Origin of the sequence: Hansschlegelia quercus (genome assembly GCF_004310425.1) — a bacterium.
In the GTDB taxonomy this organism is placed as follows: domain Bacteria; phylum Pseudomonadota; class Alphaproteobacteria; order Rhizobiales; family Methylopilaceae; genus Methylopila; species Methylopila quercus.
Genome location: NZ_SIUB01000005.1, coordinates 56345 through 112392, shown reverse-complemented (window position 1 = coordinate 112392; position 56048 = coordinate 56345). Strand labels below are relative to the sequence as shown.

The 56048-nt window shown below is 66.9% G+C and carries 52 protein-coding genes, 2 pseudogenes and 1 riboswitch (2 of these 55 running past the window's edge); of the genes and pseudogenes, 26 read left to right on the top strand and 28 right to left on the bottom strand.

The window, feature by feature from the left end:
• Positions 1-324, bottom strand: a pseudogene (gene ssuE / locus EYR15_RS17180) (NADPH-dependent FMN reductase) (its annotated part extends 171 nt beyond the left edge of the window); the annotation flags it as partial.
• Positions 325-483: 159 nt separating this feature from the next.
• On the opposite strand from ssuE, the gene EYR15_RS11505 reads away from it, so the two are divergent.
• On the top strand, positions 484-1140 hold the full coding sequence (locus EYR15_RS11505; protein WP_131003691.1) for a DUF1007 family protein: 657 nt from the start codon (positions 484-486) through the stop codon (positions 1138-1140).
• Positions 1137-2096: a nickel/cobalt transporter gene (locus EYR15_RS11500; protein WP_131003690.1), complete on the top strand. Its 960-nt coding sequence runs from the start codon at positions 1137-1139 to the stop codon at positions 2094-2096. Before EYR15_RS11505 ends, EYR15_RS11500 begins: the two co-directional genes overlap by 4 nt.
• Positions 2097-2162: 66 nt before the next feature.
• Here EYR15_RS11500 and EYR15_RS11495 read toward each other — a convergent pair whose 3' ends face one another.
• On the bottom strand, positions 2163-2771 hold the full coding sequence (locus tag EYR15_RS11495) for an NAD(P)-dependent oxidoreductase (RefSeq protein WP_131003689.1): 609 nt from the start codon (positions 2769-2771) through the stop codon (positions 2163-2165).
• Positions 2772-2920: 149 nt separating this feature from the next.
• Between EYR15_RS11495 and EYR15_RS11490 the strand changes: the two genes are divergently transcribed.
• The 4 genes from EYR15_RS11490 (at position 2921) to EYR15_RS11475 (ending at position 8758) form a co-directional block, all read left to right on the top strand.
• Positions 2921-3232 (top strand): winged helix-turn-helix transcriptional regulator, encoded by a 312-nt coding sequence (locus tag EYR15_RS11490; protein WP_428977144.1) that lies wholly within the window; start codon positions 2921-2923, stop codon positions 3230-3232.
• Positions 3233-3409: 177 nt separating this feature from the next.
• Complete coding sequence (locus EYR15_RS11485; protein WP_131003687.1) at positions 3410-4582, top strand: efflux RND transporter periplasmic adaptor subunit; 1173 nt, start codon at positions 3410-3412, stop codon at positions 4580-4582.
• Positions 4579-7713: a multidrug efflux RND transporter permease subunit gene (locus tag EYR15_RS11480; protein ID WP_131003686.1), complete on the top strand. Its 3135-nt coding sequence runs from the start codon at positions 4579-4581 to the stop codon at positions 7711-7713. Before EYR15_RS11485 ends, EYR15_RS11480 begins: the two co-directional genes overlap by 4 nt.
• Before the next feature lie 184 nt (positions 7714-7897).
• Complete coding sequence (locus EYR15_RS11475; protein WP_131003685.1) at positions 7898-8758, top strand: PhnA-like protein; 861 nt, start codon at positions 7898-7900, stop codon at positions 8756-8758.
• 236 nt (positions 8759-8994) lie between these two features.
• Here the strand turns inward: EYR15_RS11475 and EYR15_RS11470 are convergent.
• A pseudogene (locus EYR15_RS11470) lies at positions 8995-9282 on the bottom strand (dCTP deaminase domain-containing protein); the annotation flags it as partial.
• Between the two features lie 18 nt (positions 9283-9300).
• The gene (locus EYR15_RS11465) at positions 9301-10470 is read right to left on the bottom strand and encodes a 2'-deoxycytidine 5'-triphosphate deaminase (protein ID WP_131003684.1); all 1170 of its coding nucleotides are present in this window, start codon (positions 10468-10470) and stop codon (positions 9301-9303) included.
• Positions 10471-10761: 291 nt separating this feature from the next.
• Positions 10762-10841, top strand: a riboswitch (SAM riboswitch).
• A 57-nt stretch (positions 10842-10898) separates the two neighbouring features.
• Between EYR15_RS11465 and metZ the strand changes: the two genes are divergently transcribed.
• Positions 10899-12098 carry an O-succinylhomoserine sulfhydrylase gene (gene metZ, locus EYR15_RS11460; protein WP_131003683.1) on the top strand — a complete coding sequence of 400 codons (1200 nt, stop codon included), beginning with the start codon at positions 10899-10901 and terminating at the stop codon, positions 12096-12098.
• 267 nt (positions 12099-12365) lie between these two features.
• Here the strand turns inward: metZ and EYR15_RS11455 are convergent, their stop codons facing one another.
• Positions 12366-13340, bottom strand: coding sequence for an NADPH:quinone oxidoreductase family protein (locus EYR15_RS11455; protein ID WP_131003682.1), 975 nt, complete (start codon positions 13338-13340; stop codon positions 12366-12368).
• Positions 13341-13377: 37 nt separating this feature from the next.
• Entirely contained in the window at positions 13378-13962 is a 585-nt protein-coding gene (locus EYR15_RS11450; RefSeq protein WP_342635543.1) for a sigma-70 family RNA polymerase sigma factor, read from the bottom strand.
• 229 nt (positions 13963-14191) lie between these two features.
• On the opposite strand from EYR15_RS11450, the gene EYR15_RS11445 reads away from it, so the two are divergent.
• On the top strand, positions 14192-14755 hold the full coding sequence (locus EYR15_RS11445) for an invasion associated locus B family protein (RefSeq protein WP_131003681.1): 564 nt from the start codon (positions 14192-14194) through the stop codon (positions 14753-14755).
• 30 nt (positions 14756-14785) lie between these two features.
• Here the strand turns inward: EYR15_RS11445 and truA are convergent, their stop codons facing one another.
• The 3 genes from truA to def all read right to left on the bottom strand — a co-directional run bounded on the left by truA (position 14786) and on the right by def (position 17209).
• On the bottom strand, positions 14786-15523 hold the full coding sequence (gene truA / locus EYR15_RS11440) for a tRNA pseudouridine(38-40) synthase TruA (protein WP_131003680.1): 738 nt from the start codon (positions 15521-15523) through the stop codon (positions 14786-14788).
• A 1-nt stretch (position 15524) separates the two neighbouring features.
• Positions 15525-16460 (bottom strand): methionyl-tRNA formyltransferase, encoded by a 936-nt coding sequence (fmt, locus tag EYR15_RS11435; RefSeq protein WP_131003679.1) that lies wholly within the window; start codon positions 16458-16460, stop codon positions 15525-15527.
• 179 nt (positions 16461-16639) lie between these two features.
• Complete coding sequence (def, locus tag EYR15_RS11430; RefSeq protein ID WP_131003678.1) at positions 16640-17209, bottom strand: peptide deformylase; 570 nt, start codon at positions 17207-17209, stop codon at positions 16640-16642.
• Between the two features lie 100 nt (positions 17210-17309).
• On the opposite strand from def, the gene EYR15_RS11425 reads away from it, so the two are divergent.
• Positions 17310-18479, top strand: coding sequence for a DNA recombination protein RmuC (locus EYR15_RS11425; RefSeq protein WP_131003677.1), 1170 nt, complete (start codon positions 17310-17312; stop codon positions 18477-18479).
• 4 nt (positions 18480-18483) lie between these two features.
• Here the strand turns inward: EYR15_RS11425 and EYR15_RS11420 are convergent, their stop codons facing one another.
• The 6 genes from EYR15_RS11420 to EYR15_RS11400 all read right to left on the bottom strand — a co-directional run bounded on the left by EYR15_RS11420 (position 18484) and on the right by EYR15_RS11400 (position 23524).
• A complete protein-coding gene (locus EYR15_RS11420) occupies positions 18484-19398 on the bottom strand; it encodes a metal ABC transporter solute-binding protein, Zn/Mn family (protein ID WP_131003676.1) in 915 nt (304 codons plus the stop codon).
• Positions 19399-19420: 22 nt separating this feature from the next.
• A complete protein-coding gene (locus EYR15_RS11415) occupies positions 19421-20293 on the bottom strand; it encodes a metal ABC transporter permease (RefSeq protein ID WP_131003675.1) in 873 nt (290 codons plus the stop codon).
• Complete coding sequence (locus EYR15_RS11410; RefSeq protein ID WP_131003674.1) at positions 20290-21060, bottom strand: metal ABC transporter ATP-binding protein; 771 nt, start codon at positions 21058-21060, stop codon at positions 20290-20292. The genes EYR15_RS11415 and EYR15_RS11410 overlap by 4 nt, the downstream gene beginning before the upstream one ends.
• A complete protein-coding gene (locus tag EYR15_RS17305; protein WP_280987246.1) occupies positions 21057-21182 on the bottom strand; it encodes a hypothetical protein in 126 nt (41 codons plus the stop codon). The genes EYR15_RS11410 and EYR15_RS17305 overlap by 4 nt, the downstream gene beginning before the upstream one ends.
• Before the next feature lie 330 nt (positions 21183-21512).
• On the bottom strand, positions 21513-22655 hold the full coding sequence (gene nagA / locus EYR15_RS11405) for an N-acetylglucosamine-6-phosphate deacetylase (protein WP_131003673.1): 1143 nt from the start codon (positions 22653-22655) through the stop codon (positions 21513-21515).
• Positions 22652-23524, bottom strand: coding sequence for a glucosamine kinase nucleotide-binding domain-containing protein (locus EYR15_RS11400; RefSeq protein WP_131003672.1), 873 nt, complete (start codon positions 23522-23524; stop codon positions 22652-22654). The genes nagA and EYR15_RS11400 overlap by 4 nt, the downstream gene beginning before the upstream one ends.
• 72 nt (positions 23525-23596) lie before the next feature.
• Between EYR15_RS11400 and EYR15_RS17300 the strand changes: the two genes are divergently transcribed.
• The 8 genes from EYR15_RS17300 (at position 23597) to EYR15_RS11365 (ending at position 28061) form a co-directional block, all read left to right on the top strand.
• Positions 23597-23722, top strand: a complete 126-nt coding sequence (locus EYR15_RS17300) for a hypothetical protein (RefSeq protein WP_280987244.1) — start codon at positions 23597-23599, stop codon at positions 23720-23722.
• A gap of 50 nt (positions 23723-23772) precedes the next feature.
• Complete coding sequence (locus tag EYR15_RS11395; RefSeq protein WP_131003671.1) at positions 23773-24177, top strand: hypothetical protein; 405 nt, start codon at positions 23773-23775, stop codon at positions 24175-24177.
• 94 nt (positions 24178-24271) lie between these two features.
• Positions 24272-24922, top strand: a complete 651-nt coding sequence (gene eda, locus EYR15_RS11390; protein ID WP_131003670.1) for a bifunctional 4-hydroxy-2-oxoglutarate aldolase/2-dehydro-3-deoxy-phosphogluconate aldolase — start codon at positions 24272-24274, stop codon at positions 24920-24922.
• A 74-nt stretch (positions 24923-24996) separates the two neighbouring features.
• Positions 24997-25833 (top strand): tellurite resistance TerB family protein, encoded by an 837-nt coding sequence (locus EYR15_RS11385; RefSeq protein WP_131003669.1) that lies wholly within the window; start codon positions 24997-24999, stop codon positions 25831-25833.
• 68 nt (positions 25834-25901) lie between these two features.
• The gene (locus EYR15_RS11380) at positions 25902-26198 is read left to right on the top strand and encodes a DUF2934 domain-containing protein (protein ID WP_131003668.1); all 297 of its coding nucleotides are present in this window, start codon (positions 25902-25904) and stop codon (positions 26196-26198) included.
• Positions 26199-26322: 124 nt separating this feature from the next.
• On the top strand, positions 26323-26895 hold the full coding sequence (locus EYR15_RS11375) for a type 1 glutamine amidotransferase domain-containing protein (protein WP_131003667.1): 573 nt from the start codon (positions 26323-26325) through the stop codon (positions 26893-26895).
• A 75-nt stretch (positions 26896-26970) separates the two neighbouring features.
• Entirely contained in the window at positions 26971-27369 is a 399-nt protein-coding gene (locus EYR15_RS11370; protein WP_131003666.1) for a hypothetical protein, read from the top strand.
• Positions 27366-28061, top strand: coding sequence for a GNAT family N-acetyltransferase (locus EYR15_RS11365; RefSeq protein WP_131003665.1), 696 nt, complete (start codon positions 27366-27368; stop codon positions 28059-28061). Before EYR15_RS11370 ends, EYR15_RS11365 begins: the two co-directional genes overlap by 4 nt.
• A gap of 4 nt (positions 28062-28065) precedes the next feature.
• Here the strand turns inward: EYR15_RS11365 and EYR15_RS11360 are convergent, their stop codons facing one another.
• The gene (locus tag EYR15_RS11360) at positions 28066-28560 is read right to left on the bottom strand and encodes a MarR family winged helix-turn-helix transcriptional regulator (RefSeq protein WP_131003664.1); all 495 of its coding nucleotides are present in this window, start codon (positions 28558-28560) and stop codon (positions 28066-28068) included.
• 344 nt (positions 28561-28904) lie between these two features.
• Here EYR15_RS11360 and EYR15_RS17175 point away from each other — a divergent pair, with 344 nt between their 5' ends.
• The 3 genes from EYR15_RS17175 (at position 28905) to EYR15_RS11345 (ending at position 30472) form a co-directional block, all read left to right on the top strand.
• A complete protein-coding gene (locus EYR15_RS17175) occupies positions 28905-29339 on the top strand; it encodes a pyroglutamyl-peptidase I family protein (RefSeq protein WP_245498286.1) in 435 nt (144 codons plus the stop codon).
• 40 nt (positions 29340-29379) lie between these two features.
• Complete coding sequence (locus tag EYR15_RS11350; protein ID WP_205741637.1) at positions 29380-30186, top strand: creatininase family protein; 807 nt, start codon at positions 29380-29382, stop codon at positions 30184-30186.
• 70 nt (positions 30187-30256) lie between these two features.
• Positions 30257-30472 carry a hypothetical protein gene (locus EYR15_RS11345; protein ID WP_131003662.1) on the top strand — a complete coding sequence of 72 codons (216 nt, stop codon included), beginning with the start codon at positions 30257-30259 and terminating at the stop codon, positions 30470-30472.
• 3 nt (positions 30473-30475) lie between these two features.
• Here the strand turns inward: EYR15_RS11345 and EYR15_RS11340 are convergent, their stop codons facing one another.
• On the bottom strand, positions 30476-31429 hold the full coding sequence (locus tag EYR15_RS11340; RefSeq protein ID WP_131003661.1) for an alpha/beta hydrolase: 954 nt from the start codon (positions 31427-31429) through the stop codon (positions 30476-30478).
• Positions 31430-31569: 140 nt separating this feature from the next.
• On the opposite strand from EYR15_RS11340, the gene EYR15_RS11335 reads away from it, so the two are divergent.
• Together EYR15_RS11335 and EYR15_RS11330 are read left to right on the top strand one after the other, a co-directional pair.
• A complete protein-coding gene (locus EYR15_RS11335; RefSeq protein WP_245498267.1) occupies positions 31570-32028 on the top strand; it encodes a secondary thiamine-phosphate synthase enzyme YjbQ in 459 nt (152 codons plus the stop codon).
• Positions 32029-32142: 114 nt separating this feature from the next.
• Entirely contained in the window at positions 32143-32808 is a 666-nt protein-coding gene (locus tag EYR15_RS11330; RefSeq protein WP_131003659.1) for a response regulator, read from the top strand.
• 223 nt (positions 32809-33031) lie between these two features.
• On the opposite strand, the gene EYR15_RS11325 is transcribed toward EYR15_RS11330, so the two are convergent.
• Positions 33032-36529: a hybrid sensor histidine kinase/response regulator gene (locus EYR15_RS11325; RefSeq protein ID WP_131003658.1), complete on the bottom strand. Its 3498-nt coding sequence runs from the start codon at positions 36527-36529 to the stop codon at positions 33032-33034.
• Positions 36530-36699: 170 nt separating this feature from the next.
• On the opposite strand from EYR15_RS11325, the gene mscL reads away from it, so the two are divergent.
• Entirely contained in the window at positions 36700-37128 is a 429-nt protein-coding gene (mscL, locus tag EYR15_RS11320) for a large conductance mechanosensitive channel protein MscL (protein ID WP_131003856.1), read from the top strand.
• Between the two features lie 461 nt (positions 37129-37589).
• Here mscL and EYR15_RS11315 read toward each other — a convergent pair whose 3' ends face one another.
• Both EYR15_RS11315 and EYR15_RS11310 read right to left on the bottom strand, forming a co-directional pair.
• Positions 37590-38030 carry a GlcG/HbpS family heme-binding protein gene (locus tag EYR15_RS11315; RefSeq protein ID WP_245498266.1) on the bottom strand — a complete coding sequence of 147 codons (441 nt, stop codon included), beginning with the start codon at positions 38028-38030 and terminating at the stop codon, positions 37590-37592.
• A complete protein-coding gene (locus tag EYR15_RS11310) occupies positions 38027-39154 on the bottom strand; it encodes a BMP family ABC transporter substrate-binding protein (protein WP_131003657.1) in 1128 nt (375 codons plus the stop codon). The genes EYR15_RS11315 and EYR15_RS11310 overlap by 4 nt, the downstream gene beginning before the upstream one ends.
• A gap of 336 nt (positions 39155-39490) precedes the next feature.
• On the opposite strand from EYR15_RS11310, the gene EYR15_RS11305 reads away from it, so the two are divergent.
• Positions 39491-41581, top strand: a complete 2091-nt coding sequence (locus EYR15_RS11305) for a PAS domain-containing protein (RefSeq protein ID WP_131003656.1) — start codon at positions 39491-39493, stop codon at positions 41579-41581.
• Between the two features lie 191 nt (positions 41582-41772).
• Here the strand turns inward: EYR15_RS11305 and EYR15_RS11300 are convergent, their stop codons facing one another.
• The 7 genes from EYR15_RS11300 to EYR15_RS11270 all read right to left on the bottom strand — a co-directional run bounded on the left by EYR15_RS11300 (position 41773) and on the right by EYR15_RS11270 (position 51842).
• Positions 41773-43476 (bottom strand): ABC transporter permease subunit, encoded by a 1704-nt coding sequence (locus tag EYR15_RS11300; protein WP_245498265.1) that lies wholly within the window; start codon positions 43474-43476, stop codon positions 41773-41775.
• 22 nt (positions 43477-43498) lie between these two features.
• Entirely contained in the window at positions 43499-44569 is a 1071-nt protein-coding gene (locus EYR15_RS11295) for an ABC transporter ATP-binding protein (RefSeq protein WP_131003654.1), read from the bottom strand.
• A 22-nt stretch (positions 44570-44591) separates the two neighbouring features.
• Positions 44592-45698: an extracellular solute-binding protein gene (locus EYR15_RS11290; RefSeq protein ID WP_131003653.1), complete on the bottom strand. Its 1107-nt coding sequence runs from the start codon at positions 45696-45698 to the stop codon at positions 44592-44594.
• A 211-nt stretch (positions 45699-45909) separates the two neighbouring features.
• Positions 45910-47838: a sigma-54-dependent Fis family transcriptional regulator gene (locus EYR15_RS11285; protein WP_165455486.1), complete on the bottom strand. Its 1929-nt coding sequence runs from the start codon at positions 47836-47838 to the stop codon at positions 45910-45912.
• An 82-nt stretch (positions 47839-47920) separates the two neighbouring features.
• On the bottom strand, positions 47921-49411 hold the full coding sequence (locus EYR15_RS11280) for an aldehyde dehydrogenase family protein (protein WP_205741625.1): 1491 nt from the start codon (positions 49409-49411) through the stop codon (positions 47921-47923).
• A gap of 56 nt (positions 49412-49467) precedes the next feature.
• Entirely contained in the window at positions 49468-50736 is a 1269-nt protein-coding gene (locus EYR15_RS11275) for a D-arabinono-1,4-lactone oxidase (RefSeq protein WP_131003651.1), read from the bottom strand.
• 2 nt (positions 50737-50738) lie between these two features.
• Positions 50739-51842 (bottom strand): LLM class flavin-dependent oxidoreductase, encoded by a 1104-nt coding sequence (locus tag EYR15_RS11270; protein ID WP_245498264.1) that lies wholly within the window; start codon positions 51840-51842, stop codon positions 50739-50741.
• 328 nt (positions 51843-52170) lie between these two features.
• Between EYR15_RS11270 and EYR15_RS11265 the strand changes: the two genes are divergently transcribed.
• Positions 52171-52671 (top strand): flavin reductase family protein, encoded by a 501-nt coding sequence (locus EYR15_RS11265; RefSeq protein ID WP_131003649.1) that lies wholly within the window; start codon positions 52171-52173, stop codon positions 52669-52671.
• A gap of 28 nt (positions 52672-52699) precedes the next feature.
• Positions 52700-53944: an NAD(P)/FAD-dependent oxidoreductase gene (locus EYR15_RS11260; RefSeq protein ID WP_131003648.1), complete on the top strand. Its 1245-nt coding sequence runs from the start codon at positions 52700-52702 to the stop codon at positions 53942-53944.
• A gap of 34 nt (positions 53945-53978) precedes the next feature.
• On the opposite strand, the gene paoC is transcribed toward EYR15_RS11260, so the two are convergent.
• On the bottom strand, positions 53979-56048 hold the 3' portion of the coding sequence (gene paoC, locus EYR15_RS11255) for an aldehyde oxidoreductase molybdenum-binding subunit PaoC (protein WP_131003853.1). It continues 135 nt past the right edge of the window; the window shows 2070 of its 2205 coding nt (coding positions 136-2205); its start codon lies beyond the right edge, outside the window — the gene reads right to left on this strand; the stop codon is at positions 53979-53981.

Sequence of the window (56048 nt, the reverse complement as noted above, 5' to 3'; positions counted from 1 at the left end):
CGTCGCGAGCGGCAGCACGGCCTTTTCGGCGAGCGCGGTCTGCGGCAGCAGGTCGAGGAACAGCTTGAGCAGGCCGGAATAGGCCGCCTGATAGGTTGGCGTGACGAACACGACGCCCTCGGCCTCACGGAGAAGCCCGAGCGCTTCGGCGACCGGCGGCGACGAGCGGTCGGCTGCTATCAGCGGCTCGGCAGGGAGCTCCCTGACCCTGATGTGGCGGGCAGAGAGCCCGCGGGCCGCGAGCGCGCCAAGGACATGGTCGCCAAGCGCCGCGGTGCGCGAGGTCAGCGACGGGCTGCCGGAGATCACGAGGGCCGAGCGCATCGCGCCTCTTCAAACTTGAGCGAGGAGCCGCGCGAGAACCGCGCCGGGAGCCGCTGATATGGTATGCGGCGGGGCGGGAGTCCATGCAGGCTTCCCCCGCCGCCTTTCGGCCCCACTCCTCGGCGACATCAACGACGGCATGTCGCGCAGAGCCTTCCTATGATTCTCCGGCGTCTCGTCTTCGCAGTGCTTCTCCTGCTCTCGGGTCTGCCCGCAGCTCCCGCGCAGGCGCATCCGCATGTCTGGGTGACGGCGCGCAGCGAACTGATCTATGGCGCGGACGGCAGGCTCGCGGCGGTCCGTCACGCATGGACCTTCGACGAGATGTTCTCGTCCTTCTCCACGCAAGGGCTGGACGCGAACGGCGACGGCCAGTTCAGCCGGGAGGAGCTTCAGCCGCTTGCGGAAGTGAACGTGACCTCGCTCGACGAGTTCAAGTTCTTCACCTTCGGCAAGTTCGACGGCGACAAGCGCGTGAGCTTCGCCAAGCCGGTCGACTACTGGCTGGAGATGGGCGCGGACAAGCTGCTCACGCTCCACTTCACCCTGCCGGTGAAGGAGAACGCGCCGGCTGCGAGCCAGCCCTTCCGGGTCGAGGTCTACGACCCGACCTACTTCGTGGCCTTCGAGTTCGCCAAGGAGAATCCGGCGAAGACCGTCTCGGCGCCGACCGGCTGCGGCGTCGCGCTCGAACGGCCGAAGGCGCCGGATCCGGGCCAGCAAAAGACGCTCTCCGAAAGCTTCTTCACCGGCCTTTCGCCGGGCTCGAACTTCGGCGCGCAGTTCTCGAACACGCTGCTCGTCGCCTGCAAATGAGGCGGGCCGTCGCGATCTGCGCCGTCGTCGCGGCCTGTCTCGCGCTCGGCCTTGCCGACGCATTCGCGCAGAACGCCGGCCCGTTCGGCGTCGGCCGTCCTGACGGCGGCGGGGCGGTCCCGGCGGACGGCCTGTTCGGCTGGATCGCGGCGAAGCAGTCCGGATTCTACCAATCGCTTTCCTCGGCGATCCGAGCGGTCCGGACCGACAAAGCGGCGCTCGCTTCATTGCTCGGCCTGTCCTTCGCCTATGGCGTGTTCCATGCCGCGGGGCCCGGCCACGGCAAGGCGGTGATCTCGTCTTATCTGGTTGCGACCGGCGAGGGCTTTCGCCGCGGCGTGGCGCTGTCCGCGGTCGCGGCGCTAGCGCAGGCGTTAAGCGCGATCGCGGTGGTCGGCGTGCTCGCGATCGTCATCGGCGCGACCAGCGTCGCGATGGGAGCCGCCACCTTCTGGCTGGAGGCCGCGAGCTACGCCGCCATCGTCGCGCTCGGCCTCGTGCTGCTCTGGCGCAAGGGGCGCGGCTTCGGCCGAACGCTGACCGGGCGCTCCGCCCATGTCCATGGCCCGGATTGTGGCCATGCGCATGGCGTCGACCCTGCGACGGTCGAGGGCCGCTTCGATCTCCGCCGAGCCGCGCTTGCGGTGCTCGCTGTCGGCATCCGCCCCTGCACGGGCGCGCTGATCGTGCTGGTCTTTGCGCTCGCGCAGGGGCTGGTCTGGGCCGGCGTCGCGGCGACCTTCGCGATGGCCGTCGGCACGGCCGTCACCGTCGCCGCGATCGCCGCGCTCGCTGTCGGCGCCAAGTCGACAGCGCTCAGGATCGCAGCGTCTCGGCCGGGTCTCGGCGCCGTTCTGATCGCGGGGCTCGAAACCGTGGCCGCGTTGGTGGTGCTGGGGTTCGGCGCTCTGATGCTGGCCGGGATGCTGCTGATGGGCGCCGGCGGGCCGGGCTGAGGCAAGACGCGACGTGCGAGCCGCCGATCGAAGAGGGTCGGCCCGACAGTGACCTCGCGGTGCTGATCAATAGCCGACGGTGAAGCGGGCGCGACTGTGCTTGGTCTGCTCCAGCTCATCCACCATGGCGATGGCGTAGTCCGCGAAGCTGATCCTGCTCTCGCCCGCTTCGTCGGTGACGAGTTCGTCGCCGCCCAGCCGGAAGCGGCCGAGCCGCGGCCCTTCGAAGATCTGGGCGGGGGGCGAGAAGAAGGTCCAGTCGATCGCCTGCTCGCCGCGGATGGCGTCGAGGAAGACGATGCCGCCCTTCGCGAAGACCTTCCATTCCTCGGGAAATTCGGGCGTATCGAACAGTCGCTGGCCGTCCTTGGTCACAAGGCTCGCCGCTCCGCCCGTGACCAGCAGACGCCCCACGCCCGCCTGTCTCAGCGCCGACAGCAGCGTCTCCGCCGCCACGTCGAAATGCAGCGCGCTGATGACGGCGTCGCTTCCGCGGATCAGCTCGGCCAGCGCCGCCGGATCGGACGCGTCGCCTGCAACGGCCTGAATTCCGGGCAGGCTAGGGATCCGGTCGGGATTCCGGGCGATGGCCCGCACCTCATGCCCGCGACTTGCGAGCTCTTCCGTGATCTCCGAACCGGCGTGACCGCTTGCGCCAAGCACTGCGACTTTCATGGCTCGTCCTCCTTGGTTTACGTTAGCGACTAGGTCGCTGATGGAAACCCATGACGCAAGACGGCACTTTACCCTCACCTGGTCACCTCGGCGAAACCGCTCCGCGCCGCGGCGACGTCTTCGATCGCGATTGTCCGACGCGGCAGCTCTTGGACCGGGTGGGCGACAAGTGGAGCGTGCTCATCCTTCTGCTGCTGGGGGAGGGCGACATGCGCTTCAACGGGCTGAAGCGCCGGATCGGCGGCATTTCGCAGAAGATGCTTAGCCAGACGCTTCGGTCCCTGGAGCGGGACGGGCTGGTCACGCGTGAGGTCGAGCCGACCGTTCCGGTCACCGTGACCTACGGCGTCACGCCGCTCGGCTGCGAGCTTCTGACGGCGCTCCGCCTGATGATCGACTGGGCCGAAACCCGCATGGCGGCGGTGGCGGAATCGCAGGGCGCCTACGATCGCCGCGTTTAAGCGTTCGACGGCCTCTCGCTTGGCGCTGTCGTTCACACAATGACTTCATCGGCGGTGATATCGTCGATGAGAGCCGTCTGCTCTAAGATGATCCGGCGATCGAGGGCGGCCCGCCGCCGCTCGATAGAGCAGGGCATGATCCCCCCTCGCGCATAAGCGCGTCTCGTAGGACCGTCGATGGCAGGCCGCACGATCTTTGTTCTCGTGCTCGCGGCGCTCGCAGGCGGCGGATACGTCGCGTGGCGGAGCTACGGCCATGCCGACGCCGCGCCACAGCACGCCGCCGCCGCTCCGGCCAAGCCCGTTCCTGTGCAGACGGTCGCCGCGCGGCGCGCGGACGTGCCGGTCTCGCTTACGGGGCTTGCGACTGTCCAGCCGCTCACCGTCGTCACCGTCAGGAGCCGGATCGACGGCGAGGTGCTCAAGGTCGGTTTCGCCGAAGGCCAGATGGTCGCGGAGGGCGATCTGCTCGCGCAGATCGACCCGCGCCCCTATCAGGCCTCGCTCGATCAAGCCAAAGCGAAACAGGCGCAGGACGAGGCCCAGCTCGCCAACGCCCTGCGCGACCTCGCGCGATCCGAACGGCTGGTCGAGAGCAACTTCACCTCCCGCCAGCAGGTGGACGGGCAGCGTGCGACCGTGGCGCAGCTCCGCGCGCAGATCGAGGGCGACAAGGCCGCGGTCGAGAGCGCGCAGGTCCAGCTCGACTACACGACGATCCGCGCGCCGATGGCGGGACGGGCCGGCTTTCACTTGGTCGATCGCGGCAACCTCGTGCGCGCGACCGACGCCACGGGCATCGTGACGCTCTCGCAGATCCAGCCCATCACGGCCGTGGTCACGCTTCCGGAACGCGACTTCCTCGAAGTCGCCGACGCGATGAAGCGCGGTCCGGTCAAGGCGGTCGCGCTCGCGCCCGACGGCCGGGAGCTCGCGACCGGCGAGCTCGACGTGCTCAACAGCCAGATCGACCAGCAGACCGGCACTTTTCGGGCAAAAGCAAAATTCGCCAACGCCGATAGCCGGCTGTGGCCCGGTCAGTCGGTCAGCGTCCGCGCCTTCGTCAACACGCTCCAGAACGTGGTGACGGTGCCCGAGGATGCGGTTCAGCGCGGGCCTGACGGCTATTTCGCCTTCGTCGTGAAGACCGACGCGACCGCCGAGAAACGAGGGCTGACCGTCGGCCGGCAGGCCGAGGGCGTCGCTGTCATCCAGCGCGGGCTCGACGACGGCGACGAGGTCGTCGCAGTGGGCGCGTCGCGGGTCACGCAAGGCGCCCATCTCGAGGCGCGCCCTGTCAGCGGCGTCGCCCAGGCGAGCCGCCGCAGCGGCGAGAGCGTCACGCAATGATCGGCGGCGGCGCGGGTGGGGTCTCTGGTTCCTTCATCCGGCGGCCGATCGCAACCTCGTTGCTGATGGCGGCCGTCACGCTCGCGGGGCTCGCGGCATTCTCGCGCCTGCCGGTCGCGCCGTTGCCGCAGATCGATTTCCCGACGATCCAGATCTCCGCCAACCTGCCGGGCGCCAGTCCGGAGACGATGGCGTCCTCGGTCGCTCAGCCGCTCGAACGGCAGTTCGCGCAGATTCCGGGCGTGGCGGAGCTGACCTCGGTCAGCGCGATCGGCGCGACGACGATCACCGCCGAATTCGAGCTCGACCGCGACATCGACGCGGCCGCGCAGGACGTGCAGGCCGCGATCAACGCGGCGAGCGGCCAGCTGCCGCAGAACCTTCCCTCGCCGCCGAGCTATCGCAAGACCAATCCGGCCGACAGCCCGATCCTGCTGCTCTCGATACGCTCCGACAGCATGCCGCTGATCGAAGCGAACGATCTTGCCGACAGCCGCATCGCCCAGCAGATCAGCCAGATCTCGGGCGTTGGACAGGTCACCGTCGCCGGCGAGCAGAAGCCCGCGATCCGCGTCCAGATCGATCCGCAGAAGATCGCCGCCAAGGGTCTGACGCTCGAGGACATCCGCGGCGTGATGGCGACGGTGACGACCGACAGCCCGAACGGCACGCTCGACGGCGACAAGCGCGCTTTCACCATCTACGCCGACGGCCAGCTCACCGAGGCGGCCAAGTGGAACGACGTGATCCTCGCTTATCGCGATGGCGCGCCGATCCGCGTGCGTGACGTCGGCCAGGCGGTTCCGGGTCCCGAGGATCGCCTGCAGGCGGCGTGGATCAACGGGCAGCGCGGCCTCTTCCTCGTCATCCGCAAGCAGCCCGGCGCGAATGTGGTCGACACCGTGGATGCGGTGAAAGCCGAGCTGCCGCGCCTCACGGCCGGGCTGCCGCCGTCGCTTAAGGTCGAAATTATGAGCGACCGCACGACGACCATCCGCGCCTCCCTGGAGGAGGTCGAGATGACGCTCGTGATCACCATCGCGCTCGTCGTCGGCGTCATCTTCGTCTTCCTGAGAAGCCTGTGGGCGACGACGATCGCGGCGCTCGCCGTGCCGATCTCGCTGCTCGGCGCCTGCGCCGTGATGTACGCCTTCGGCTACAGCCTCAACAATCTCTCGCTGATGGCGCTGGTCATCGCCGTCGGCTTCGTGGTCGACGACGCCATCGTCGTGATCGAGAACATCGCCCGCCACGTCGAAGACGGGATGGCGCCGTTTCCGGCCGCGCTCAAGGGCGCCGGCGAGATCGGCTTCACAGTCGTCTCGATCAGCTTTTCCCTGATCGCGGCCTTCATCCCGCTGCTTCTAATGGGCGGCATTGTGGGTCGGCTGTTCCGCGAATTCGCGATGACGGTCGCGATCACGATCGTGGTCTCGGCGGTCGTTGCGCTGACGCTGACCCCGATGATGTCGGCGCGGTTCCTGAAGAACGAACATCACGCGCGGCACGGCCGGTTCTACCGCGCGGTGGAGGCCGGCTTCGGCGCGATGGTGCGGGGATATGAGCGCGGACTCGACGCGGCGCTGCGCTTCCGGCTCGTCACCCTCCTCATCTTCTTCGCGACAGTGGGCGCGTCCGTCTGGCTGTTCTTCGCGATTCCAAAGGGCTTTTTCCCGCAGCAGGACACCGGTCTCATCACGGCCTCAAGCGAGGCGGCGCAGGACGTGTCGTTCGCCGAGATGGCGCGTCGTCAGGAGGCGCTCGACGCGATCGTGCTCGCCGATCCCGCGGTCGAGACCATGGGGAGCCTGATCGGAGCGAGCGGCGGGGCGGCGGCGCCGAACGCCGGCCGCGGCTTCATCCAGCTCAAGCCGCAGGATCAGCGGGACGCGTCCGCCGACGAAATCATTGCGCGGCTCAGGCCGAAACTCGCCGAAGTCGAAGGCGCGACGCTGCTGCTTCAGTCCGCGCAGGACGTTCGGCTCGGCGCGCGGAGGACGCGAACGCAGTACCAATACGCCCTGCAGGACGCGAACCTCGAATCGCTGAACGAATACGCGCCGCGGATGCTCGAGGCGATGAAGAAGCTGCCGGGGCTTCGCGACGTCGCCTCCGACCAGCAGGATTCCGGCGCGACGCTGACCCTGAAGATCGATCGCGATCAGGCGTCGCGTTACGGCATCCAGCCGCAGGCGATCGAGGACACGCTCTACGACGCGTTCGGGCAGCGGCAGGTCGCGCAGTTCTTCACACAGCTCAACAGCTACAAGGTGATCCTGGAAGCGCCGGCGGCGCAGCGCGGCGACGTCGAGACGCTGAACCGGCTCTACGTCCGCGCGCCGACGAGCGGCGAGCAGGTCCCGCTCTCCGCGCTCGCGTCATGGACGACGGCGCAGACTGCGCCGCTGACGATCAACCATCAGGGCCAGTTCCCGGCGGTGACGCTCTCCTTCAACCTCGCGCCCGGCGTGTCGCTCGGGCAGGCGACCGAGGCGATCGAGAACGCCAAGCGCGAACTCGGCGCCCCCGCCTCGCTGGTCGGCTCGTTCGCGGGCACGGCGCAAGCCTTCCAAGCCTCGATCTCGACCGTGCCGGCGCTGATCCTGGTGGCGTTGATCGCCGTCTACATCATCCTCGGCGTGCTCTATGAAAGCTACGTCCACCCGCTGACCATCCTCTCGACGCTGCCCTCTGCGGGGCTCGGCGCTCTCGGCGCGCTCTATCTCGCTGGCTTCGAGTTCAGCCTGATCGGGCTGATCGGCATCGTGCTGCTGATCGGCATCGTGAAGAAGAACGGGATCATGATGGTGGACTTCGCCATCGCCGCCGAGCGTGACGAGGGGCTCTCCTCCGAGCAGGCGATCAAGAAGGCCTGCCTGCTGCGCTTCCGCCCGATCCTGATGACGACGCTCGCCGCCATGCTCGGCGGCGTGCCGCTGATGATCGGGACCGGCGTCGGCTCGGAACTCCGCCAGCCGCTCGGCTACGCCATGGTCGGCGGCTTGGCCGTCAGCCAGGTGCTGACCCTGTTCACGACGCCGATCGTCTATCTCTACCTCGACCGCCTGGCGATCCGGCTCCGCGGTAAGCGGCACGCGCACGTCGCGGCATCGCCCGCCCCGGCGGAGTAGGCGCGCTCTGAATTCAGCCGCCTGCCGACGTTGAGGCCGAGCGCCGACTGGTCGCTCCATGAGGCGTTTGATCGTCTAGGCAGTTTCACATGCCTGCATGTCGAACAAATCCGGCTTCAAAGCGTTCGAAGACGCTGGACAGTTTTCTCCGAGAGCTTGTCCCGAGGCCAGAGAGGCGAATGCTATGACTGTTTACTCTACCGACCCCATCGACAGACCGGGAACATTCCGGCTGAACCGCATTGCCTGGAGCTCTGTTTTCGCGGGCGTCGCGATCGCGCTGATCGTGCAAGTTATTCTTAGCCTGCTCGGTCTCGGAATTGGACTTGCGACTGTTCACCCTGTCGAGGGCGCTTCACCCGCGGCTTCGACGTTTTCGTTGAGCGCCGGCATATGGGCCGTCGTCTCCGGCATCATCGCGTCGGCAGCCGGAGGCTACGTCGCCGGTCGCACATCGGGGGTCGACCGCAAAGACGCCGGCGTCTTCCACGGCCTCACCGCCTGGGCCGCCACGACGCTGATCATTCTCTACCTCCTGACGACGACCGTCGGCGCGGTTGTGGGCGGCGCCTTTTCCGGCGTGACGAGCACGCTCAGCGGCGCAGGATCTGCGATCGCGACGGCCGCGCAGACCGCGGCGCCTGCGCTCGCCAACGCGTCGGACCCGATGGGTTCGATCGAATCCGGCATCCGCAACAGCTCCGGCGACGATCCGGCGGCGTTGCGCGACAAGGCGGTTTCGGCAGTTCGCGCGGCCTTGACCGGTGATCCCGCGCAGCAGGAGCAGGCCAAGACCCAGGCGGCCGATGCGCTCGCGAAGGCCCAGAACATCCCGCAGGATCAGGCGAGGGCCCAGATCGACAAGTATCAGGCCGATTACACCGCCTTCGCCGCCCGGACCAAGGAGCAGGCCAAGCAGGCGGCCGACACGGCGGCCAAGGCCGGCTCGCTCGGCGCGTTCGTGGCGTTCTTCGCCCTCGTTCTCGGCGCTCTCGCCGGCGCCCTGGGCGGCCGCGCAGGCGTCGCCGCGCTTAGGACCTGGTGATCAGGCAATGAGGAGGCCCTGTCTTGGCTACGGCCGAGCGGGGCCTTTTTCGCGTCTTATCGACCCGCGTTGTTCGTCACTCGCACCACCGACACGTTTTATTAAGACGCGCTCGTCCGAAAGCGTTCTTCCTCTGTCGAGGAGAACGAATCGAGCGCGTCCTGCTTCGTTCTCTTTCCATCTCTGTGTTCTGGGACGCCAGATCGACCCGCGTCAGGCCAGCCTGCGGAGGCTCGTCACCGCGCTCTAAAGTGCTTCGACAGCTTGAGCTTCTGGCCTTGATAGTTCGAAGCCCCGAGTTCGCCGTAGAGCGCGCGGGGGCGCTCCAGCATGCGCTCGTAAACGAGGCGGCCGACGGTTTGGCCGTGTTCCAAGATGAACGGCACCTCGTGGCTGCGGACCTCCAGCACGGCGCGTGCGCCTAAGCCGCTCGCCTGGGCGTGGCCGAAGCCGGGATCGAAGAAGCCGGCGTAGCGCACGCGGAACTCGCCGACCATCGGGTCGAACGGCACCAACTCGGCGGCGCGACGTAACACCTCAGCTTATAAGGTTTTGAAGTGCTTTGAAAGTTTCAACCCCTGACCTTGATAATTAGACTGGCCATTCTCCCCATAACCTTGGTGGGGCTCTTCGTTCATTTCCTCGAAATCCAATCGGCCGATAGTCTGCCCATCCTCTATGTAGAACGGTATGTCATAGGTTCTTACCTCAAGCACCGCTCTACTGCCGGCTCCGCCGTTTTGAGACCCAAATCCGGGATCAAAGAACCCCGCATAGTGGACTCGAAATTCTCCCATAACGGGATCAACAGCTACCATTTCCGCCGCATGGGTCTTCGGGATATGAATGCGTTCCTTTGAAGCAAGAATATAAAACTGGCCGGGAGTGAGGATCATTCGTCCACGAGGCGGTACTTCAACAGGTTTCCAGAATTCAATCGGATCGTAGTAGTCTATTTTGCTAATATCAATAAATCCGGTGTAATTTCGCGCCTCATACGCTACGACTGGATTTTTTCCTTCTGGAGTAAGGTTAAGACGCAAATTGAGGCCTTGCCTTATTACAGGCTCACTATCGGTTAGAGGCGTCTCTCTATGAAGGCGACGTAGCGCGCCATCGTCTAGCCGAAAGCGACTGGTCTTGTGATGCATTGAATTCAGTTTGTGAAACCGCAGTTGACTTAGCCGAGAACCGCGGACGACTTTCACCTCAAACGTCCGCGGAGACACCTCAAGCCATAATTTGCCTTCGTACCCAGCGGGCACGACGTCGAACACTTCGGCTTTGTCCGTGACGACCCGCGTAAATATATCAAGCCGCCCTGTTGAGCTCTTTGGGTTAGCAAAGGCAGAGATGCTGTCCGGTAATTTAAGGCTTTCCTCAAGCTCGATGAGGTAAACGCCATTTTTACTTAGAATTTGTGGCGTCTCTAGATCAATCTGGTAAGAAGCGAACTCCTTTATTCGATCTTCGACCGTCGAAGCACCCGGTAGAAAGCTTGCGGCCAGCTTGAACGCCCTACGCCCCAAGCGAAGATCGAGGCTTGCGGGCTGGATCTGGCCGTCATCGAATGGGCGCCCGATGATTGCCTTTCCGGCGCTGAGGCGCCGGATCCACTGGGAAGGTAGAACCCCTGCATTTTGCGAAAGGCGTTCACCATCAAGCGGCAACGAGCCTCCGCGAAACAGCTCGGGTGGGGGAGAATGGTTCATATCAGGTAGCCCTTTGGTCGTCGATTAGAGCCATAGCCTTTGTGCGGGAACACACTCCAATCCAAACTCCGCGCGACGATCATCGCTCCCGGGAGATGTCTCTTTTTCCCCACCCGCGGTGTCGTCCATCCACAGCTTGCGAGATTACTAACTGACTGATTCGGCTCGCCATTATGAGCCGTTCCACAGTCTCCCGTCTCATGCGGTTCACGGACCCGCTTCTGTATCAACATTAGGTGCCGCTTTACGGCGCCCGGCCGTTGACGCCAAGCGGCGGCGGGCTTAGGACGGCTTCTCTCCCGTGGTTCCTTGGGCCGGCCGGCTTGCAGCCACGTAAAAACAACCTGCTAAAAGGCCGGACGCGCGGATCAGCCCTGACTTGAAGGGCCTATGCGCGACCCGGCTTTTGAAGTCTGAGGTCGCAGACCATGAGCCGCGAAAGCCTTCCCAAAGACCGTCCTTTGCGTGACGCCACCCGCCTGATCCACGAGGGCGAGGCGCGCTCCGGCTTCGGCGAGATGTCGGAGGCGATGTATCTGACCTCCGGCTTCGCCTACGATACGATGGACGCGGCGGAAGCCCGCTTCGACGGGCGCGACCCCGGCTTCATCTATTCGCGCTTCTCGAACCCGACGGTCGCGACCTTCGAGCGCCGGATGATTGCGCTGGAGGGCGCCGAAGCCGGCCGCGCGACGGCGAGCGGCATGGCGGCGGTCACCGCGGCGATGCTCTGCCAGCTCAACGCCGGCGACCATGTGGTTGCGGCCAAGGCCCTGTTCGGCTCGTGCCGCTATGTGGTCGAGGATCTTTGCCCTCGCTTCGGGATCTCGTCGACCCTGGTCGACGGGGCGGATCTCGACCAATGGCGTGCGGCGATCCGGCCCGAGACCAAGGTGCTGTTCATCGAGACGCCGACCAATCCGACGCTGCAGGTCTACGACATCGAGGCGATCGCCGAGATCGCGCACGCCAACGGCGCCCGTCTCGTGGTCGACAACGTGTTCGCGACGCCGGTCCTTCAGAAGCCGCTCAAGTTCGGCGCTGACGTCGTGGTCTATTCCGCGACCAAGCATATCGATGGGCAGGGCAGGGTGCTCGGCGGCGTCGTGCTGGGCTCAGAAAAATTCGTGATGGACCACCTGCACAATTTCCTGCGGCAGACCGGACCGGCGATGTCGCCGTTCAACGCCTGGGTGTTGGCGAAGGGGCTCGAGACGCTGACGCTCAGGGTCGAGAAGGCGCAGTCGAGCGCAGCCGCGGTCGCGGATTTCTTCGCGACGCATCCGAAGGTGAAGCAGCTGACCTATTGCGGGCGGGCGGACCATCCGCAGGCCGCGCTGGTGAAAAAGCAGATGGCGGGCGGCGGCACGCTGGTCGCCTTCACGCTCGACGGCGCAAAGCCGGAAGCCTTCCGCTTCGGCGACGCGCTCGGGGTGGTCAAGATCTCGAACAATCTCGGCGACGCCAAATCGATCCTGACCCACCCCGCGACGACGACGCATCAGCGGCTTGGGCCCGACGCGAGGGCGGAGCTCGGCATCACCGACGCCATGCTGCGGCTGTCGATCGGGCTCGAGCACGTCGATGACCTGCTCGAGGACGTGGAGCATGCCCTCAAGGCGGTGTGACAAACGCTCCACCGCCGTCCTCAGGCATCATGGTCCGGCATGACCGGACCATCCATCCCGGGTGTTGAGCTCTGGAGCTGGAACATGGATCCTCCGGTCGAGCCGGAGGATCACGGCTCATTCTGCGGAACGGGGGATCGAGCGGTGCCGCGCTGCCTGCTTCGAGACGTCTGCTTACGCAGGTTTCTCAGCATAAGGACCGTTTGTGTGTCTCAAACTTCCTCATGCTGAGGAGGCCCAAAAGGCCGTTTTGAAGCACTCAGCGCCCTATGGTCGCACCAGAATCTTGCCCTTAGCCTCGCGGCGCGCAATCCGTGCGATCGCCTCCGGCGTCTGCTCGAGAGGCAGCGCAACGTCGACATGCGCGGAGACGTCCCCGTCGGCCGCCCAGTCGAACAATCGGGCGAGTTCGGCGCGATGCGCCGCCGGCTCCCGCGTAGCGTGGGCGCTCCAGAACACGCCGCGGATGTCCGCGCCCTTGAGCATCGGCAGGTTGAGGGGCAGCTTCGGGATGTCTCCAGCGGCGAACCCGATGACCAGCAGACGGCCGCGCCAAGCGAGCGCCCGGACCGCCGCTTCCGTCGCCTCGCCGCCCACGGGATCGTAGACGACGTCAACGCCATGTCCCCCGGTCAACTCCTTCAGCCTGACCTTCAGGTCCTCGCGGGAATAGTCGAGCACTTCGTCCGCGCCCCGCTCCCTAGCGAAAGCGAGCTTTTCCGCCGACGACGCGCAGGCGATCACGCGCGCGCCAAGCAGCTTGCCGATCTCGACGGCCGCTAAGCCCACCCCTCCGCTCGCGCCGAGCACGGCGAGGGTCTCACCGGACTTCAGCGCGCCGCGGTCCGCGAGCGCGTGGAGCGTCGTGCCATAGGCGATGATGAGCCCGGCCGCGCGATCGAGCCCGAGCTCCTCCGGAACGAGGGTGAGCTGGTCGGCGCGCGCGACGACCTTTTCGCGGCAGCAGCCATAGCCGAGATAACCCGCCACCCGGTCGCCCGGCGCCAGCCCCTCGACGCCCGGGCCAACGGCCGACACGACGCCCGCCATCTCGCCGCCCGGCGAGAACGGCAGCTCGGGCTTGGTCTGATAGCGACCCTGGATGATGAGGGTGTCGAAGAAGTTGAGGGCGGCGTAGGCGACGTCGACCACCACTTCGCCGCGACCGGGTTCCGGCGCCGGCAGATCGACGAGCTTCAGCGTCTCAGGCGACCCGAGCGTTTCGCAGAGCACCGCCTTCACGCGTTCGACGCCCTGCCGTCCATCGCAAGCCCGCGGCTCAATGCGCGTCCGCCACGCCGTCGGCCTCGAGGCTGCGGCGCAGCCGGCCGAAGGCCAGCCGTATCCGCGACTTCACCGTCCCGAGCGGGAGGCCGGTGGCTGCGGCGATCTCGCTGTGGGAGCGTTCCTCGAAGAAGGCCAGCCGCACCAAGGCCATCTGCTCCGGGGGCAGCATCGTCATCGCCCGCCGGATGAAGCCCTGGCGCTCGCGTGACGAAGCCTCCTCATCGGGCTGCGGCGCGTCGTCGACAGGCGGGGCGGTGTCGTCGATGTCGACCATCTGCCCGCGATTGCGCCGGAGCAGGTCGATCCGACGATTGCGGGCGATGCGGTAGAGCCAGGTGCCGACGGACGATTTTGCTGGATCGAACGTGTCCGCCTTGCGCCAGAGCGCGGTCATCGTGTCCTGCATCACCTCTTCGGCGAGCGCGGGCTCCGCGCCGAGACGCTCCAGAAAGGCGACCAGCCGCGGCGCATAGTGGTCGAACAGAGCGGCGAAGGCCTGCTTGTCCCGTGCGTCCGCGATGCGGGCCACGAGGCACGCCATCTCGGTCGCGAGGTCAGACGGCGGATGCGCGGCCAAGGAGGCGACCTTCCGGTTCCAGCAAGACTGGGGAGCTGCATGCCCTGTTATAGGACGCGGTCTGAGCAAAGCACGTCCGATAACGACGCGCGAGCCGCGGCGCATGGTCAATTTTTCTAAACTTTTGCACTAGATTGATCATAGACGCCTCGTCCGCGGCCAGCCGGCCGCGCGCTCACTGGATTCCCTCCGTCGCTCCCGCCTGCGCCGGAAACACGAAAGCGCCGCCATGTTCGACCGCTCCCGCTTCGTCTTCATCCTCGCAGCCGGCCTGCTCGCGCTCGGCGCGGGCGACGTCCTCGCGCAGACGCCTCAGGCTGGCGCCGCCGCGCCGACGACGCTCGGAGAGTTCAAGGACTGGACCGCCTACGCGGCGCCCGTGAAGGGCGGCCGCGTCTGTTACGCGCTCGCCACTCCTGAGAAGGGACGGCGCAAATCGGCTCAGCCGCCGGCCGGGGCGTACTTCTTCATCTCCAATCGTCCTCAGGAGAACGTTTTGAACGAGGTCAGCGTTACGCCGGGCTTTCAACTAAAGCCCGAAAGCGTCGTCGAACTCGATGTCGACGACAAGGCGTTCAAGATGGCGGCGCGCGGCGACGGCGCGTTCATGAACTCGAACGAGGAGCAGGCGGCGCTCGTGCTGGCGATGCGCGAGGGACGCAAGGACATGATTTTGAAGCTGACGCCGACGCGTGGTCGGGCCTCGACGCAGACCTACTCGCTCGCCGGCATCGCGGCCGCGCTCGACAAAATCAACGCCGAGTGCAAGGGGCCGGCGCCCAAGGCGCGCTAAGAAAGGGGCTTCCGCTCCGACCCGCTCGCTTCAGTAGTCCACCCGAACGAGGGTGAGCCCGTCCGGCGGCGCGACCGGTCCGCAGGCGGCGCGGTCGGCGCGGTCAAGCGCGGTGGCCAGATCGTCGGCCGACCAGCGGCCGAGGCCGACCTCAACCAGCGACCCCGCCATCGAGCGCACCTGGTTGTGCAGGAAGGAGCGCGCGTTCGTCGCGATCAGCACGGCGTCGCCGTCGCGCGTGACGTCCAGCCGGTCGAGCGTGCGGAGCGGGCTCGTGGCCTGGCAGGCGGAGGAGCGGAAGGTCGTGAAATCGTGCCGGCCGAGCAGGCGTTTGCCCGCCGCATCCATCACCTCCGCATCGAGCCGCTTCGGTACGCGCCATGCCCGACCGCGATCGAGCGCCAGCGGCGGGCGCCGGTCGACGATGCGGTAGACGTAATGGCGTCGGATCGCGGAGAAGCGGGCGTCGAAATCGTCGGGGGCTTGCGCCGCGTCCAGCACCGCGACGGGTTGCGGGACGAGATGGGCGTTCGCGGCATCTCGTAGCGTGTCCGTGCGCCATGCCCGGGCGAGGTCGAGATGGAAGACCTGACCGGTAGCGTGGACGCCGGCGTCGGTGCGGCCTGCGCCTTTCACCACAGGCGTTTCGCCCGTGAAGGCCGCGAACGCCGCCTCCAGAGCGCCCTGCACGGAAGCGCCGTTGGCCTGCCGCTGCCAGCCGACAAAGGGGGCTCCGTCATATTCCACGGTGAAACGGTAGCGCGGCATTTCAGTTGAGCCGCGAGCTCGGAGCGATCCGCGCGCCGTTGAGGAAGGCGCTGGCGTCGACCGGTCCCTTGCCGGCGCGCTGGAGCTGGGTGAGGCGCACTGCGCCCTCGCCGCAGGCGATGGTCAAACGTTCGTCGAGGGCTTCGCCGGGCGCTCCGGAGCCCTCGCTGAGCGCAGAGCGCAAAACCTTCACCCGCTCCGGCCCGCGCGGCCCTTCGAGCTCGAACCATGCGCCGGGGAAGGGCGACAGGCCGCGGATGCGGTCATGGACCTCGCGGGCCGGGCGCGACCAGTCGATGCGCGCTTCCGCCTTCTCGATCTTCGCGGCGTATTCCACGCCGTCGTCGTCCTGGGGGCGGAAGGTCAGGCCGCCACGGCCCATCGCGGCGACGGCGCGGGCGAGAAGGTCCGCGCCAAGCCGTGATAGCCGGTCGTGCAGCTCGCCCGCCGTTTCGTCCGGCCCGATTGCGACGCGCTCGGCCATGCCGACGGGGCCGGTGTCGAGGCCTTCCTCCATGCGCATCGCCATCACGCCGGTCTCGGCGTCGCCCGCCATGATCGCGCGCTGGATCGGCGCCGCGCCTCGCCAGCGCGGCAGTAGAGAGGCGTGGAGGTTGAGGCAGCCGAACTCGGGCGCGTCGAGCGCCGCCTTCGGCAGGATCAGCCCGTAGGCGACCACGACGGCGATGTCGGCCTCATGTTCGGCGAAGACCGAAAGCGTCGCCTCGTCGCGAAAACTCTTCGGCGTGTAGACGGGGAGGTTGAAGCTTTCGGCGAGCGCGTGAACCGGCGATTTCGTCAGCTCCATGCCCCGCCTGCCGGCGGGCTTCGGCGCGCGCGTATAGACCGCCACGATCTCGTGCCCCTGGCCGATCAACTCGGAGAGGGCGGGAACGGAGAAGTCCGGCGTGCCCATGAAGACGAGGCGAAGCGGCATGGGTTTTCCGTCATGTTATGCGGATTTTCGCCGCCGTCATTCCGGGCTTGTCCCTGAATCCATCACCGCGAGGGTCTTAGAATTCGAGGTCTCTCGCCATGACCTTTGCGTGCGCGGTGATGGATTCCGGCATTCCACTTCGCTTCAGCCGGAATGACGGAGAGGTGTTAGCTTTTGCTTCAGGACGCGACAGGCTCCGGCTCGCGGCGCTTCTTGTCGCGGCGGGGGAAGGACGGCAGCTCGCCCATCGCGCGCGCCTTCTCGAACTTCTTCACCACCCGGTCGCGCTTCAGTCGCGAGATGTGGTCGATGAACAGCACGCCGTTCAGATGGTCGATCTCGTGCTGGAGGCAGATCGACAGCAGGCCTTCCGCCTCGATCTCCTGGGGGGCGCCGTCGCGATCGAGATAGCGCACCGTAACCTTCGCCGGACGCTCGACCTCCTCATAATAGTCGGGGATCGACAGGCAGCCCTCTTCGTAGAGCTGCCTTTCCTCAGACGCCTTCATGACCTCTGGATTGACGAAAACCAGCGGCTGCGGGTCCTCGTCCTCGCCCGCGAGGTCGATTGTCACGACGCGCTTGGCGACGCCGATCTGGATCGCGGCGAGGCCGATGCCCGAGGCCTCGTACATCGTCTCGAACATGGTCGCGACGAGCGCGCGGACGTCGTCATTGACCTCGGCGACGGGTTCGCTGACGAGGCGGAGCTTGGCGTCCGGGATGTAGACGAGGGGAGCGGCGGCCATGAGCTTGAAGTCTTAAGCGACGGGAAAGACCCGCCGATAGGGCCTTGCGCCGCGGGCGTCAACCTGTTCTTTATTTGTTCCGTGCGAGATTCGAGCGGCCATGGACCAGACGCTTTTCATCATCGCGGGCCGCATTGTCTCGACCGGCGAAGCGCTCGCCTTTCTCGTCGCCGCTGCGCTCGGCGCGCTGCTGCTGGTGCTGTTCTCCGTGATGGGCGCAGGACGCGCGCGGCGGCGCGAGGCCTATGAGGCGGCCTTGCGCGCGCAGGAGGCGGACCGAAGGCTGGAGGGCGTCGAGCGCCTGCAGGCCGAGGCGATGGGGCGGCTGCAGGCTTTTGCGTCGGCGATTGGCGCGCGGCAGGCGGACCTTGCCCGCGGCGTCGCGGAACGGCTTGACGCCGTCGGCGCCCGTGTGGGCGAGGGGCTGACCGTGAATGGGCAGGCGACCGCGGAGCAACTGGCGAAGCTCGAGGCGCGACTCGCCGTCATCGACGCCGCGGGCGCGCAGATCGGCGCGCTTGCAGGGCAGGTGACCGACCTCAAGGCCATCCTCGGCAACAAGCCGGCCCGCGGCGCCTTTGGGCAGGGGCGGATGGAGGCGATCCTCAGGGATTCGCTGCCGCCTTCGGCCTACGCCTTCCAGGCGCAGCTTTCGAACGGGTTTCGTCCCGACGCGCTGATCCACCTTCCCGGCGACGAGCGCCCGCTCGCGCTCGACGCAAAGTTCCCGCTTGAAGGCTTCGAGCGGCTGCGGGTGGCGGAGACGCCGGACGCGACGAAGGCTGCGGAGGCGCGGGTTCGGTCCGACGTCGGAAAGCATGTCACGGACGTCGCGGCGAAATATCTGGTGTCCGGCGAGACGCAGGACGTGGCGCTGCTGTTCGTGCCGTCCGAGCAGATCCACGCCGAGCTCGCCGAGAAGTTTGACGACGTCGTCACGCGCGCGCACCGCCTGCGCGTGCTGATCGTCTCGCCCTCGCTGCTGATGCTCGCCGTACAGGTCGTGCAGGGCCTGACCCGCGACGCCGCGATGCGCGACCAGGCGCATCTTCTGCAGGCCGAGGTCGGACGTCTGCTCGACGACGTCCGACGCATCGGCGAGCGCGTGGAGAAGCTCAAAGTCCACTTCGGTCAGGCGGTCGGCGACCTCGACCAGATCGGCATCTCGGCCGAGAAGCTTGCCCGCAGGGGCGCGCGGCTGGAGCAATTGGAGCTGGGAGCGGGTCCGGAGACGCTGCCGAACCCGCTTGGCCGTCAGGCCGCGGAGTAGCGGCTTACTTCCCCATCGCGCCGGCGATCTTGTCGATGTTGTAGCGGATCATCTTGAGATAGGTCGGGGCCGGCCCGTCGGTCGTGGACAGCGCTTCCGGATAGAGCTCGCCGCCGGGCTGAGCGCCGGTCGCCTCCGCGATCTGACGGATGAGGCGGGGATCGTTCGAGCTTTCGAGGAAGTAGGTCCCGACCTTCTCGGCCCGGATCTGCTTGATGAGCGCCGCGACCGCCCTGGCGGAGGGCTCGGCCTCGGTCGTCACGCCGAGCGGCGAGAGGAACGTCACGCCATACTCCGCGCCGAAATAGCCGAAGGCGTCGTGGCTGGTGAGGACCTTGCGCTTCTCCTTCGCCACGTCGTCGAATGTCTGATGGCCATAGGCGTTCACCGCCTTCAGTTCGTCCGCATAGCGGGCGGCGTTGGCATGGAAGTCCGCGGCGTCCTCGGGCGAGGCCAGGCTAAGCGCTTTCTCGATGTTGCCGACCCAAACGAGCACGTTCGCCGGGCTGTTCCAGACGTGGGGGTCGCGGACCTTGCCATGGCCGTGGTCGTGCCCGGGCTCGGCCTCCTCTTCCATTTCGATCGTCTTGACGCCCTTCGACACCGCGACTGGCGGCTTGGCCGCGCCGGCGGCCTTGGCGAGGCGCGGGAACCACGTCTCGAAACCGGGATCGCTGACGAAAGCCAGATCGGCGGCCTTCAGCCTGCGTGCGTCGTCCGGCGACGGCTCGAAGGCGTGCGGGTCGCCGTTCGGGGGAACGAGGCTCGTGACGTTTACGTGGTCGCCGCCGACGTTCTTCACGACGTCGGCGAGCACCGTGAAGCTCGCGACGGTTTCGAGCGTCTTTGCGGCTGCGGGCTGGACGAGCAGCATCGACGCTGCGGCGCAGAGCGCGGACAGGCTGGAGCGAAGGAGCATCGGGGCTCTCCGTTTGGGACAGTCAGCCCGCCAAATGCGGGCGGGGGATCAGCCGCCTCAGCGCGCCGGCCGGCGCGACGAGCAGCGACGCGAGGTAGATCGAGGCCGCCGTCAGGATGATCGTCGGGCCGGAGGCGAAACCGAGATGGAAGGAGACGATCAGCCCGACATAGCCGGAGACGGCGGCGACAGCGGCTGCGACCGCGAACAGGCCGGGCAGCGAGCGCGCCCAGAGATGGGCGACCGCCGCCGGCAGCGTCATCATGCCGACGGACATCAGGGTGCCGAGGGTCTGGAAGCCAGCGACGAGGTTGATGACGACGAGGAACATGAAGAGCAGGTGATAGAGCGGTCCCCGGCCGCCGACGGCGCGCAGAAAACCGGGGTCGAAGCATTCCGCGACCAGCGGCCGATAGACGATGGCGAGCGTCAGCAGCGTCAGCGTCGCGATCCCCGCGACGAGCACGAGCGCTTCGGAATCGATCGCGAGGATGGTGCCGAACAGCACGTGCAGCAGGTCGACGTTCGAGCCGCGCAGCGAGACGATCAGGACGCCGAGCGCGAGCGAAGCGAGGTAGAAGCTCGCGAAGCTGGCGTCCTCGTTCAAATCGGTCGCGCGACTGACGATCCCCGAGAGCAGCGCCACCGAGAGGCCAGCGATCAGGCCGCCGAGCCCCATCATCGGCAGCGAAAGTCCGCCGGCGATCAGGAAGCCGACCGCCGCGCCGGGAAGCACGGCGTGCGCCATGGCGTCGCCGACGAGGCTCATGCGGCGCAGCATCAGCAGCACGCCGACGGGCGCCGCTCCGATTGCGAGCGCCAGCGTCGCCACCAGCGCGCGGCGCATGAAGCCGTAGTCCACGATCGGCGCGAGCAGGAGGTCGTAAGCGCTCACGCGCTCAGCCTCAGCCTGTGATGATCGCCGTCACAGGCATGGGCGTGTTCGTCCCAGCTCTCCGCCATGGCGCGCGCGCGCAGCAGGTTCTTGGGCGATAGCGCGCTTTCGGTCGGTCCCCAAGCGATCGCCTCGCGGGCAAGCAGGAGGGTGTTGGCGAAATGCGCGCGCACCTGTTCGAGGTCGTGCAGCACGGCGATCACCGTTCGGCCCTCGCCGCCCCAACGCTTCACGATCTCCAGCAGATCGCGGGTGGTGCGCGCGTCGATCGCGGTGAACGGCTCGTCGAGCACGATGACTTCCGCGTCCTGCATCAGCAGACGGGCGAACAGCGCGCGCTGGAACTGGCCGGCGGAGAGCGTGCCGACGGGGCGGCGCTCAAAGCCCTCGAGCCCGACGGCGGCCAGCGCACGGCGGCCCTGCTCGGCCGAAGCCCGCGTTGCTCCGCCGAAGGCTCCGGTCTCGCGCCAGGCGCCCAGCATGACGACGTCGGCGACCGACAGCGGGATGCGTCGCTCGATGTCGGCGGCCTGCGGCAGATAGCCGAAATCGCGCGACCTAAGACCGCCGCGGTCGATCGCTCCCGCGGAAGGTTTAAGCTCGCCCATCAGGGCTTTCAGCAGGGTCGACTTGCCCGCGCCGTTGGGGCCGGTAACGGCGGTCAGGCCGCCTTGCTCGAACCCGCCGGTGAGGTGATGCACCGCGGGGCGGCGATCATAGGCGACCGTCACATCGCGGAAGGAGATGGCGTTCGTCGAAGCGGTCATGGCGTGGCGATCGCCCAAAGCACGGCGACCCACAGAAACGCCGTGGCCGCCAACGCGCCGATCACGCGGCGGGAGGCCGGCTGCGCGATCAGGGAAGACAGGAAGGGATCGCGCTCGGCCATTGGCTCACATCGAGTGGCATCGGTCCGAGAGAGCTAACTGTAATAGTATAACATTACAAGCGGCCTTTCGGTCGCAGGCCCCGGCCAGGTCGCGAGAAACAGGCTTGGGAGCAGAAAGACTTATCCGATCAATACGATACTATGGGCGCGTTCCTCGGAACGCGCCCATCCTTAGAACGTTCGCCCCTTGCAATCGCGCGGCGTCATGCGCGGCAGCTTTGGAGTCGCGGCCCATGAACCCGCTTACAGGCAGCCCACTCGCGTCCTGGATGACCGGCACGATGTGGTGGGCCGAGATCATGACCAAAGGGCTGGAGAAGCGCTGAGCCCTCATGCCGCCTCGTACGAACCGGCTATCCACGTGCCGCTTACCTCGAGCGCATCGTTCAGCGCAACAAGGTCAGCGCGCAGCCCAGGCGCGATGCAGCCGAGGTGGTCGTTCAGCCCGAGAAACGCGGCCGGTACGATCGACGCCATCGCCAGCGCCTGGCCAAGAGGAAGCCCGAGCGCTTCGACCACGTTTCGCACCGCGCTCGCCATGTCGAGATCGGAACCTGCGAGCGTGCCGTCCTCCGTCATGAGCCTGCCGCCGCCGCGCAGTATCCTCCGGCCCTGAAGCACGAACTCGTCGACGTCCGTACCGATCGTGGACATCGAATCCGTCACCAGCATCACGCGCGAAAAGCCCTTGGCCGCGATCGAGGCCTTCATGGCCTCGGCCGAGACGTGGTGCATGTCGACGATCAAGCCGCAAAACGTCACCCGTTCCGAAAGCGCCGCGCCGACGGGGCCCGGCGCCCGGCCGCCCATCGGAGGCATGGCGTTGAAGAGGTGCGTGTAGCCAGTCATCCCGGCCCGGCGCGCCTCGTCCAGCGTGGCGGCGTCCGCCTCGGTATGCCCAGCGGCAACCTTGGCGCCTGCGGAAGCGAGCCGCGCGACCGCGCCCTGACCGACCATCTCCGGCGCGAGCGTGACGAGCGTCGCGCCGGCGCGGGCCTCGGTGAGTAACGCCAGGTCGTCGTCTTTGGGCGCCCGCATGAGCGCAGGGTCGTGCACGCCCTTTCGGGCGGGGTTGAGGAACGGCCCTTCGATATGCACGCCCAGCACCCCGGGGACCGACGCTCGGACCGCTTGGTCCGATGCGGCTAGGGCGGCCGCCATCCGTTCTGATGTGTCGGTGATCAGCGTGGGCAGCAGGCCCGTCGTCCCGAACCGGCGGTGGGCGCGGGCGATGGCCGCCATCGCGGCGGGAGAGGGATCGTCGTTCAGCAGAACGCCGCCGCCGCCATTGACCTGCACGTCGATGAAGCCTGGTGCGAGCAACCCTTCGACGACGATCCGAGCGACTTCCGACGGCATGTCGGCGTCTGCGCCGACGGCGGCGATGCGCTGGCCGTCGACCAACACGACCGCGCCGTCGCGGAATGCCTGGCCGTCGAACAGGCGTTGCGGCTTCAGGACGAAGCGGCTCATGCGGCGTCTCCCAGGCGGGCGAGCGCGATCGCGCCGTCGGCGGCGTCCGACGCCGGCTCCACGAGAGCGGCGCAGGCCTGTTCCGGAAGATGGGACGCGAGCGGGGCAGCGAGCCCTCCGACCAGCGCGACCCGGTCCACGCCAAGTTCGAGCAGGCGCATGACGAGGGCGCCGATCTCGGCCGCAGCTTCGTCACGGAGGCGCGCGGCTTCGGCGTCCGCCGCGGCGTGCTCGAACGCCAGTGGGGCAAGTCGGCCGTAATCTGCGGGGCTCGCGCGCCCGCACCAACTCACCGCCGCCTCCTGGTCGCCGCCGAGCGCCAGCAACGCGCTTTCCGAGAGCGTTCCGCGCGGCGCCATCCCATCCGCCGCTTTCAACGCATGCCGTACGATCGCGCGGCCCAATGCCGCCCCGCCGCCGTCGTCGCTCGCCTCGAAGCCCCAGCCCCCAAAGCGCCATTCCCGGCCTCGCAGACGCCCATAGGCGACGCTCCCCGTTCCGGCGATCACCACGCCGCCGTCACGTCCCTCATGCGCGCCGAGGCAGGCGGTCGTAAAATCGGTCGTCAGCCGAAGCGAGCGGAACGGGTGCGGCTCGGCCGCCATCGCCGCCATGTCCGCGGGCTGGCAGACCCCGGCGAGGCCCGCGCCGGCGTGAAGCGATCCGAGAGCGGTCATGGGCAGGCCGGCAATAGCGAGGGCGGCGCGGCTCGCGGCTACAATGGCGCCCATCGTCGCGCGCGCGCCGCGCCGCGCGTTCGCAGAGCCTGCCTCGCCCTCGCCGAGAAGCGACCCGGCATCGTCCCGGATACGGGCGCGGCAGCGCGTGCCGCCGCCGTCGACGCCCAGATAGAGGCGCGCCTCAGTCACCGGGAACTCCGCGGAGTCGACGGCGTTTGAGCTTCAGAGAGGCCCGGAAGGCGCAAAGCGGGGAAAGACGTCATGACGGACAACACGCTGAGGCGATTCGAACGTCGCCAGGTAGCGGTAGAATATGGCAGTTCGGCCGCCATCGTCGCGATGTGGGGCATGGGCCTGTGGGTGATCGCGCAGCTCCTGCTGATTTGACGCGCCAATCGGTCTCGAAGCCATGCGCTAACAGCACGAAGGACGATGCGATGTCGATCGCGCGCGCAATCCTGGCGCTGACCCTCGCTGGCGCCGTCCTGTTTTCCGCCGAAGCCGCTTTGGCGCAAAGCTCGGGCGGAGGAGGATCTGGATCTAGCGGCTCCTCAGGCGGCGCTGCGGGTTCTGCAGGCGGGAGTGTTGGCGGCGGCGCTTCCGGCGGCTCGCCGTCTTATTCGCAGGCGCCCGGCGCGGGCGACGTCATTGGCGGCGGGTCTGGCTCCGCGGCGGGCGTGACTGGGCGATCGGGCGGCGGCGTCGGCAACGCCAACAGCGCCAACAACGTCGCAAGCGGGCCGGCGGGCTCTGGCGGCTCCGAGCCGAAATCCCGCTACGTCACCTGTCCCGACGGGTCGCGCGGCGATCTTAACGCAGGCGGATGTCTAGGCGGCAAGTGACATCGCAGGCCGCGGACCCGTCCGCCGCTTGACTCGAGCCTCCCCGAAGCGGAAGGACGTTCGCCGAAAGACGAAGGTCCTCACGGGAGACTCCATGTCGTTCACTCTCGCCAAGACGGAACGCCTCGCCGCCATTCTGGCGCAGGTCCCGGTGATCCCCGTTCTGACCTTCAATGACGTTCAGAGCGGCGTCGAGACTGCGAAGGCGTTACGGGACGGCGGCCTGACTGTGCTCGAGATCACGATGCGAACGCCCCAGGCGCTCGACGTGCTGACGGCGATCGTCAACGAGGTCGAAGGCGTGACGGTTGGAGCGGGCACCATCCTCGAGCCCGAGCACGTCCAGAAGGCGATCGCCGCCGGCGCGGCCTTCCTTGTCAGTCCCGGTTCGAGCTCGCGCCTTCTGGCTGCGGGCGGCGAGGCGCCGATTCCCTATCTGCCGGGCTGCTCGACAGCGTCGGAAGCGATGCACCTCGCCGAGCGCGGCGTAACCTTCGCGAAATTCTTTCCCGCCGGCCCCGCGGGCGGCGCGCCGTTCCTGAAGTCGCTGGTCGCCCCGCTTCCGGAGCTTCATTTCGTGCCGACCGGCGGCATCGACATGGGCAACGTCCGCGACTACCTCGCAATTAAGAACGTGGTGTGTTGCGGCGGTTCCTGGGTCGCGCCGCAGCAGGCGATCGAAAGCGGCGACTGGGCGGCGATCAAAGCGCTGGCGTCCGAAGCCTCCGCGCTGAAGGCGCGCTGAGCCGCGTCTCTGGCGCTGGCGCTGGCGGACACTACCTCCGGACGGTCAAAGGCCGTCTATGAGGAACCGCTCCGATGATCGACGCCAAGAAAATCTTGGACCAACTGCTCGGCTCAGGCGGAGCGTTCGGTTCTCCCGCACCCACCAGATCACATGGCCGGCCGGGCGAATCCGGCGGCTATGGAGGCAGTCGAGGTAACGATTACGGGAGCCCGCCCTCCAGCGGCGGGGCCGGCGACATCCTCTCCCAGGTCCAGGATCTGGCGCGCGGGAAGCTCGGCGGAGTAGCCGGCGGCGCTATCGCGGGCACGCTCGCCTCCGTCCTGCTCGGCGGCGGAAAGAGCAAAGGACCTGCGCTCGGCGGCTCGGCCATGCAGCTCGGCGGCCTCGCGATCCTCGGCGGGCTCGCTTACAAAGCGTGGCAGAACTATCAGCAGACGCAATCCGCGCCGTCGCAGCCGACGCCGCAGGCTGGGCCGGTGCCGATCGCGCCGCCCCCGGCGGAGACGCCGTTCCAACCCAACTCCCCGAACGAGGAGCAGAGCCTCGGCCTGCTGCTCGTGCGCGCGATGATCGCGGCCGCACGCGCCGACGGGCGCATCGACGGCGAAGAGATTTCCAAGATCCGCGAGGGCCTGAGGGCGTCCGGCGCTGATGGCGACGAGCAGACCTTCCTGCTGGAGCAACTCGGCCGCCCCGACGACCTCGATGGACTTGCCGCCGACGCCCGGGGACCGGAGCTCGGCTCCGAGGTCTGGCTTGCGGCGCGGTTGACGATCGATCCCGATACGCCGTCCGAACAGGAATTCCTCCGGCGTCTGGCCGAGAAGCTCGGCCTCGATTCCGGCCTCGTCGCCCATCTCGAAGGGACGGCGAGCCAGGCCAAGCAGTCCGGCGTATCGGCCGGCTGATCCGGAACCTCCGGACGCGCTCGCGGGTTTCGACGGGGAGTTCCTGTCGAAGCCTGCGAGGTTCACCCATGTCCGAGACCCCGATCACCCCAAAGCTCCGCGAGCGCGCGAAGAAGCTCTGGATCGACGCGGGAAGCCCCGCAGGACGCGAAGACGATTATCTCGAGCGCGCCCGCGAACTGGCGGGGATGGAGTCGAGCCCTGAAGCGGGCCTGGAGCCGAATCCGCTCGCCGACGGCGTGGTCACTCCCGCCGAGCGCGGTGAGCCTGTCGAAGAAGCGTTTCTGCAGGAAAACCTCGGCGAATTTCCCGGTTTGCAAACCGACCAGGGCGATCGTCCGCACGCCCCGACCCGGGAGGACTGAGGGCAAAACACGGAACATTCGCCAGCGCTATTGGTTGTCCAAATGAAGGCTGGCGCCGGTTTTCGCGCCGCGCGGTCGGATCTTTGGTCCGATCGAGCGCTCTTAAACAAGAAGGAGTCTCACGATGGCTAATCGCCTCGACGGACGAAAGATCGCCATTCTCGCCACTGACGGATTCGAGCAGGTCGAGCTCACCGAGCCGATGAAAGCTCTCAAGGATGCTGGCGCGACCGTTACAGTCGTCAGCCCCAAGTCAGGCGAGATCCAGGGCTTCAAGCACGACGAGCCGGGCGACACGGTGAAGGTGGACCAGGACTTGTCCTCCGCTGACCCCTCGTCGTTCGACGGCCTTCTCATCCCTGGCGGCCTCTTCAATCCGGACGCTCTGCGCGTTGACGAGAAGGCGAAGGCCTTCGCGAAGGCGTTCTTCACGGCCGGCAAACCTGTCGCCGCCATCTGCCATGGACCGCAGGTGCTCATCTCTGCGGGCCTGGTGAAGGGCCGCAAGATGACCGGCTTCCAGTCGATCCAGACGGATCTCGCAAACGCAGGCGCGATCGTCTCCGACGAAGCTGTCGTCACCGACAAGGGCCTCGTTACGAGCCGCAAGCCCGACGACATTCCGGCTTTCAACGCGAAGATCATTGAAGAATTTGCGGAAGGTCGACATGAGGGGCAGCGCCGCTCGGCTGCTTGATCCCGAACCTGATCAACCGTTATGGAAGCGGCGGGCCTGATGGTCCGCCGCTTTTCTTTGCGTTGAGGCTCGTTCATGCGCCGTACGCTCTCCTGTCTGCTCCTGCTTTCCATCGCCTCGCCGGCGCTCGCCGCGCCGAAATCGTTCGAGGTCGCGACGAAGGTTGGTCGCTCGAACGTGAAGATGCGCATCGCGCTTCATCCGCAGGCCGACAAATGCTCGCCGAAGCAGATCGATCTCCTGAAGGCGAAGGCGCTCAAGGAGGGCTCCGAACACATTCGCGCGCATCTGGCCGAGGTGACTGCGCGGGCGAAGACCGACGCCAGCGGGCCCAAGGAATTCTTTGGCCTCGGCTATCTCGGCGGCTGTCCGGCGGATGGCGGCGCATGGATCGCGTTCCCGGCGCAAGGGCCGAACCGGGCGGTCGCCCGCTTCTCGCCGGGCGAAGGCTGGTCGCCGATGGCGCCGCTATGAGCGCGCCATTGCCGCGGGGATCTATGGTCACGGGCGGACCTGCGCGCCGGCCCTCGCCGATCACTCTGACAGGCCGCCACGTGCGCATCGGTCCGACCGATCCGGCGCGCGACGCCGCGGATCTTTTTCCCGAAGTGAGCGGGGCCGCGGCCGAGCGGCTGTTCGCCTATCTCTTTACCGGCCCGTTTGCGGACGAAGCGGCGCTGCGGGCGGACTTCGCCGCCTCGTCGGCCTCGCTCACGACTGTGCCGCTCGCGATCCGCGAGGCCGCGAGCGGCCGCACCGTCGGGCGCGCCTCCTATATGCGGATCGAGCCTGAGCACCGCTCCATTGAGGTGGGCTCAATTCTGTTTTCGCCGCAACTCGCGCGCACGCCAGCGGCGACCGAGGCGATGTACCTGATGGCGCGCCATGCTTTCGAGGATCTCGGATACCGCCGCTACGAGTGGAAGTGCGACGCGCTCAACGAGCCTTCGCGCGCGGCCGCGATCAGACTGGGGTTCCGATTTGAGGGAATCTTCAGCAAGCACATGATCGTCAAAGGCCGCAGCCGCGACACCGCGTGGTTTGCGATCGTGGAGGACGAGTGGCCCCGCGTGAAGGCGGCGCTCGAGGCGTGGCTCGACCCGAACAACTTCGACGCCGCCGGCGTTCAGATCGCGCGTCTCGCAGAGCTTAGGGAAAGGCTCTGAGGCTTCAGACGGTCTCGGAAGCGCCCTCAAATTCCGGTACGAGGACCTCGTCGATGTGGTCCATTGCGATGGAGCGGGAGGAGACGTTCTGGCCGAGCTTCCGCAGCAGCTTTCGGAGACGCTTGCGGTCCTTCGGGTCGAGCCCCGCGACGGCCTCGGCCTCGAGCGCGCGCCAGACCGCTTCGACCGCGGTCGCGCGCGCGCGTCCTTCGTCCGTCAGGCCGACGCGGACGGTACGGCCGTCGCCGTTCGATGCGCGCCGCTCGACGAGGCCCTGGGCGCTGAGCCGGGCGATCGTCTTGGACGCGGTCGGCGGCCGCACGCGGAGGCTGGTGGCGAGATCGCCCATGGTGCGCTCATCCTCCGCCAGCAGGGTCAGCACCTGTTCCTGCCCAGGGAACAAACCGATTTCACCTAGAAGCTGGGCGCTCCGCGCCCTGTGCAGACGGGCGGCATGCAGAAGCTCGAAGCCGACGGTTTTGGCGTAAGGATTATTCATCAATAGATCACTTTACGCGTGGTCTTAACTCTTTCGCGAACCTTATCTATACCTCAAATTACAATAATCGAGACTTGGAACTCGCTTTACGGTAAATTTTGCTGGAGGACGGCGGAGCGTTGACCGTGCGCCCAAGGGTTTTGCTCATCACAGCATTTGGGCAGTTCCACGGCGGGCCGAACTGCTCGGAAGCCTTGCTCCGCCTTCTCCAGGCGCGGCGCAGGATTCTCGCTTCCGAGTTCCAGGGGCGCATCGGCTTCGCCCTGTTTGATGTCGATACCCAGACGATCGAAGACGCGCTGTCGAAGGCGCTTCGTCGGGTCAATCCAAGTCACGTTCTCTTGATGGGCCAGGCGGCGGGGCGCGCCGCGCTCTGCCTTGAACGGATCGCTCGTAACCGCCGAGACTTTGGCGTGCCGGACTCGGCCGGGCGTAGCGGCCCGCTCGGTCCGGTCAGAGAGGGCGGTCTCGCCGAGCGCATCGCGAACTGGCCGGACCTCGAGGGCGCTGTCGCTGCGATCGAAAAAGAGAGCGTCCCGTCGATGGTCTCCGACGAGGCGGGCGGGCACCTCTGCAACCAGACGCTCTATCTCACGCTCGAGGCGGCCGAACGCGAACGCGACGGCTTCGTCGCGACCTTCCTGCACCTGCCGCTTCTCCCCGAACAGGTAGCGGCGGGCGTCCCGGCCGCCCAAGGCGAAGCGCTCCCGACCGTGCCTCTCCGCGAAATGGCGCGTGCGGTCCGCGCCGTTCTGCGGCATACCCGGCCTGCCGCGTGACGCGGCGCCCGCCACGACGGAACCGCCTTCGATGCCGCTGATGCCGCGCCGCCATTGGATCGACATGACGACCGAGGAATTTTCCGCCTCGAATACGTCAGGCTGGATCGCGGTGTTGCCGGTGGCGGCCGTGGAGCAGCATGGGCCGCATCTGCCGGTCGGCGTCGATGCGATGATCGGCGAGGGCTATCTCGCCCGCGCCGAGAGGCTGCTTCCTGACGATCTGCCGGTGACCTTCCTGCCGATGCAGATGGTTGGGGCGTCGGTCGAGCATGCCGCCTTTCCGGGCACGCTCTCGCTCTCGCCCGAGACCGTGATCCGGGCCTGGATCGAGATCGGCGCGTCGGTCGCGCGCGCTGGCGTCCGAAAGATCGTGCTGATGAACAGCCATGGCGGTAATTCCCCCGTTCTCGACGTCATCGCGCGCGCGCTACGCGTCCAGCACGGCATGCTCGCGGTCACCACCAACTGGCACCGCTTGGGCTACCCCAACGCCCTGTTCTCGGGCGACGAGATCCGCCACGGCATCCATGCGGGCGAGATCGAGACGTCGCTGATGCTGGCGTTCCGCCACGAGCTCGTGCGGATGGATAAGGCCGAGCACTTCCGCTCCGGGACCTACGACATGGAGCGCGACTTCGCGCAGTTGCGCGCCAGCGCGCCGGCGGGCTTCGGCTGGATGAGCCAGGATCTGCACCCGGCGGGCGCCATTGGCGATGCGGCTTCGGGGACAAAGGAGACCGGCGAAGCCGCCGCCGAGCACGGCGCGCGCGCTTTCGTCGAGCTGCTCCAGGACGTCCACCGTTTCCCGCTCGAGAGGCTGGGCAAGGGTCCGCTGGATCTTTGACCGCTCGACAACCAGGACCGGCCGCCGGATGATGGCGGCCGCCTTAAACTGCGACGAACAGGAGGGCTTTTTGGATACGCGCCAGGACGAGAAGCTGATTGAGGGCCTGAAGGTCCTCGAGACGGTCGAGAGCGACAACGTGCTGCGCTGGGACGGGCAGGCCCTCTATGTCGAGCAGGACGTCTACCACAACGGCCAGCTGGTCCACCGCAAGTACCGCCGCAAGGTGACGGCCGAAGTCGCCCGGGTCCTGCTGAGCGTGGTCGCGGGAGCCGGCAAGGCCTGAGACTCACCCCTTCAGGAAGGCCACGATCCGGTCGTTGGCCGCCGCTCCGTTCGGTTCAGGCAGCGACGTGTGGACGTGGGCGGAGCCCGGCCAGATCGACAGTTCCGCCTTCCGCCCGGCCGCTGTCCAGCGCGCCGCCATGAACAGCGTGTCGTCGATCAGCGGGTCGCGCGTGCCGCAGGTGAACAAGGCCGGCGGCATGCCCGCAAGATTGGCGTAAAGCGGCGAGATGTCGGGATCGGCGAGACTCTGGCCGTTCTGCACGTAAGCGGCCGCGAACAGGCGGAGATCGCGCGTGCTGAGGATCAGGCGGTCCTTCTCTGAGCATCGCGCGCTTGGGGTCAGTCCGAGGTCGAAGCTGCCGGCGGTCAGGTTCGCGGCGGAGAACGGCGTCAGGCCGTGGCGGTCGCGCAGGCGGAGCAGCGTAACGGCCGCGAGGTTCGCGCCAGCGGATTCGCCGCCGATCGCGAGGCGCTGGACGCCGAAGCGCGGTGCGGCCTCCCGCACGAGCCAGAGCGCCGCCGCCTCGCAGTCGTCAGGAGCGGCGGGGTAGGGGAATTCGGGCGCGAGCCGGTACTCGACCGAGACGCAGGCGAGGCCGGCCTCATCGGCCAGGCGGTCCAGCCTCGGGTCGTCCTGATCGGCCGAGCCGAGGGTCCAGCCGCCGCTGTGGATGTGAAGATAGGCGCCGGCCGGTCGCGCCGGGGCGATGATCCTCAAGGGCAGTTTGCCGCCCGGCCCATCGATCTCGATCGTCTGGGCCCGCGCGCTCGGCGGCTCGATCACGAAGGGCGTCTCGCCCTGCTGTCGGCGGGCGCGCACCTCCCGAGGCCCCAGCGCCCAGATATCCGGCGCGTTCCGCCCCTTGGCGATGAGCGCCTCCGCGTGGGCGACGGTCTCCTTCGGCGCTGCGCCGGGGGAGAACCATGCGGGGTCGATCACGAGCGGCTTGGACATCCGTTCCTCATTCCAGCGTCGTTCGGAGGCGCCATCATGCTCGGCGTCGAACGGGACTTCATGACTTTCACGCGAGCCGGGCGGGCGGTAAAACCCGCGGCGGCTTCGACGGCCGGCAAATGCGCCCTAGCATGCATGAGATGGCTTCCACCGACATCCGCTCCGGCGCCGCGGACCATCAGGTCATCGCCCGCATTTCGGTCCGCACGCGTGGGCCGGGCCTGACCGACATCACGCGCGAAGTCGCCGACGCCTTGAGCAAGGGTGACGCCGGCGACGGGCTCGCCACCATCTTCGTCCGGCACACTTCGGCGTCGCTCCTCATCCAGGAGAACGCCAGCCCGGAAGTGCGCGAGGACCTCGTCGACGCTTTGGCGCGGCTGGCGCCGGAAGACGCCGGCTGGCGGCACGATCTCGAAGGGCCGGACGACATGCCGGCGCATGTTAAGGCGATGCTGACCGGCGTTTCGCTCTCCATCCCAGTCATCGACGGTCGGCTGGCGCTTGGGACCTGGCAGGGAATCTTCCTGATCGAGCATCGCGCGCGGTCCCATGAGCGCGAGATCATCGTGCATTTTCTGGGTTCGCGCGGGAGCTGATCGGCCACTTTCCGCCCTTAAGGCTGGCGTTAAGCTGCCTTTGGTATATTCGACTTGTGAATAGAGGCGTTCTAACGCATCGCTTCCGTGCGTCTGCAAGATTAAGAGTCAGCTATGAGCACCGCCGAATCTTACCGCCTGCTGATCGCCGACGATCATCCGCTGTTCCGTAGCGCGTTGCGTGAGGCCATGTCGGGCGGCGCCGCCGTAATCACGGAAGCCGGCTCTTTCGACGAGGCTTCCAAGGCGCTCGAAGCGGATTCTTCGATCGACCTCGTCCTGCTCGACCTCAACATGCCGGGCGTCAGCGGCTTTTCCGGCCTCATGTATCTCCGGGCCCAATACCCGGCGGTCCCCGTTGTGGTCTGCTCGGCGAACGAAGATCCCAAGGTCATCCGCCGTTGCATGGAGTTCGGCGCATCGGGCTTTATTCCTAAGACGCTCGAAGTCGAGAAGATGCGGGAAGCCGTCCGCGTCGTGCTGTCGGGCGAGGAATGGACCCCGCCGGACATCGACCTCGGCGCGGCCGGCGACGACGAGGCGGCCAAGGTCGCGGCGCGCCTCGGCACGCTGACGCCGCAGCAGGTCCGCGTGTTGATGATGCTGAGCCAGGGCCTGCTCAACAAGCAGATCGCTTATGAGCTTTCGGTCTCGGAAGCCACGGTGAAGGCGCATGTCTCCGCGATCCTTGCCAAGCTCGGCGTCGAAAGCCGCACCCAGGCCGTCATCGCGGCCTCCAAGATCGAAGCCGGCCAATGGCCGGAGCGCGCGCCGAGCTGAAGGCTCGACGCCTCTTCCTTCTCTCCGAAGCGAATGCGCTCTCGTCGATGACGAGCGACCTGTTCGGCCCCTCTCCGCATGCTGGAGAGGGTAAGGGTAAGTTCGCGGTTACGGCTTCGGAAGGAGCCTCGTCCGCCGGGAGAGCGCCCTCAATCCCGAAGAAGCCTCATCCGTCCGCCGCTTCGCGGCGGCCCCTTCTCCCGCTTGCGGGAAAAGGGGAGATCTACTCCGCCGCCGCTCTGCTCGTCGATAGCTGCGCCAGAAGCGCCCTGAGCGCGGCGGGTTTCAGCGGCTTCACCAGCAGCCGTATGTCCTTGGCTTCCGCCTTCTCGCGGACGCCCGGCGAGCGGTCGGCGGTGACGAGCACGCCCGGCACGGCGCGGCCGAGCTTCCAGCGCATGTTGACGATGGTCTCGACGCCGTCGGACTCGTCGAGGTGATAATCGGCGATGATGACGTCCGGAGCCGCCTTGCGCTTGGCGAGCGCGCGCTCGGCCTCGCGCTGGTTGGTCGCGACGATCGCTGCGCAGCCCCAGCCCTCAAGCAAAGTGATCATGCCTTCGAGGATCGCCGGCTCGTTGTCGATCGCGACGATGGTGAGGCCCTTCAGCGCCGAATTGCGCTGCGGCGCGATCACTTCGACCGGCGCCGTCACCGGCATTGGGGCCGACGTTGGCGTCTCCAGCGCGAACACCGAGCCGACGCCCGGCGTCGAGCGCAGCGTGATGGGATGTTCGAGCATGCGCGCGATGCGCTCGACGATCGACAGGCCGAGTCCAACACCCGGCGCGACCTTGGCGCCCTGTTCGAGCCGCTTGAACTCGCGGAACACCAGCCGCTGCTGGCCCGAGGCGATGCCGAGGCCGGTGTCCCATACCTCGATGCGCACGCGCCCTTTCAGCCTGCGGCATCCGACGATTACGCGTCCCGACGGCGTGTATTTGATCGCGTTCGAGACGAGGTTCTGCAGTACGCGGCGCAGCAACCGCCGGTCCGATCGCACGGTCAGGCTCGTCGGCAGGACCTTCAGCTTCAGACCCTTCTCGGCCGCGACCGGCGCGAATTCTCGGGCGAGCTGGTTGGTGATCTCGTCGAGCCGGAAGCTTGTCAGCTCCGGCTTCATCACGCCGGTGTCGAGCCGCGAGATGTCGAGAAGGGTGGAAAGAATCTCCTCGACTGCGTCGAGCGAGGAATCCACGTTGCGGGCGAGCCGGGCCTGATCAGTGCCCTCGACGGCGCGTTCCGACAGGCTGGTCGCGAACAGCCGCGCGGCGTTCAGCGGCTGAAGGATGTCGTGGCTCGCAGCCGCCAGGAAGCGGGTCTTCGAGATGTTCGCTTCGTCGGCCTCGGTCTTGGCGCGGGCGAGCTCCTGGTTGAGGCGGGTAAGCTCGCGGGTGCGCTCGCGGACTCGGCGCTCCAGCGTCTCATTGGCGCGCTCGAGCGCCTCCTGAGCCTCCACCGTCTCGGTAATGTCGGTGTATGTTGTGACCACGCCCTCGTCCGGCATGCGCGCCGAGCGGATCTCGATCACCCGGCCGGAGGGGAACAGGCGCGTGCGGAGCGTCTCGAGGCGCACCACGAAGCGCTCGATGCGGTCCGCGATGAACTCGTCCGCCGAGACCGGGCCATAGAGGCCGCGGGCGGCGTTGAAGCGGAAGATCTCGTCGAGGCCGACGCCGAGATGGATCATCTCCTCGGGTAAGTCGAACAGTTCGCGGAACTCGCGGTTCCAGCAGACGAGCTTCATCTCGGCGTCGATCGCGGTCACGCCCTGGCGGGCGTGGTCGAGCGCGTTCTGGAGCACGTCGCGGTTGGACTGCATGGCGGCCGAGGCGTCGTCGAGCAGTTGCAGCGCGGCCGTGCTCGTCACCGCCCGCTGGGTGAGCTGCATGGAAAGCACCAGCCGCGACGCCGCCGGGCCAATCGCGGAGGCAAGCAGCCGCTCGGCGAAGCGTAGCGTCTGCAGGTCGGCCTCGGTCTCGGCCGCGTCCGGCTCGCCGCCGCGGGCGATGGCGAAGCCGCGGAAGGCGGTCTCGGTTTTCTCCGGGCCGAGATAGCGCGCGACCGTCTGGCTGAGCTCGGCGACGGTCGCGCGCGTTCGGCGGCTTCGCAGCATCGCAGGCGTGGTCGCTGAAACCGGCGTCTCCTCGAAGAAGGCGACGGCCTGCTGCCGTTCGATTGGGAATGGCGCGCGGGTGAGGGACGCGGCGACGAAGGCGAGGGCGTTCACGGCGAGACTGACGAGCAGGCCATGGGTCAGCGGATCGGAAAGGCCGAGCCCGAACATGACGTGCGGCCTCAGCCAGCCGACGCCGAACGGCCCCTCCGTCAGCACGGATCCGAGCGCGGGCACCTGGGAGGCGATGGCCGGCAGCATCAGCGTCCAGGCCCAGGCCATCATGCCGGCCACAATTCCAGCCACCGCGCCGCGTCCTGTCGCGCGTCTCCAGAACAGGCCGCCGAAGAAGGCGGGCGCGAGCTGCGCGATCGCGGCCATCGAGATCATGCCGATCGCGGCGAGCTGCGCAGCCCCGGTCATGCGGTGAAGCAGATAGGCGGCCAGGATCGCCGCCACGATCGCGACGCGGCGCAGCACCAACAGCCGCCGCGTCATGCTTTGCCTGCGAGCGCGGCCGCGCAGCAGGATCGGCATGGCGAGGTCGTTCGAGACCATGATCGCGAGCGCGACGGATTCGACGACGACCATGGCGCTCGCGGCCGACAGGCCGCCGATGAAGGCCGCGCCGGTGATCCAGACCGAACCCGCCTGGAGCGGTAGCGCGATCACATAGGCGTCGGGCGAGACGCCGCTGCCTGAGGGGAAAGCAAGAAGCCCGGCAAGCGCGATCGGCGCGACGAACAGGCCGAGCAGAAGGAGGTAGAGCGGAAACGCCCAGGACGCCCGCTTCAGCTCGAGATCGCTCCGGTTCTCGACGATCGCGACGTGGAACTGCCGCGGCAGGAGAAGGAAGGCGGAAAAGGACAAAGCCGTCAGCGCGATGAACTGCGCCGGCGCCGGAAACTCGCCGAAGGATGCGCCGACGCCGGCCTCCCGGGCTTTCGCGATCAGGTCGCCGGGCCCGTCGTGCAGCGCGAACAGGACGAACAGACCAACGGCGGCAAAGCAGACGAGCTTCACCACGGATTCGGTCGCGACCGCGAACATCAAACCGTCCTGCCGCTCCGTCGGCGCCACCTGGCGGGCGCCGAACAATGCGGCGAACAGCGCAAGCGTGGCCGCAGCGGCGAAGCCCGGATCGATCGCGAATACGGCGCCGGGCCCCGCCAGCATCTCGAGCGACGTCGAGATCGCCTTGAGCTGGAGGGCGACATAAGGCGTGACGCCTGCAATGGCGGCGATCGCGACGAGGCCGGCGACGACCTCGCTCTTGCCATAGCGGGCGCCGATGAAGTCCGCGACGGACGTGATGTTGTCGGACTTTGCGAGCCGGACGATGCGGCGGATCGTCGGGCCGAACAGGATCAGCGCCAGCGCCGGGCCGACCGATAGCGCGACGAAGCTCCAGCCCGTCTGGGCCGCGAAGCCGACCGCGCCGAAGAAAGCCCAGGACGTGCAGTAAACCCCGAGGCCGAGCGCGTAGATCCACGGGCGCAAAGGGCCGGCGAGCCAGAACGGCCGTTTCCCGTCGGCATAGGCCGCGAGCGCGAAAAGCGCGGCGAGATAGAGGATGGCGACCGCGACGACGACAGAACCCAGCAAGGCGATGCTTCTCCCCGGGGCTTTTCCGGTAATTTGCGAGCCTCGAGAATTAGCAGCTTTCACGCGCCGGGTGACGAAAATCCCGGTTGTCTGAAGGCGCGCTTTGAGGTGCGTTCAGGCCGAGCGCGCACGAGCGCTGCAGCAGCGGAGAGGGGGGACGACGGATGTCGATGATTCAGGAATTCAAAGAATTCGCGATGAAGGGCAATGTCGTCGACCTCGCGGTCGGCGTTATCATCGGCGCAGCCTTTGGCAAGATCGTTGAAAGCCTGGTCAGCGACATCTTCATGCCGATCGTCGGCGCAGTGGTCGGCGGTCTCGACTTCTCGAACTACTTCGTGGGCTTGTCGTCCGCCGTGACCGCCAACTCGCTGGCGGACGCCAGGAAAGAAGGTGCGGTCCTCGCCTATGGGAACTTCCTGACCATCACCATCAACTTCCTGATCGTCGCCTTCATCCTGTTCCTCGTTATCAGGGGCGTGAACCGGCTGAAGCGGAGGGAAGAGGCCAAGCCCGCCAGCGCTCCGGAGAAGCCTGAAGACGTGAGGCTGCTTTCCGAAATCAGAGATCTTCTAGCGAGCGGCCAGACGCGTCCGTGACGGTGGTCGAGCGCTTCGTGCTCCACACAACGGCGCTGCGTTCGGCGGGCATGACGCCGCGGAGCGCTGCCTTGTCGGAAGCGGTTTAGGGTTTCGTGGCCATGTCGACGATGCGCGCGCCGCCCTTCACGTAGATCCCGTCTAGACGGCCCGGAGTTCGGTCAAAAGCCGTCGAACGCCGAAGTGTCCCCGAAACCTTGTGGCGCGAAGGCTGTGCCCATTCAGCAACGCGTCGCACAGAATGGCGTTGGTTCCTCAGATCCACAGGGAGCGACTGGGAAGACAATGTTGGAAAACATGATGATGCTGTTGTTCGGAATCTCCCTCACGGTGTTCGTGTTGACGAGACTGAACTCCGGTCTGTCACGCGCCGACCGCCGGCGCCTTACCTCGACCTCGGCCGACTGAACTCTGCGCGCGCCGCCGGATTGGCCGTCTCGGCCATTCCGACGGCGCGACGCTTAAGCTTGCGGCGCGGCCCACGGGGTCGCAGCCCCAATCGCGGAGAGAGCCGCCTCGGCGATTGCAATGTCCTCCTGGTCGTTCGCCGAACCTACGCCGATCCCGCCGACCGTCTGCCCGTCGAACACGATCGGCAGCCCGCCCGCCATCTGGGTGATCCGGCCGAGCGATGCGAAAGCGAGGCCGACGGCGATCTCGGCCGGCACCTTCGGAGTCGGACGGCGATGCGAGGAGGCGGTCAGCGCCTTCGAGCGTGCGGTCTCGATCGACAGGAAGCGCGCGCCGTCCATGCGCACCATCGCGAGATCGCAGCCGCTTTCATCGACGATCACGATGTTGACCGGCGCGTCGATCTCGATCGCTTTGGCGACGCCGGCTTCGATCATCCTCAGAGCGCCGGTATGCGTGAGCTTGGGCGCGAGACGAACCGCTTCGCTCAAGACAGTTCGCCCTGCACGCCTTCGACCAGGTATGTCTGTGCGTTCAGCGCCGCGTCGTAATTGTCGATGGACTGACCGGCCGCGACGATCTCCACCCCCTTGTTGCTCTTGATCGGACCCACGTAGACCGGCTTTCCGGCGGTCAGATCGGCCACAGCGACGTCGGTCGCTTTGCGAGCCTCCGGCGTCGCGCCGGCGCCGTACGGGGTGACGCGCACCATGTCCTTGTCGAAGCCGCCGACCTCAATGTTCGGCAACGGCTGGCCCTTTGACAGCAGGTCCGCGAACTTCTTGTAGATCGTCTCGTATTTGAGCTCCGCGCCCGTGACGAAGCCTTTCGGCGCGAGCGATGCCTGATCCGCGTTGTTACCACAACTCTTGGCGCCGCGGGTCTCGCAGGTCTGGATGATGACTTTGGGGCTGTCGACCTGACAGGCGATCACGTCGCAACCGCTGTCGATCAGCGAATTGGTGACCTCCGCCTCGCGCACCGGCAGCGCCCAGTCGCCTGTGAAGACGAGCCGCACGGTAGCGTCGGGGTTCGCCTTGCGCACGCCGAGAGTGAACTCGTTGATCGAGCGGATCACGATGCCGATCGGCTTCGCCGCGATGAAGCCGACCTTGCCGGATTTCGACGACAGTCCCGCTGCGACGCCGGTCGCATAATGCGCCTGCGACAGCAGGCAGTAATAGCCGCCGAGGTTCTTCGGGTGCTTGTCCGCGCTCCACAGCGTCGTCGGGTGGCGGAACTGCACGTCCGGATATTTCTTGGCGAGATCGACCATGAACGGATTGAAGTAGCCGAAGGACGTTCCGAAGATCAGCTTGGCGCCATCGATCTCGATCATCGACTGCATCGTCTTCACGACGTCGATTGATTCCGGAACGCGTTCTTCCTCGACGACCCGGACGCCGGGCACTTTTTTCAGCGCATCGATCGCCACGGCGTGGGACTGGTTCCAGCCGAAATCGCCCTTCGGGCCGACATAGACCACGCCGACCGTCAGTTCTTCCGCCGCACGGGCGAACGATCCTGCGCCAAGCGTCGCCGCCCCGACGCCTGCCGCGCCGAGCTGGAGAAGGGCGCGGCGGTCGAGCCGAGCGAAACGGGCTGTATCTGCCATCACAATCCTCCGCCCGCGGCCATTCCGCGGCTGATCAGGACGTGATTTGTCGGAGGCAAGAACAAGAGATCAAGAATGCAATATAGGCAGCGTCCGGGCAGGAATTGGGCGCCGGTCGTCTGCGCCGTCGACCGCCATAAAGCCGACAAGCCTGGCTCCCTCCGGGAAGGCGCATGCGCCGCAGCCTGTGCGCTGTCCGGAGCCGTATGGCTGCGCTACATGGCCCGCCAAGCCGCTCGAGAGACTACCCCGCCCCATGCCCAGCCGCAGACTTTCGTCGCCTCCGCTCGACCGCCTTCCGCGGGTTTATCTCGGCGTTCTTCCGGATGACGCCGCATGACGCAGGAGGAGGTCGATCGCCTTCTCGCTCGGGTGCGGGCGCTGGAGGAAGAGAACGCGCGGCTGACCGCGGCGGAGAGTGTCGAACGCGCGCGGACCGACGCCGCGATCAGCGCGAGCGAGGACCGCTATCGCCTGCTGTTCGACGCGATCGACGAGGGCTTCTGCATCATCGAGTTCTTCGACGGTCCACACGGTCCGTCGAGCGACTACGTCCATGTCGAGGCCAACCCCGCTTACGCCCTGCACGCCGGCATCCCCAACGTCACCGGCCAGAAGCTGCGCGAGATGGTGGGCGAGGAGGCCGACGGCTGGGTCGAGCTCTATGGCGGCGTGCTGAAGACCGGCGTCCCGATCCGCTTCGAGCGCGAACTCGTCGCCACGGGTCGGCATCTCGAGCTTGCGGCCTTCCGCGTCGAGCCGCCGAGCCGGCGCCAGGTGGCGGTGCTGTTCCAGGATGTCACGGCCCGCAAGTCGGCGGAACGCGCGCTAAGGGAGCTCAACGAGACCCTCGAGGCCCGCGTCGCCGAGGCGATCGCGCAGCGCAAGCTGCTGGCCGACATCGTGGAGGGCGCCAACGCCTTCGTGCATGTCGTCGACGCCGACTTCGTCTGGCTCGCGATCAACGGCGCCGGAGCGCGCGAGTTCGAGCGGATGTTCGGCGTGCTGCCCAAGGTCGGCGACAACATGCTGGCGCTGCTCGAAGGCCGGCCGGAACAGCAACAGCTTCTCCGCTCGATCTGGGCGCGGGCGCTCGCCGGCGAGGAGTTCATGGAGCTCGCCGCCTTCGACGATCAGGCCGGCGAGCGGCGGCATTACGAGATGCGGTTCAGCGCGCTGCGCGACGCCGAGGGGCGGCAGATCGGCGCCTACCAGTTCGTCTACGACGTCACCGGGCGGCTGCGCGAGCAGGAGCGGCTGGCGGAGGCCGAGGAGGCGCTGCGCCAGGCGCAGAAGATGGAAGCGGTCGGCCAGCTCACCGGCGGCATCGCGCACGACTTCAACAATCTGCTCGCCGGCATCTCCGGCAGCCTGGAGCTGATGCAGACGCGCATCAGCCAGGGTCGGCTCGCCGACGTCGACCGCTACATGACGGCGGCCCAAGGCGCGGCGCGCAGGGCTGCCGCGCTGACCCACCGGCTGCTGGCCTTCTCCCGCCGACAGACGCTCGCGCCCAAGCCGACCAACGTGAACGCCCTCGTCCTCGGCATGGAGGACATGATCCGCCGCTCCGTCGGCCCCGCCGTCGAGATCGAGGTCGTCGGCGCCTCCGGCCTGTGGCCGACGCTGGTCGACGCCTCCCAGCTCGAGAACGCGCTGCTGAACCTCTGCATCAACGCCCGCGACGCGATGCCGGAGGGCGGGCGGATGGTCGTCGAGACCGCGAACAAATGGCTCGACGAGCGTGCCGCCCGCCGCCACGACATCCCGCCGGGCCAGTACATCTCGCTCTGCGTCACCGACACCGGCTCCGGCATGACGCGCGACGTCGTCGCCAAGGCCTTCGACCCGTTCTTCACGACCAAGCCGATCGGCGCCGGCACGGGCTTAGGCCTCTCGATGGTCTACGGCTTCGCCAAGCAGTCCGGCGGGCAGGTCAGGATCTATTCGGAGGTCGGGCAGGGCACGACGGTGTGCATCTACCTGCCGCGGCACATCGGCGAGGCGGAGGAGGTTGACGCCTTCCCCGGCATCGAGCCCGCCGCCCGCGCCGAACATGGCGAGACCGTTCTGGTCGTCGATGACGAGCCGACGGTGCGCATGCTCGTCACGGAAGTTCTGGAGGAGCTCGGCTATTCCGCGATCGAGGCCGGCGACAGCGCGGCGGGACTGAAGATCCTGCAGTCCGAAATCCGCATCGACCTGCTGGTCACCGACGTCGGCCTGCCCGGCGGCATGAACGGTCGCCAGATGGCCGACGCCGGCCGCGTCGCGCGGCCGGGCTTGAAAATCCTGTTCATCACCGGCTACGCCGAGAACGCGGTGTTGAGCTCCGGCAATCTGGAGCCTGGCATGGCGGTGCTCACGAAGCCTTTCGTGGTGGACACGCTGGGCGCCCGCATCCGCGAGATGATCGCGGGGACTTGAGAGGCGGACATGCGGCCGCGTTCCCCACGACGCTCTCCGGTAAGCCGCCGGCTTGTCGAACATAGGCGACGCCGGCTCTTTCCCCAGGACTGACAACCCGATCCAGCAACAGAACCTGACGACCCCGCCGAAACCGCGGAGTTCGTCTTAGAGGCAACTCAGCATACATCCAGACGCTGAGACGCGAATGCCTATGCGTCGTTTTGAGCGACCGGGCGCCCCAGCCTGCCGCCGATCCGCGACGCAGCGACGACGATCAGCAGGCAGGCGACGGCGAGCAGGGTGAAGACGGCGTTGACCGTCGGGGTGAAGCCGAAGCGCATCTGGTTGAATACCCAGATCGGAAGGGTCTGCGACGGTCCTGCAAGGAACAGCGTGACCATGACGTCGTCGGCCGAAAGCGTCAGGCCGAGCAGCGCGCCGCTTGCGACGGCGCCGCGGATCAGCGGCAGCAGCACGAATAAGAAGCTGCGTAGCTTGTCCGCGCCGAGGTCGAGCGAGGCTTCCAAGAGCGACGGGTCGAGCCGCCGCAGCCGCGCGAGCACCAACATCATCGTCACCGGCAGCACGAAGCTCGACTGGCCGACGACCGTGCGAACAAGTCCTGAGGGAATGCGCAGCATCTCCGTGCCGAGCACCATCACGATGCCGAGCACCACACCCGGCATGGCGATCGGCAGGGCGATGGCGAATTCGCAGAAGCGCGCGCCCGAGACCCGGCCGTAATGCAACAGCAGCGCGAACGCCGTGCCGACGATCGTGGAGAACGTGATCACGAAGAACGCGACGATCAGCGAACGCTGGGCGGCGACGATCAACCCGTCGTTGTGAACTAGATCGAAATACCAGCGTAGGCTCAACCCGGCGAGCGGGAAGAGCTGCATCTTGCTGTCATTGAAGGAGAAGAACGCCATCAGCGCGATCGGCGCATAGAGGAACAGGATGACGGCGAACACGCCCGTCATGCCTCCGATCTTCAGCCAGCGTCCCCGCGCAGAAGGCGCGCCCGAGGCGGGCCTCGCCCCTTCGTCGCCGAGCAATACGCCACGCTGTGGACACGCCGCCATGACGAGGCCGACGATCGCGCCGCAGCAGAGCATCAGCACGATCGCGACGGCGGCGCCGTAGGGCCAGTTGTTCGCCATGCCGAATTGGGAGGAGATCAGGACGCCGATCGTGGTCCCGTCGATGCCGCCGATCATGGAGGGGGTCACGAAATCGCCGACGGTGATGAGGAACGCGAGCGACACGCCGATGGCGAGGCTACGGCGTGTGAGGGGCCAGACCACGTGCAGGAAGGTCTGCAGGCTCGACGCACCTGAATCCTCTGACGCCTCGAGCAGCGACTGAGGGAGTTTCTCGAAGGCGTTCAGCGTCGCGATGAAGATGTAGGGGATCGCAATATAGGTGAAGACCAGGATTACCGAGGCGGAGGTGTAAAGGAACGCCTCCGACGGGCGATCCAGGACGCCGCTCGAGACCAGGAAGCTGTTGAGCAGGCCGGATTGGCCGAGGATCAGCCGCCACGCGAACACCCGCATCAGCAGGCTGATCCACAGCGGCACGAGGACGAGAGTGACGATCAGCGCCTTGTTGCGCCTGACGATCCGGCCGACGAAAAAGGCCAGGGGATAGGCGACCAGGGCCGCGATCCCGCTCGCGACGAGGCTGAGCTTCAGGGTGCGCCCGAGCAGGGTCCAGAATCCGGAAGAGCCCCAGAGCCGCTGATAGTTCACCAGCGACGGATCGAAGGCGATGAAGCCGTTCGAAATGCGCATCAGGCTGCATCCGATCAGCAGCGCATTCGGAAGCAGCACGATCACGACGAGCCAGATCCAGACCGGCAGATTGACCAGTCGCGCGATCCGCGGTCGCGGAATGACGGGCGCGGTCATGCCGGTCGCCGCGGCCGACTGATCAACCATGGAAGACCCGCGCATTGCTCAGGTCCATCGTCACGTTCACCGGCTGGCCACGCGACAGCTCGTTCGTCCGCGCCGCGGGCACGCTCGCAATAAGGTTCAGCCCTTCGCAGCGGACGTTGACCTCGAGATTGGTCCCCAGGAACAGGACGTCCTCTACGACCCCTGCGAGGTCGCCCTCGCCATCTGACGCAGGCGCGACGCGGATAGCCTCGAAGCGCAAAGCGAGACGCGCGGGCCCGGACTTTCGGGACGTCAACCGCGGGAACCGGGAGCCGCCGATCACCGCGACCGGACCGTCGTCGCCCGATTGGAAGGTCAGGGGAATGAGGTTGGAGCGACCAACGAACTGAGCGACGAACTCAGACGCCGGCTCGAAATAGAGCTCTTCCGGCGTTCCGAGCTGCGCGATTCTGCCCTCCCGCATGACTGCGACCCGGTTCGACATCGACAGGGCCTCGCCTTGGTCGTGCGTGACATAGACGAACGCGATGCCGAGCTCCTTCTGCAGCGAAACCAGCGTGTGCTGCATCTGCTGGCGTAGCCGCAGGTCGAGGGCGCCGAGCGGCTCGTCGAGCAGCAGAACCCTGGGGCGGCAGACGATCGCGCGCGCAAGCGCCACGCGCTGTCGCTGACCGCCGGAAAGCTGATGCGGCAACCGCTCGGCGTAATCCGCCATGTCGACCAGCGCGAGCGCCTCCATGGCCTTCGCGGCGCGCTCCGGATGTCGGGCGCGCGCCATGCGCAGCGGATATTCGACGTTGCCCTGGACAGTCAGGTGCGGGAACAGCGCGTAGCTTTGGAAGACGGTGCGCACGTCCCGCTTGAACGGCGGCACGTGGGTGATGGGCTCGCCGTCCATCACCACACGGCCGCGGTCAGGCGTCTCGAAGCCCGCGATCATCCGCAGCAGCGTCGTCTTGCCGGAGCCGCTCGGGCCGAGAATGGAGAAGAACTCGCCCTTCGCGACCTGGAAGGACACGCGGTCGAGAGCGGGTTTCTTCCCGCCCTCATAGGTTTTGTCGATCCCATCGAGCGCCAGCAACGGCTGGTCCGTCAGGCTCATCTCGATCTCCCGCCGCCGACCGTCAGAGGGTGCCTGACTTGAAGTCGTTCCAGATCTGCAGGCGTCGATCGAGATCCTCGTTCTTCTGGAAGACGACGAGCTTCTCCCAGAATGAAGGGTCTTCGGCGTCGAGCAGGTTGGTGATCTTGATCGTCTCCTCCTTCACGCCGGCCTTGCGGGCGTCGGCGACGTTCAGCACGCCGTTGTTGCTCGAACTGGTGATGAAGCGCGACTGCCATTCCGGCGTCAGATTGTCGTTCAGGAACTTGTAGACGATCGGACGATTGCCCTTCGCCGAAACGCCGGCGCAGTCGATCCAGGTGGGCGTGCCTTCCTTCGGCAAGGAATACTTGAAGTTCTTGCCCTTCTGCTGAAGGGACGTGACGACCGCGACGTTCTGGCAGTAGCCGAGGACGGCGTCGCCCGCCGCATAGATGGTGGAGGCGTCGTCAAAGCCGCGTGCGATCACGCGGATCTGTTTGCGAAGCGAGCGAAGCGCGTCCTCGCACTTCTTGAATTCGTCGTCGGTCAGATTGAACGGATCCTTTGCGCCGACATGCAGAGCGATCATCGGGAAAGTCAGCGAGCAATCGTCGAACATGTTGACCTTGCCCTCGTAGGCAGGGTCCCAAAGAACGGACCAGCTGTCGGTCGTTTTCACGACGTCGGCATCATACATCAGCGGCTGGGTGCCCCAGTTGTAGGGAACCGCCTGCACCTTGCCGTCGATGCTGGCGTACTTCTTCCAGTCGAGCTTCGGCGTGATGTTCTTCGCATTCGGCACTTGCGAGACGTCGAAGTCGACGATCAGGCCGCCGGCCTTGAACCGGGCGAGCGACCCGGTCTCGATATACATGACGTCCGGATGCACCGCGCCGGAGAACGGCTGCTGAAAGAGTTCGTCCTCGGAGCCGATGCGGATCGCCTGAACCTTGGTATTGTTGGCGCGGCTCCACTCTTCGATCCACGGATCGTCGTGGTAGGTCTCCCAGGTCAGCAGCACGATCGTGTCGTCCGCCATGGCAGGACGGATGATGGAGGGCATTGCGAGCGCAACGGCGGCGCCGGCGGCGCCCGCCTTCAGGACCGATCGGCGGTCGAGCCTCGGTTTGGCAATGCTGTCTGACATCGGCGCCTCTCAGCCTTCAGGGGTGAACATCGGAGCATGCGCAAACCCCGTGCCACGCCTTTTCGCGAGCTGAGCAAGTCTTGAGCGCGGTGAAAATAGAGGCGGCTTGATCGGAACTGGAAGTGACGCGCCGGTGAATCGTCCGCGTGCGTTTCACGAACGAACGACGAGTCTCGCAGGTGCGACACGGACGTCTCGCCCCGACTGTGGTTCAGTGCCGACGCCCCGGCACATCCAGCTGGTGCTGTCGAAGCTTGCGATAGAGGGTCGCGCGGCTGATCTTCAACGCGCGGGCGGACCGGGTGACGTCCCCTTCATTCGCCACAAGCGCCTCTTCGATGACGCGTCGTTCGGCGAGCGCCACGGCCCCGCGCGCGGTGTCGGCGGTCTCATTCTGTGGACCGGCCTGCTGAGCGGGTCCGCGGGCGGCGTCGAGCATCAGATCGTCGACCGTCACTTCGGGGCCGTCCGCGACCAGCACCGCGCGCTGAAGCACGTACCGCAACTCGCGCACATTGCCGGGCCATGGATGGGACAGGAGCGCAGCCAGGGCGTCGCTCGAGAGGTCGAGCGGGCGGTCGGCTCGCGCATGCATGAAAAGCCTGCGGATGAGCGCCGCAGCGTCCGCGCGCTCGCGAAGCGGCGGGAGGGTCACCACGACCGCCGCCAGGCGGTGATAAAGATCGGCGCGGAAGGCGCCTTCGGCGATACGCGTCTTCACGTCGTGGTTGGTCGCGGCGATCACCTGCAGGTCGACTTGCTTCGGCTTGCCGGAGCCGAGCGGCGTGACCTCTCCTGTCTCCAGCACGCGGAGAAGCCGTGTCTGGAGCGCGAGCGGCATGTCTCCGATTTCGTCGAGGAACAGCGTGCCGCCGTCGGCGTCCGCGAGGCGGCCGGGATTGCCCTCGCGCCGCGCGCCCGTAAAGGCGCCGGAGCCGTAGCCGAACAGTTCGCTGTCGATCAGGCTTTCCGGAACCGCGGCGCAGTTGAAGGCGACGAAGGGCTTGTCCCGTCGGTCGCCCTCGCGATGAAGCGCGCGAGCGAGCGTATCCTTGCCGACGCCCGTTTCGCCCAGCACTAGAATGGGCAGACGACTGCCGACGACCCGTCGCAGGAGGCGGAGTTGGCCGCCCATGCGCGGATCCGCGCCGAGGCATGCCTCGACGGTCGGCCCCGCGGAGAGATCGACCGGATCGGCTCGTTTGAGAGGCTTTAGGGATTTTGGAGCCGCCGCCCGCGCGACGCTTGCGCCGGGCCGCCCTTGGAAGCTGAACTCGGTTTCCTCATCGTTGCGCCGAAGGCGGATGCGGCCGGCCTCGCCCGCCAACGCCGCCGCCCCATCGCCGTCGAAGAAATCCCAAAGCTTGCGCTGCCGAAACGCGCCTTCCGAAAGCTGCAGCCAGCTGCGCGCCGAAGCGTTGGCGCCGACGAGGTTGTGCTCGTCGTCGATGGCGAGGAGCAGAGACCCTGAGGCCCCGAAGGACGCCAGCAGCGCGTTGCTGCGGAACTGCCGCCGGAAGAGCTGATTGCCAAGGCGCTCCGCGACCTTGGACACCAGCCCGCAGGCGAGCCGGAATGCGCCTTCCGAGACGTCCGGGTTGCCGGTGGTGAAGTTCAGCACGCCGATCATCTCGCCGTCCGGCGCCATCACCGGGGCCGCGCAGCAGGACAGATGCGCGAAGTCGCGAAAGAAGTGCTGATCCTTGAAGACCTGGACGGGGCGGCGCTCGACCACGCAGGTGCCGACCCCATTGGTCCCTGCGACGCCTTCAGCCCAGAGAGTCCCGGCGCGTTCGACCTCGTGGTAGTTCCCGAGCGAACGGTCCGACCGGTAGTAGAGGATGACGCCCGCCATGTCGGCGAAGCTGACGCTGAAACTCGCCGCCGAGAGCGGCTCGGCGACTTGGTAGATCTCCTCCTCGACGAAGGACAGAACCTCCGCAAAGGGTTCGCGATGCTGGTTCAGCTCAGACCCGGTCAGCGTCATGACCTGTTGGCCGGAGAGCGGATCGAGCCGGTAACGGTCGACGCAGCGCCGCCATGAGGCGGCGACATCATAACCGTCCGCGGGTATCGCAACGGCGGACGAAGCGGCGTTCCAGGCCGTGCGCGACGCGGCATAGCCAAGCGTGTTAGCCATCGGAGCCCTCATAGCGCTGAGATGCGACTATTTTGGGCTCCACTCTTCGGCGCCGTCAAGTTGAGCAGCGCGTCGAGACGTCTTAGGCGAGCTTCATCACCACAGACTTCGTCTGGAGATATTCGTCCACATGGTGGAGCCCGGACTCCCGCCCATAGCCGCTCGCCTTGTAGCCGCCGAAGGGGACGACCGGATCGAGCCCGCCATAGGTGTTGATCCAGATGGTGCCGGAGCGAATAGCCTTCGCCATGCGGTGCGCCGTGCGGACATTCTGCGTCCATACGCCGCCGCCGAGGCCGAACGGGGTGGCGTTCGAGATCGCGGCGGCTTCCTCGAGCGTGTCGAACGGGATCGCCGAGGCGACCGGGCCGAAGATCTCCTCTTGCGCCACCCGCATGTCGTTATGGACGCCCGATAGCACCGTCGGCTCGATGAAGAAGCCGTCCTTGAGACTGCCTTCGGTCAGCCGCGCGCCGCCGGCCGCGGCCACCGCGCCCTCGCCGAGGCCGATGCCGATATAGTCGGTCACGCGATCGAGCTGCTTGGCGTTGACGACCGGCCCGATCTGCGTCGCCGGGTCCATGCCGTCGCCGACCTTCAACGACTTGGCGTAGGCCGACACGCGCGCAACAAACTCCTCGTAGATCGGCCGCTCGATCAGCAGCCGCGTGCCCGCGCAGCAGATCTGGCCGGTGTTAGCGAACACGCCCATCCCCGCGCCTGGAACCGCGAGATCCATGTCGCAGTCGGCGAAGATCACGTCCGGCGACTTGCCGCCGAGCTCCAGAGTTACGCGCTTGATGTTGCCTTTGGACGCTTCGATGATCCTGCGGCCGGTGACGTCGGAGCCGGTGAAGGCGATCTTGTCGACGTCCATATGGGCGGCGAGCGCCGCGCCCGCGGTGTGGCCGAAGCCCGGCACGACGTTGACGACGCCGGCCGGCACGCCGGCCTCGAGCAGCAGTTCGCCGAGCCGAAGCGCCGTCAGCGGCGCGTCCTCCGCGGGCTTCAGCACCATCGTGCAGCCGGTCGCGAGCACTGGGCCGAGCTTCCACATCGTCGAAGTCAGAGGCGCGTTCCACGGGGTGATCGCGCCCACGACGCCGATCGGCTCCTTCAGCGTGTAGCTGAAGACCTCGCCGGGAAACGAGTTCGGCAGCGTCTCGCCGTGGATGGTCGTGCACATCCCGGCGTAGAAGCGGATCATGCCGAGCGCGCGGGTCTTGCGGGCGAGCGCGGAGGTGATCGGCATGCCCATGTCGAGCACGTCGGTGCGCGTAAGCTCCTCGAAGTGCTTCTCCACGAGGTCGGCGAACTTCAGCAGGCATTCCTGCCGCTGGAACGGGGTGAAGCGGCTCCACGGTCCTTCGAAGGCGCGCCGCGCGGCGGCGACGGCGATCTCGATATCGGCCGCGTCTCCTTCGGCGACATTGGCGAGAAGCTCGCCGGTCGCGGGATTGCGGGTTTCGAAGGTGCGGCCGGACTGCGCGTCGACGAATTTGCCGTCGATGATCAGCTGCTTGATCGGCGCGTCAGCGGGCTCGGCCGCCGCGATGCTGAGGCTCATGGTCATTGGCGTTGTTCCAGTCGGTTCAGGCGCATGCCGTCGCTGATGCGACGGCATGCGGGTCAGGCGAAGAGCGCCCGGAGGTGGTCGTTCAAGAACATGCCGTCGGGATCGATCTCACGACGGATCTTCTTGAAGGCGTCGTAGCGCGGGTAGAGCCGCTCGAGCCGCTGCGGCGACATGAAGTGGTGCTTGCCCCAGTGCGGACGCGCCTCGTAGCGGTCGAGGATCTCGTCCATCTCCTGCAGCATGGCCCAGGTCCAATGCTCAAGCGGGCCGGAGATCGACAGCGCGTAGCCCGCGCGCTCGGCATAGGCGCTGAGATAGCTGTCGTCGGCCTTCACCGGGCGACATTCGACCGGATAGATCGCCTGCGGGTATTTGGCGATAAAGCGCTCGCGCACCTCCGCGAACGCCTCCTCGAACCGATCGAACGGCACCGCGTATTCGATCTCGCGGAAGTTCGGGATGTAGGGATTAGGAAAGATCATCGAGCTGTGCCCGAACTGCTCGCCGGGCTGCAGCTCGGGGGCCGGCTCGTCCACGGGGACTGCGTTGTAGGTGCGCATGTGGCAGATGTCGTGGTCGCGGGTCGCCTGGGACGGCACGACGCCGCCCGGCAACACGTAGAGCTCGGCGGACTCCTTGCGTGGCAGCCAGAAGAACCAGAACGTCCGGTTATCTGCGAGCCGCTGGTGCAGGCCGCCGATGCAATCCTCGACGTCCGTGTTCCAGGAGCGCTTGTGGATGTTGTAGGACGGTACGGCCTGGATGGTGAGCGACACGATCAGCCCGAACAGGCCGATCGAGGCGCGGAACGCCTTGAACAGCTCGCCGTCCTTCTCCTGCGACAGATCGAGGAAGTCGCCCTCCGCGGTGATGATCCGCGCCGCGATCATCTGCATGGACATGCAAGGCAGCGTGACCCCAGCGCCATGGGTCGCGGTCATGATCGCGCCGGTCACGCTCTGCGTGTCGATGTCGCCCTGATTGTTGAGCGACATGCCGACCGTGCGTAGGTAGCGGCTGAGCTCGCCGACCCGGATGCCCGGCTGCACTGTGACCTGGAGCTTTTCGCGGTCGACCGAGATGACCTCGTTGAAGCCGTCGAAATCGACATGGACGCCCGGCGTCGGCACAACGGCGGGATTGGAGTGCCCGGCGCCGCTCGCGCGGATGGCGAGGCCGAGCTTGCGCGCGGCGAGCACGACCGCGCGCACGTCCTCCTCGGACCGCGGCCGGGCAGTGTAGGCCGGCACGAAGTACTGCTCGCCGAACCAGTTGACCCAGAGCTTGCCCGGTTCGAGCAGACCCGTATCCGTGCTCAGCATGCTCAGGCTCCCGCCGCGCGCTTCAATTCAAAAGGCTCGGCGTCGAGCGCGGCGTTGACGCGCGGCATGACCTCTTTGGCGAGCAGCTCCATGGAGCGCCGCATCACCGCTTTGTCGGTCCAGTCATGCGAGGTCATCATCAGCGTCTCGAACGGGCCGACCTCCTCGCGCAACGCCAGGATCTTCTCCGCCACCGTCTCCGGGCTTCCGTAGATCACGAAATTGTCGCGGACGAGCTCGTGGGTGATGGTCTCCGGCGGCGTGTCGGCGAATGGCGCCAGCAGGGCCGCCGCGCCCATGCGGGCGTAAACCTGGAACATGTAGTCGTAGTACCAGTCATAGGCCCCGCCCGGCGTCTTGACGTAGGCCTCGGCCTCCGCGTCCGTCGGCGCCACGAAGATGCTGCGCGCCACCCGCCAGTTCGCGCCGTCGGGCGTCTTGCCGAGCTTCGTGAGCTCGTCGCAATAGGTCTCCCAGTGGGTCTTCACGACCCAGGAGGCGACGAAATTCGCCGAGATCGGCATCAGGTCTTCCCGAGCCGCCACCCGGATCGAGCCGGAATTCGGGCTGCTGACGGACACTGCGAGCTTGGGATGCGGCTTCTGCAGTGTTTTTGGGAGGGGTCCGACGCCCAGATCCGGCCAGATCATGTCCTTCAGCCGGACCTTCCAGAACTTGCCCTCGACGTCGTAGGGCGGATCGGACGCCCAGATCGTCTTCATGATCGAGAGAGAGTCCAACATCATTGCGGTGCGGTCGGCCTCGACGAGATCGAAGACCTCGAAGTCCGAACCCAATCCTCCGGTGCCGATGCCCAGGATCAGCCTGCCCTTGGTCAGGTGATCGAGCAGCGCGACATGGGACGACAATTGCGCGGGATGATAGATCGGCAGCGAGACGACGCCGGTGCCGAGCTTCATGTTCTTCGTCTGCGCGGCAATATGCGCAAGAAAGATGAGCGGTGAAGAGATTTGCTCGATCTCGGACGAGTAATGCTCGCCGATCCAGCCCTCCTCAAAGCCGAGTTCATCGGCAAGCTTGAAGGCCTCAACGTCTTCATCCAGCGTTTCCGGATAGTCCCGGTTCATCGCATGCATGGGCATCATGAACAGTGAGAGCTTCAAGGCGGCGCCTCATTGCTTAGGAAGGGGCTCCCGACGTTGCCGCAAGAGACATGCCAGCAGAAGCGAGGAGGCCGCTTCGAGGCCACCAAACCGTTGGTTCTGCTGAGTTCCCGGCCCTGCCCATCGAAGGCTTGAACGGTAGATGGCGCGGCGCGGGGCGTCCCAGGGACATCACGTCTCAGATCAGCGACATCCGTCGCCTCAGCGTCGAGACGGGCCGCGCCTTGGCGCCTCGTCGGCGACGGACCACCACGGTGGCATGACGCTTGCCGACTGAGAGCTGCGGCGAAAGCCGGCACAGGAGCTTTCGATGACTGATCCTTCAGAGTTCAAGCGCGGCATGCGGCGGCTCGCCTCCGGCGTATCGGTGATCACGACGATCGAAGACGGTCAACCGCACGGCTTCGCCGCGACGGCCGTGACCTCCGTCGCGGCCGAACCCCGGCCGACGCTGCTGATCTGCGTGAATCGCCAGGTCTCCTGCCACGACGTGATCGGCCGCGCGGGCCTGTTCTGCGTGAACCTGCTCGCCGAAGACGACATGGAGACCGCGCAACTGTTCAGCGGGTCGGAGCACCGCCACCGCCGCTTCGCCGAGACCGCTTGGCGACCGCTGTCGACGGGAGCGCCGGCGCTCGCCGGCGCCCTCGCGAGCTTTGATTGCACGATCGCAGAGGCGGTCCCGGTCCAGAGCCACACCGTATTCATCGCGACTGTCGTCGACATCGCGATGCGCAGCGACGAGGCCCGCCCGCTTCTCTACGCGGGCGGCCGCTTCGACGCGCTGCGCTCGGCCGTAGCGCCGGCATGATCGCGCAAAGCGGCGGAGAGCGGCCGTCATGAAGGTCGTGGTGATCGGGGGCGGCGCCGTCGGCGTGGCTTCGGCAAGCTTCGCGCTAAGAGAGGGCCACGAAGTCACGCTGATCGAGCCCGGCGAGATCGCCGAGGGGGCGACCTTCGGCAACGCCGGCTGCCTAAACGCCTCTTCGGTCGTGCCGATGTCGATGCCAGGCAACCTGCCCAAGGTTCCCGGATGGCTGGTCGACCCGCTCGGACCGCTGTCGATCCGCTGGGGTTACGCGCCGAAGATCGCGCCGTGGATCTACCGGTTCCTCAAGGCGGGATCTCGTGATCGTGTCGAGGCGCAAGCCAAGGCGCTCGCCGGCCTGCTGCGCGACAGCTACGGCTCCTACCAGCCGCTCGTGAAAAACGCCGGCGCGGAAGGACTGTTGAGGCGCCAGGGTCATCTGGTCGTCTACCGCTCCAAGAAGGATTTTGACGGCGACGCGCTCGGCTGGCGGTTGCGGCGCGACAACGGCGTCGCCTTCGACGTGCTCACGTCGGACGCCCTTTGGCAGCAGGAGCCCAGCCTCTCGCACGATTACGGGATCGGCGTCTTCGTGCCCGACAACGGCCACACCGTGAACCCCAACCGGCTGGTCTCGACGCTCGCCGACGCGTTCGTGCGCGACGGCGGAACGATCAAGCGCGCTCGTGCAATCGGGTTCGATCTTGAGGGCGATCGACTACAGGCGGTGCGCACGGCTGACGGCTGCGTGGAGGCCGATCGCGCGGTGGTCGCCGCCGGCGCCTGGTCGAAGCCGCTCGCCAAGGAGCTCGGCGACGACGTGCCCCTCGACACCGAGCGCGGCTATCACATCGTCATCAAGGACCCGGAGGTCGGACCGCGCTCATCGATCCTCGACGCGACCGGCAAGTTCGTCGCGACGTCCATGGAGATGGGCCTGCGCCTGGCCGGCACCGTGGAGTTCGCCGGTCTTGACGCAGAACCGGACTGGCGGCGCGCCCGCATGCTGCTGACCCTCGGCCAGCGGCTGTTTCCAGGATTGAGGAGAGCCTATCCCGAGGAGCGCCTCACTCAGTGGATGGGCTTTCGGCCGAGCATGCCGGATTCCCTCCCCGTGATCGGCCGCGCGAGCCGATCGCCTGACGTCATCTACGCGTTCGGGCATGGGCACATCGGATTGGCGTCCGGAGCGAGGACCGGCGAGGTGGTGGCGGATCTGCTTGCTGACCGAACGCCATCCATCCCGATCGAAGCCTTCGCCCCGACGAGGGCATGAAGCACCCCTAGTAGATTGGGCTCCTCTATAAACCCTACGCTCGTCCTTCCGGCATCGCGTCCAGCAGCTTGTCGAGCGTGATCGGATAGTCTCGCACGCGCACGCCGGTGGCGTTGTAGATCGCGTTAGCGATCGCCGCCGCCACGCCGCAGATGCCCAGCTCACCCACGCCTTTCGCCTTCATGGGCGAGGAGTAGGGATCGGTCTCATCAAGGAATACGACCTCCTGGTGCGGGATGTCGGCGTGGACCGGCACCTCGTAGCCCGCGAGGTCGTGGTTGACGAAGAAGCCTCGCTCCTTGTCGACGACGAGATCCTCCATCAGCGCGGCGCCAGCGCCCATGGTCATCGCGCCGATGACCTGACTGCGGGCGGATTTTGGGTTCAGGATCCGCCCCGCAGCGCAGACGGCCAGCATCCGGCGGATGCGAGTTTCCGCGGTCGCGGCGTCGACGCCGACCTCCACGAAATGCGCGCCGAAGGTCGATTGCTGGAAGGTCTTGTCGAGATCGCCGAACTCGATCGCATCTTCCACCACAATGTCCTGCGTCTTGGCGACGCCTGCGAGCGAAGCGGACTTGCCGCCGCCGCGGACCTCGCCGTCGGCGAACTCGGCCGTCGCGGGATCAATGCCTACCTGCCGGGCGACCGCCTCGCGCAGCTTCACGCAGGCAGCGTAGACGCCTGACGTCGCGGAGTTCGCGCCCCATTGGCCGCCGGATCCGGCGGAAACGGGAAACGAGGAATCGCCGAGGCGGACGTCCACTCGCTCCAAGGGCAGGCCCATCATCTCGGCCGCAGTCTGCGCGATGATCGTGTAAGAGCCGGTGCCGATGTCGGTCATGTCGGTCTCGACCGCGACGCGCCCGTTTGCAGAGAGCCGCATACGCGCGCCCGACGTCATCACCTTGTTGTCCCGGAAGGCGGTGGCGACGCCGAGCCCCACCAGCCAGCGGCCGTCGCGCCAAGCGCCTACTTGGGGCCTCGCCGACCAACCGAACTTCTCCGCGCCGATCCTGAAACACTCGGTTAGGCGACGCTGCGAGAAGCGGCGCTCCGGCTTTTCGGGGTCGACCTGCGTGTCGTTGAGGATCCGGAACTCGACGGGATCAATGCCGAGCTTCTCCGCCGCCTCGTCCATAGCGATCTCGAGCGCCATCATGCCCGGCGCCTCGCCGGGAGCGCGCATGGCGTTCCCCTCCGGAAGATCGAGGGTGGCGAGACGGGTCGCGGTCATCCGATGCTCGCCGGCATAGAGCAGCCGGGTCTGGTTGATGGCGTTTTCGGGCCTGCCCTTCGGCAGGTTGCCGGACCAGGTCTCGTGCGCGATCGCCAAGATCTTGCCGTCGCGCGTCGCGCCGATCCGCACCCGCTGGATGGTCGCCGGCCGATGCGTGGTGTTGTTGAAGACGAGAGGCCGCGGCAGCGCGACCTTCACTGGCCGGCCGCAGGCCTTCGCGCCGAGCGCCGCCAGCGCGGCGTCAGCGCGCAGGAACAGTTTGCCTCCGAAGCCGCCGCCCACGAACGGCGACACGATCCGCACCTTCTCCTTCCCTATGTCGAGCGTCTTGGCCAGATCCGACGCGGCCCAGTCGATCATCTGATTGGAGGTCCAGACGGTGACCTTGTCGCCGTCCCACGCAGCCAGGGAGGCGTGCGGCTCCATCATCGCGTGCGCTTGGTCCGGCGTCGTGTAGGTCTCGTCGAGCTTCACAGGCGCCGCCTCGTAGGCGGCCGAGAAGTCGCCCGTCGCGGAGTCCGGCTCATCCTCGCCCATGTTCGGCTTGACGGCTCCGTCCTTGGACGCGTGCAGATCGAAAGCGCCTTTCGACGGCGCGTAGTCGACGCGCACGAGGTTGGCGGCGGCGCGGGCCTGCTCGAACGTTTCAGCGACCACCACGGCGACGGCCTGGTGGTAATGATCGATCTCAGGGCCGCCGAGAAGCTTGGCGATGTTCCTCTTGCCGATTCCGAGCTTGCCCGCGCTCTCGTGCGTGACGATCGCAAGCACCCCGGGCGCCGCCTTTGCCGCGGCGAGGTCGAAGCTGTTGATCCGGCCCTTGGCGATCCCCGCGCCGACGACGTAGCCGATCGCCGGGTTCTC

Excerpts from the sequence above, each read along its gene's own strand:
- EYR15_RS11505 (WP_131003691.1), top strand. The coding sequence starts at position 484 with ATGATTCTCCGGCGTCTCGTCTTCGCAGTGCTTCTCCTGCTCTCGGGT.
- EYR15_RS11500 (WP_131003690.1), top strand. The coding sequence starts at position 1,137 with ATGAGGCGGGCCGTCGCGATCTGCGCCGTCGTCGCGGCCTGTCTCGCG.
- EYR15_RS11495 (WP_131003689.1), bottom strand. The coding sequence starts at position 2,771 with ATGAAAGTCGCAGTGCTTGGCGCAAGCGGTCACGCCGGTTCGGAGATC.
- EYR15_RS11485 (WP_131003687.1), top strand. The coding sequence starts at position 3,410 with ATGGCAGGCCGCACGATCTTTGTTCTCGTGCTCGCGGCGCTCGCAGGC.
- EYR15_RS11480 (WP_131003686.1), top strand. The coding sequence starts at position 4,579 with ATGATCGGCGGCGGCGCGGGTGGGGTCTCTGGTTCCTTCATCCGGCGG.
- EYR15_RS11475 (WP_131003685.1), top strand. The coding sequence starts at position 7,898 with ATGACTGTTTACTCTACCGACCCCATCGACAGACCGGGAACATTCCGG.
- EYR15_RS11465 (WP_131003684.1), bottom strand. The coding sequence starts at position 10,470 with ATGAACCATTCTCCCCCACCCGAGCTGTTTCGCGGAGGCTCGTTGCCG.
- metZ (WP_131003683.1), top strand. The coding sequence starts at position 10,899 with ATGAGCCGCGAAAGCCTTCCCAAAGACCGTCCTTTGCGTGACGCCACC.
- EYR15_RS11445 (WP_131003681.1), top strand. The coding sequence starts at position 14,192 with ATGTTCGACCGCTCCCGCTTCGTCTTCATCCTCGCAGCCGGCCTGCTC.
- truA (WP_131003680.1), bottom strand. The coding sequence starts at position 15,523 with ATGCCGCGCTACCGTTTCACCGTGGAATATGACGGAGCCCCCTTTGTC.
- fmt (WP_131003679.1), bottom strand. The coding sequence starts at position 16,460 with ATGCCGCTTCGCCTCGTCTTCATGGGCACGCCGGACTTCTCCGTTCCC.
- def (WP_131003678.1), bottom strand. The coding sequence starts at position 17,209 with ATGGCCGCCGCTCCCCTCGTCTACATCCCGGACGCCAAGCTCCGCCTC.
- EYR15_RS11425 (WP_131003677.1), top strand. The coding sequence starts at position 17,310 with ATGGACCAGACGCTTTTCATCATCGCGGGCCGCATTGTCTCGACCGGC.
- EYR15_RS11420 (WP_131003676.1), bottom strand. The coding sequence starts at position 19,398 with ATGCTCCTTCGCTCCAGCCTGTCCGCGCTCTGCGCCGCAGCGTCGATG.
- EYR15_RS11410 (WP_131003674.1), bottom strand. The coding sequence starts at position 21,060 with ATGACCGCTTCGACGAACGCCATCTCCTTCCGCGATGTGACGGTCGCC.
- EYR15_RS17305 (WP_280987246.1), bottom strand. The coding sequence starts at position 21,182 with ATGGCCGAGCGCGATCCCTTCCTGTCTTCCCTGATCGCGCAGCCGGCC.
- nagA (WP_131003673.1), bottom strand. The coding sequence starts at position 22,655 with ATGAGCCGCTTCGTCCTGAAGCCGCAACGCCTGTTCGACGGCCAGGCA.
- EYR15_RS17300 (WP_280987244.1), top strand. The coding sequence starts at position 23,597 with ATGACGGACAACACGCTGAGGCGATTCGAACGTCGCCAGGTAGCGGTA.
- EYR15_RS11395 (WP_131003671.1), top strand. The coding sequence starts at position 23,773 with ATGTCGATCGCGCGCGCAATCCTGGCGCTGACCCTCGCTGGCGCCGTC.
- eda (WP_131003670.1), top strand. The coding sequence starts at position 24,272 with ATGTCGTTCACTCTCGCCAAGACGGAACGCCTCGCCGCCATTCTGGCG.
- EYR15_RS11385 (WP_131003669.1), top strand. The coding sequence starts at position 24,997 with ATGATCGACGCCAAGAAAATCTTGGACCAACTGCTCGGCTCAGGCGGA.
- EYR15_RS11380 (WP_131003668.1), top strand. The coding sequence starts at position 25,902 with ATGTCCGAGACCCCGATCACCCCAAAGCTCCGCGAGCGCGCGAAGAAG.
- EYR15_RS11375 (WP_131003667.1), top strand. The coding sequence starts at position 26,323 with ATGGCTAATCGCCTCGACGGACGAAAGATCGCCATTCTCGCCACTGAC.
- EYR15_RS11370 (WP_131003666.1), top strand. The coding sequence starts at position 26,971 with ATGCGCCGTACGCTCTCCTGTCTGCTCCTGCTTTCCATCGCCTCGCCG.
- EYR15_RS11365 (WP_131003665.1), top strand. The coding sequence starts at position 27,366 with ATGAGCGCGCCATTGCCGCGGGGATCTATGGTCACGGGCGGACCTGCG.
- EYR15_RS11360 (WP_131003664.1), bottom strand. The coding sequence starts at position 28,560 with ATGAATAATCCTTACGCCAAAACCGTCGGCTTCGAGCTTCTGCATGCC.
- EYR15_RS17175 (WP_245498286.1), top strand. The coding sequence starts at position 28,905 with ATGGGCCAGGCGGCGGGGCGCGCCGCGCTCTGCCTTGAACGGATCGCT.
- EYR15_RS11350 (WP_205741637.1), top strand. The coding sequence starts at position 29,380 with ATGCCGCGCCGCCATTGGATCGACATGACGACCGAGGAATTTTCCGCC.
- EYR15_RS11340 (WP_131003661.1), bottom strand. The coding sequence starts at position 31,429 with ATGTCCAAGCCGCTCGTGATCGACCCCGCATGGTTCTCCCCCGGCGCA.
- EYR15_RS11335 (WP_245498267.1), top strand. The coding sequence starts at position 31,570 with ATGGCTTCCACCGACATCCGCTCCGGCGCCGCGGACCATCAGGTCATC.
- EYR15_RS11330 (WP_131003659.1), top strand. The coding sequence starts at position 32,143 with ATGAGCACCGCCGAATCTTACCGCCTGCTGATCGCCGACGATCATCCG.
- mscL (WP_131003856.1), top strand. The coding sequence starts at position 36,700 with ATGATTCAGGAATTCAAAGAATTCGCGATGAAGGGCAATGTCGTCGAC.
- EYR15_RS11310 (WP_131003657.1), bottom strand. The coding sequence starts at position 39,154 with ATGGCAGATACAGCCCGTTTCGCTCGGCTCGACCGCCGCGCCCTTCTC.
- EYR15_RS11305 (WP_131003656.1), top strand. The coding sequence starts at position 39,491 with ATGACGCAGGAGGAGGTCGATCGCCTTCTCGCTCGGGTGCGGGCGCTG.
- EYR15_RS11300 (WP_245498265.1), bottom strand. The coding sequence starts at position 43,476 with ATGACCGCGCCCGTCATTCCGCGACCGCGGATCGCGCGACTGGTCAAT.
- EYR15_RS11295 (WP_131003654.1), bottom strand. The coding sequence starts at position 44,569 with ATGAGCCTGACGGACCAGCCGTTGCTGGCGCTCGATGGGATCGACAAA.
- EYR15_RS11290 (WP_131003653.1), bottom strand. The coding sequence starts at position 45,698 with ATGTCAGACAGCATTGCCAAACCGAGGCTCGACCGCCGATCGGTCCTG.
- EYR15_RS11285 (WP_165455486.1), bottom strand. The coding sequence starts at position 47,838 with ATGGCTAACACGCTTGGCTATGCCGCGTCGCGCACGGCCTGGAACGCC.
- EYR15_RS11280 (WP_205741625.1), bottom strand. The coding sequence starts at position 49,411 with ATGACCATGAGCCTCAGCATCGCGGCGGCCGAGCCCGCTGACGCGCCG.
- EYR15_RS11275 (WP_131003651.1), bottom strand. The coding sequence starts at position 50,736 with ATGCTGAGCACGGATACGGGTCTGCTCGAACCGGGCAAGCTCTGGGTC.
- EYR15_RS11270 (WP_245498264.1), bottom strand. The coding sequence starts at position 51,842 with ATGATGCCCATGCATGCGATGAACCGGGACTATCCGGAAACGCTGGAT.
- EYR15_RS11265 (WP_131003649.1), top strand. The coding sequence starts at position 52,171 with ATGACTGATCCTTCAGAGTTCAAGCGCGGCATGCGGCGGCTCGCCTCC.
- EYR15_RS11260 (WP_131003648.1), top strand. The coding sequence starts at position 52,700 with ATGAAGGTCGTGGTGATCGGGGGCGGCGCCGTCGGCGTGGCTTCGGCA.